This window comes from Ruegeria sp. D4 (genome assembly GCF_056534475.1).
Genome location: NZ_JBQFPJ010000023.1, coordinates 1 through 57,671, shown reverse-complemented (window position 1 = coordinate 57,671; position 57,671 = coordinate 1). Strand labels below are relative to the sequence as shown.

52 protein-coding genes and 1 pseudogene (1 of these 53 running past the window's edge) are annotated in these 57,671 nt (G+C 55.0%); 15 read left to right on the top strand and 38 right to left on the bottom strand.

The genetic code is table 11. From position 1 onward, the window contains the following. From ACR0MI_RS21510 to ACR0MI_RS21495, 4 genes are all read right to left on the bottom strand, one after another. Positions 1-1,020, bottom strand: partial view of an FAD-dependent oxidoreductase gene (locus ACR0MI_RS21510; protein WP_170612226.1) — the start only. It extends 1,389 nt beyond the left edge of the window; the window shows 1,020 of its 2,409 coding nt (coding positions 1-1,020); the start codon lies at positions 1,018-1,020; its stop codon lies beyond the left edge, outside the window. After that, entirely contained in the window at positions 1,021-1,725 is a 705-nt protein-coding gene (locus ACR0MI_RS21505) for an aspartate racemase/maleate isomerase family protein (RefSeq protein WP_170612228.1), read from the bottom strand. Then, positions 1,718-2,143, bottom strand: a complete 426-nt coding sequence (locus tag ACR0MI_RS21500; protein WP_170815977.1) for an SRPBCC family protein — start codon at positions 2,141-2,143, stop codon at positions 1,718-1,720. The genes ACR0MI_RS21505 and ACR0MI_RS21500 overlap by 8 nt, the downstream gene beginning before the upstream one ends. A 357-nt stretch (positions 2,144-2,500) precedes the next feature. Next, on the bottom strand, positions 2,501-4,969 hold the full coding sequence (locus ACR0MI_RS21495; protein ID WP_170612232.1) for a CoA transferase: 2,469 nt from the start codon (positions 4,967-4,969) through the stop codon (positions 2,501-2,503). Positions 4,970-5,086: 117 nt separating this feature from the next. Between ACR0MI_RS21495 and ACR0MI_RS21490 the strand changes: the two genes are divergently transcribed. After that, the gene (locus tag ACR0MI_RS21490) at positions 5,087-6,025 is read left to right on the top strand and encodes a GlxA family transcriptional regulator (RefSeq protein ID WP_170817305.1); all 939 of its coding nucleotides are present in this window, start codon (positions 5,087-5,089) and stop codon (positions 6,023-6,025) included. Between the two features lie 19 nt (positions 6,026-6,044). On the opposite strand, the gene ACR0MI_RS21485 is transcribed toward ACR0MI_RS21490, so the two are convergent. The 3 genes from ACR0MI_RS21485 to ACR0MI_RS21475 all read right to left on the bottom strand — a co-directional run bounded on the left by ACR0MI_RS21485 (position 6,045) and on the right by ACR0MI_RS21475 (position 8,165). Continuing rightward, complete coding sequence (locus ACR0MI_RS21485) at positions 6,045-7,346, bottom strand: aminotransferase class III-fold pyridoxal phosphate-dependent enzyme (RefSeq protein ID WP_170612236.1); 1,302 nt, start codon at positions 7,344-7,346, stop codon at positions 6,045-6,047. A 16-nt stretch (positions 7,347-7,362) separates the two neighbouring features. Then, positions 7,363-7,539 carry a hypothetical protein gene (locus ACR0MI_RS21480; protein ID WP_170817304.1) on the bottom strand — a complete coding sequence of 59 codons (177 nt, stop codon included), beginning with the start codon at positions 7,537-7,539 and terminating at the stop codon, positions 7,363-7,365. A gap of 170 nt (positions 7,540-7,709) precedes the next feature. Beyond that, complete coding sequence (locus ACR0MI_RS21475; protein ID WP_170612240.1) at positions 7,710-8,165, bottom strand: Lrp/AsnC family transcriptional regulator; 456 nt, start codon at positions 8,163-8,165, stop codon at positions 7,710-7,712. Positions 8,166-8,281: 116 nt separating this feature from the next. Between ACR0MI_RS21475 and ACR0MI_RS21470 the strand changes: the two genes are divergently transcribed. Together ACR0MI_RS21470 and ACR0MI_RS21465 are read left to right on the top strand one after the other, a co-directional pair. Then, positions 8,282-9,481 (top strand): methionine gamma-lyase, encoded by a 1,200-nt coding sequence (locus ACR0MI_RS21470; RefSeq protein ID WP_170612242.1) that lies wholly within the window; start codon positions 8,282-8,284, stop codon positions 9,479-9,481. Between the two features lie 14 nt (positions 9,482-9,495). Continuing rightward, positions 9,496-11,889: a 1-deoxy-D-xylulose-5-phosphate synthase N-terminal domain-containing protein gene (locus tag ACR0MI_RS21465; RefSeq protein ID WP_170817303.1), complete on the top strand. Its 2,394-nt coding sequence runs from the start codon at positions 9,496-9,498 to the stop codon at positions 11,887-11,889. A gap of 240 nt (positions 11,890-12,129) precedes the next feature. Here the strand turns inward: ACR0MI_RS21465 and ACR0MI_RS21460 are convergent, their stop codons facing one another. Continuing rightward, positions 12,130-13,035 (bottom strand): LysR family transcriptional regulator, encoded by a 906-nt coding sequence (locus tag ACR0MI_RS21460; protein WP_170612246.1) that lies wholly within the window; start codon positions 13,033-13,035, stop codon positions 12,130-12,132. A gap of 101 nt (positions 13,036-13,136) precedes the next feature. Here ACR0MI_RS21460 and ACR0MI_RS21455 point away from each other — a divergent pair, with 101 nt between their 5' ends. Continuing rightward, entirely contained in the window at positions 13,137-14,327 is a 1,191-nt protein-coding gene (locus ACR0MI_RS21455; RefSeq protein WP_480855548.1) for an NADH:flavin oxidoreductase/NADH oxidase family protein, read from the top strand. A gap of 202 nt (positions 14,328-14,529) precedes the next feature. Here ACR0MI_RS21455 and ACR0MI_RS21450 read toward each other — a convergent pair whose 3' ends face one another. The 5 genes from ACR0MI_RS21450 to ACR0MI_RS21430 form a co-directional block, all read right to left on the bottom strand. Beyond that, on the bottom strand, positions 14,530-15,555 hold the full coding sequence (locus tag ACR0MI_RS21450) for a response regulator (protein ID WP_170612250.1): 1,026 nt from the start codon (positions 15,553-15,555) through the stop codon (positions 14,530-14,532). Next, positions 15,548-15,889: an Hpt domain-containing protein gene (locus tag ACR0MI_RS21445; RefSeq protein ID WP_170612252.1), complete on the bottom strand. Its 342-nt coding sequence runs from the start codon at positions 15,887-15,889 to the stop codon at positions 15,548-15,550. Before ACR0MI_RS21445 ends, ACR0MI_RS21450 begins: the two co-directional genes overlap by 8 nt. 3 nt (positions 15,890-15,892) lie before the next feature. Then, positions 15,893-22,363, bottom strand: a complete 6,471-nt coding sequence (locus ACR0MI_RS21440; RefSeq protein ID WP_170817302.1) for a GAF domain-containing protein — start codon at positions 22,361-22,363, stop codon at positions 15,893-15,895. 380 nt (positions 22,364-22,743) lie between these two features. After that, positions 22,744-23,145 carry a VOC family protein gene (locus ACR0MI_RS21435; protein WP_170612256.1) on the bottom strand — a complete coding sequence of 134 codons (402 nt, stop codon included), beginning with the start codon at positions 23,143-23,145 and terminating at the stop codon, positions 22,744-22,746. After that, on the bottom strand, positions 23,142-23,471 hold the full coding sequence (locus tag ACR0MI_RS21430) for an ArsR/SmtB family transcription factor (RefSeq protein ID WP_480442099.1): 330 nt from the start codon (positions 23,469-23,471) through the stop codon (positions 23,142-23,144). Before ACR0MI_RS21430 ends, ACR0MI_RS21435 begins: the two co-directional genes overlap by 4 nt. A 288-nt stretch (positions 23,472-23,759) precedes the next feature. Between ACR0MI_RS21430 and ACR0MI_RS21425 the strand changes: the two genes are divergently transcribed. Next, entirely contained in the window at positions 23,760-24,017 is a 258-nt protein-coding gene (locus ACR0MI_RS21425) for a YjhX family toxin (RefSeq protein ID WP_170612258.1), read from the top strand. A 448-nt stretch (positions 24,018-24,465) separates the two neighbouring features. After that, the gene (locus ACR0MI_RS21420; protein WP_480442101.1) at positions 24,466-25,026 is read left to right on the top strand and encodes a CHAP domain-containing protein; all 561 of its coding nucleotides are present in this window, start codon (positions 24,466-24,468) and stop codon (positions 25,024-25,026) included. Between the two features lie 498 nt (positions 25,027-25,524). Here the strand turns inward: ACR0MI_RS21420 and otnC are convergent, their stop codons facing one another. The 7 genes from otnC to ACR0MI_RS21385 are packed head-to-tail and all read right to left on the bottom strand — an operon-like array spanning position 25,525 to position 31,848. Then, positions 25,525-26,166 (bottom strand): 3-oxo-tetronate 4-phosphate decarboxylase, encoded by a 642-nt coding sequence (gene otnC / locus ACR0MI_RS21415; protein WP_170817300.1) that lies wholly within the window; start codon positions 26,164-26,166, stop codon positions 25,525-25,527. Further along, positions 26,163-27,440 (bottom strand): 3-oxo-tetronate kinase, encoded by a 1,278-nt coding sequence (gene otnK / locus ACR0MI_RS21410; RefSeq protein WP_170612264.1) that lies wholly within the window; start codon positions 27,438-27,440, stop codon positions 26,163-26,165. The genes otnC and otnK overlap by 4 nt, the downstream gene beginning before the upstream one ends. Next, entirely contained in the window at positions 27,437-28,234 is a 798-nt protein-coding gene (locus ACR0MI_RS21405; RefSeq protein WP_480855542.1) for an N-acyl homoserine lactonase family protein, read from the bottom strand. Before ACR0MI_RS21405 ends, otnK begins: the two co-directional genes overlap by 4 nt. Next, positions 28,231-28,518, bottom strand: a complete 288-nt coding sequence (locus ACR0MI_RS21400) for a putative quinol monooxygenase (protein WP_170612268.1) — start codon at positions 28,516-28,518, stop codon at positions 28,231-28,233. The genes ACR0MI_RS21405 and ACR0MI_RS21400 overlap by 4 nt, the downstream gene beginning before the upstream one ends. After that, positions 28,518-30,029, bottom strand: a complete 1,512-nt coding sequence (locus ACR0MI_RS21395) for a tripartite tricarboxylate transporter permease (protein WP_170612270.1) — start codon at positions 30,027-30,029, stop codon at positions 28,518-28,520. The genes ACR0MI_RS21400 and ACR0MI_RS21395 overlap by 1 nt, the downstream gene beginning before the upstream one ends. Before the next feature lie 4 nt (positions 30,030-30,033). After that, complete coding sequence (locus tag ACR0MI_RS21390) at positions 30,034-30,783, bottom strand: hypothetical protein (RefSeq protein ID WP_480442105.1); 750 nt, start codon at positions 30,781-30,783, stop codon at positions 30,034-30,036. A gap of 57 nt (positions 30,784-30,840) precedes the next feature. Next, a complete protein-coding gene (locus ACR0MI_RS21385; protein WP_170612274.1) occupies positions 30,841-31,848 on the bottom strand; it encodes a tripartite tricarboxylate transporter substrate binding protein in 1,008 nt (335 codons plus the stop codon). Between the two features lie 135 nt (positions 31,849-31,983). Between ACR0MI_RS21385 and ACR0MI_RS21380 the strand changes: the two genes are divergently transcribed. The 4 genes from ACR0MI_RS21380 to ACR0MI_RS21365 all read left to right on the top strand — a co-directional run bounded on the left by ACR0MI_RS21380 (position 31,984) and on the right by ACR0MI_RS21365 (position 35,626). Further along, entirely contained in the window at positions 31,984-33,072 is a 1,089-nt protein-coding gene (locus ACR0MI_RS21380; protein ID WP_170612276.1) for an isocitrate/isopropylmalate family dehydrogenase, read from the top strand. Next, on the top strand, positions 33,069-34,100 hold the full coding sequence (locus ACR0MI_RS21375; protein ID WP_170612278.1) for a Gfo/Idh/MocA family protein: 1,032 nt from the start codon (positions 33,069-33,071) through the stop codon (positions 34,098-34,100). The genes ACR0MI_RS21380 and ACR0MI_RS21375 overlap by 4 nt, the downstream gene beginning before the upstream one ends. Beyond that, positions 34,097-34,774, top strand: coding sequence for a GntR family transcriptional regulator (locus ACR0MI_RS21370; RefSeq protein WP_170612280.1), 678 nt, complete (start codon positions 34,097-34,099; stop codon positions 34,772-34,774). Before ACR0MI_RS21375 ends, ACR0MI_RS21370 begins: the two co-directional genes overlap by 4 nt. Positions 34,775-35,176: 402 nt before the next feature. Further along, entirely contained in the window at positions 35,177-35,626 is a 450-nt protein-coding gene (locus ACR0MI_RS21365; RefSeq protein WP_480442107.1) for a MarR family winged helix-turn-helix transcriptional regulator, read from the top strand. A 37-nt stretch (positions 35,627-35,663) separates the two neighbouring features. Here ACR0MI_RS21365 and ACR0MI_RS21360 read toward each other — a convergent pair whose 3' ends face one another. The 9 genes from ACR0MI_RS21360 to ACR0MI_RS21320 all read right to left on the bottom strand — a co-directional run bounded on the left by ACR0MI_RS21360 (position 35,664) and on the right by ACR0MI_RS21320 (position 41,788). Continuing rightward, positions 35,664-36,431: a hypothetical protein gene (locus ACR0MI_RS21360; protein ID WP_480442109.1), complete on the bottom strand. Its 768-nt coding sequence runs from the start codon at positions 36,429-36,431 to the stop codon at positions 35,664-35,666. A 92-nt stretch (positions 36,432-36,523) separates the two neighbouring features. Further along, entirely contained in the window at positions 36,524-37,705 is a 1,182-nt protein-coding gene (locus ACR0MI_RS21355; protein ID WP_480855537.1) for an adenylate/guanylate cyclase domain-containing protein, read from the bottom strand. 171 nt (positions 37,706-37,876) lie between these two features. Then, entirely contained in the window at positions 37,877-38,431 is a 555-nt protein-coding gene (locus ACR0MI_RS21350; RefSeq protein WP_170612284.1) for a CIA30 family protein, read from the bottom strand. 11 nt (positions 38,432-38,442) lie between these two features. After that, complete coding sequence (locus ACR0MI_RS21345; protein ID WP_170612286.1) at positions 38,443-38,895, bottom strand: TspO/MBR family protein; 453 nt, start codon at positions 38,893-38,895, stop codon at positions 38,443-38,445. A 13-nt stretch (positions 38,896-38,908) separates the two neighbouring features. Continuing rightward, positions 38,909-39,412: an aggregation factor core gene (locus tag ACR0MI_RS21340; protein ID WP_170612288.1), complete on the bottom strand. Its 504-nt coding sequence runs from the start codon at positions 39,410-39,412 to the stop codon at positions 38,909-38,911. 136 nt (positions 39,413-39,548) lie between these two features. After that, positions 39,549-39,932, bottom strand: coding sequence for a nuclear transport factor 2 family protein (locus tag ACR0MI_RS21335; RefSeq protein ID WP_170612290.1), 384 nt, complete (start codon positions 39,930-39,932; stop codon positions 39,549-39,551). A 144-nt stretch (positions 39,933-40,076) separates the two neighbouring features. Next, positions 40,077-40,457, bottom strand: coding sequence for a VOC family protein (locus ACR0MI_RS21330; RefSeq protein ID WP_170612292.1), 381 nt, complete (start codon positions 40,455-40,457; stop codon positions 40,077-40,079). After that, positions 40,458-41,471, bottom strand: a complete 1,014-nt coding sequence (locus ACR0MI_RS21325; RefSeq protein WP_170612294.1) for a zinc-binding alcohol dehydrogenase family protein — start codon at positions 41,469-41,471, stop codon at positions 40,458-40,460. It abuts the gene before it with no gap. 26 nt (positions 41,472-41,497) lie between these two features. After that, complete coding sequence (locus ACR0MI_RS21320; protein ID WP_170612296.1) at positions 41,498-41,788, bottom strand: putative quinol monooxygenase; 291 nt, start codon at positions 41,786-41,788, stop codon at positions 41,498-41,500. 104 nt (positions 41,789-41,892) lie between these two features. Here ACR0MI_RS21320 and ACR0MI_RS21315 point away from each other — a divergent pair, with 104 nt between their 5' ends. Further along, a complete protein-coding gene (locus tag ACR0MI_RS21315) occupies positions 41,893-42,780 on the top strand; it encodes a LysR family transcriptional regulator (protein WP_170612298.1) in 888 nt (295 codons plus the stop codon). A gap of 32 nt (positions 42,781-42,812) precedes the next feature. Here ACR0MI_RS21315 and ACR0MI_RS21310 read toward each other — a convergent pair whose 3' ends face one another. The 5 genes from ACR0MI_RS21310 to ACR0MI_RS21290 all read right to left on the bottom strand — a co-directional run bounded on the left by ACR0MI_RS21310 (position 42,813) and on the right by ACR0MI_RS21290 (position 49,341). Further along, complete coding sequence (locus tag ACR0MI_RS21310) at positions 42,813-43,718, bottom strand: haloalkane dehalogenase (RefSeq protein ID WP_170612300.1); 906 nt, start codon at positions 43,716-43,718, stop codon at positions 42,813-42,815. Positions 43,719-43,971: 253 nt separating this feature from the next. Further along, entirely contained in the window at positions 43,972-45,861 is a 1,890-nt protein-coding gene (locus tag ACR0MI_RS21305; RefSeq protein ID WP_170612302.1) for an SLC13 family permease, read from the bottom strand. A gap of 375 nt (positions 45,862-46,236) precedes the next feature. Further along, positions 46,237-47,556 carry an ABC1 kinase family protein gene (locus tag ACR0MI_RS21300; RefSeq protein WP_170612304.1) on the bottom strand — a complete coding sequence of 440 codons (1,320 nt, stop codon included), beginning with the start codon at positions 47,554-47,556 and terminating at the stop codon, positions 46,237-46,239. Between the two features lie 6 nt (positions 47,557-47,562). Beyond that, positions 47,563-48,036 (bottom strand): DUF427 domain-containing protein, encoded by a 474-nt coding sequence (locus tag ACR0MI_RS21295; RefSeq protein WP_108862075.1) that lies wholly within the window; start codon positions 48,034-48,036, stop codon positions 47,563-47,565. A 186-nt stretch (positions 48,037-48,222) separates the two neighbouring features. Beyond that, positions 48,223-49,341 (bottom strand): pyridoxal phosphate-dependent aminotransferase, encoded by a 1,119-nt coding sequence (locus tag ACR0MI_RS21290; RefSeq protein ID WP_170612305.1) that lies wholly within the window; start codon positions 49,339-49,341, stop codon positions 48,223-48,225. Between the two features lie 41 nt (positions 49,342-49,382). Here ACR0MI_RS21290 and ACR0MI_RS21285 point away from each other — a divergent pair, with 41 nt between their 5' ends. Next, complete coding sequence (locus ACR0MI_RS21285; RefSeq protein WP_170612306.1) at positions 49,383-50,138, top strand: N-acyl homoserine lactonase family protein; 756 nt, start codon at positions 49,383-49,385, stop codon at positions 50,136-50,138. Between the two features lie 48 nt (positions 50,139-50,186). On the opposite strand, the gene ACR0MI_RS21280 is transcribed toward ACR0MI_RS21285, so the two are convergent. The 4 genes from ACR0MI_RS21280 to ACR0MI_RS21265 all read right to left on the bottom strand — a co-directional run bounded on the left by ACR0MI_RS21280 (position 50,187) and on the right by ACR0MI_RS21265 (position 54,687). Then, positions 50,187-50,915 carry an SDR family oxidoreductase gene (locus tag ACR0MI_RS21280; RefSeq protein ID WP_170612308.1) on the bottom strand — a complete coding sequence of 243 codons (729 nt, stop codon included), beginning with the start codon at positions 50,913-50,915 and terminating at the stop codon, positions 50,187-50,189. Between the two features lie 462 nt (positions 50,916-51,377). Then, the gene (locus ACR0MI_RS21275) at positions 51,378-51,557 is read right to left on the bottom strand and encodes a YdeI/OmpD-associated family protein (RefSeq protein ID WP_480442127.1); all 180 of its coding nucleotides are present in this window, start codon (positions 51,555-51,557) and stop codon (positions 51,378-51,380) included. A gap of 385 nt (positions 51,558-51,942) precedes the next feature. Next, a complete protein-coding gene (locus tag ACR0MI_RS21270; RefSeq protein WP_170619248.1) occupies positions 51,943-53,436 on the bottom strand; it encodes a cryptochrome/photolyase family protein in 1,494 nt (497 codons plus the stop codon). A gap of 3 nt (positions 53,437-53,439) precedes the next feature. Further along, positions 53,440-54,687, bottom strand: coding sequence for a deoxyribodipyrimidine photo-lyase (locus ACR0MI_RS21265; RefSeq protein ID WP_480855530.1), 1,248 nt, complete (start codon positions 54,685-54,687; stop codon positions 53,440-53,442). A 1,118-nt stretch (positions 54,688-55,805) separates the two neighbouring features. Between ACR0MI_RS21265 and ACR0MI_RS21260 the strand changes: the two genes are divergently transcribed. The 3 genes and pseudogenes from ACR0MI_RS21260 to ACR0MI_RS21250 all read left to right on the top strand — a co-directional run. Beyond that, a complete protein-coding gene (locus tag ACR0MI_RS21260) occupies positions 55,806-56,651 on the top strand; it encodes an enoyl-CoA hydratase/isomerase family protein (RefSeq protein WP_170612327.1) in 846 nt (281 codons plus the stop codon). Positions 56,652-56,692: 41 nt separating this feature from the next. Continuing rightward, positions 56,693-56,956 carry a hypothetical protein gene (locus tag ACR0MI_RS21255; RefSeq protein ID WP_480442125.1) on the top strand — a complete coding sequence of 88 codons (264 nt, stop codon included), beginning with the start codon at positions 56,693-56,695 and terminating at the stop codon, positions 56,954-56,956. Next, positions 56,901-57,671: pseudogene (locus ACR0MI_RS21250) on the top strand (IS3 family transposase); the annotation flags it as partial. The gene ACR0MI_RS21255 and the pseudogene ACR0MI_RS21250, both read left to right, overlap by 56 nt.

Below are 57,671 nucleotides of genomic sequence, written 5' to 3'. Positions count from 1 at the left end.
TCGTACGCCACTTGCCGGGCCGACAAGCGGCAGAGCATCCGGCGCATAAGGAATGGGGCCATTCACGAAACGTTGTGCTCCGGCTTGTTCCAGCAGCGGGACATGGCTGCATGCAGCCTCGAACACCGCCATCATCCCGTCGACATCGTCGGCAAAAAGCTGATGGTCAAAATCCCCGGGAACACCATCCATCCAGACAGGTCGACCTTCATGCGCGTAAGACCCCAGCAGGAACGCGTTCCGTTCCCTGCGCAGGTAGAACCTTAGATCCGGGTCCCGGATCAGCGGGAAAAGATCACTGTCCGCGTCCAGCTCAGGCAAGGCGCTCGTAACCATGTATTGATGTTCCAGGGTCACGACAGGCAGGTTCATTCCGGCAAGCGCGGCGATCTGCGCGCCGCTAGACCCCGCCGCATTGATTACGGTTTCCGCAATCAGGCTGCCAGCCGATGTTTCGACCTCCCAGTCTCCGCTGCTGCGCTGTCTGAGGCCGGTGACTTTGGTATAGCGGCGCACCTCGGCTCCCATGTCCCGCGCGTGTTTGGCCAAGGCCTGCGTCAACTGGCTGGGATCAATATCACCTTCATAGGGGTCCAGAATTCCGCCCAGAACGTCATTCCCCGCTTTCCAGTAAGGGTGCATTTTCTCAATTTCGGACGGTTCCAGCATCGAAAGCTCGAACCCCGCGGATCGCGACACGCCACACAAATGCTGAAACAGCTGCATCCGCTCTGGCGTGTGTGCGGGCCAGATTGCCTTGGTGTGGCGGTAGGTAATCGGTGCATCCGGGTGGGTTGCAAGTTCCTTGTAAAGACGCCAGGCGTAGTTGCCCGCGCGCATCCCCAGCCACGAGTTGGCGTAAGTGGGAATGTTGCCTGCCGCATGCCAGGTCGAGCCAGCCGTCAGCTCATTTTTCTCGAGCAGCAGCGCATCGGCAATGCCCGCCTTGGCAAGATGGTAAAGGATAGCCGCCCCTACGGCACCGCCACCGATGACGGCGACCTGCACGTGATCCTGCATTCAGTTTTTCTCCAGCAATGTGCCGTAGCCCGGGATCGCATCCTTGATGCCGATGGCGCGAAGCGCTTGCCAATACACGGCCGCATTGCATGCAACGATCGGTTTTTCATAGCGCGCCTCCAGTTCCGCGATCAGTGAGATCACAGGCAATGCGGTGCCAACCTGAAGGATGACATCGCAGTCCGATGCAGCCACCTGAGAGAAGACGGCGCGAATATCGTCAAGCGGTGTTTCGCAAATCTCGGGGAGTGTCGGCGCCGCCGTTCCTTTGATCGCGGCAACCTCAAATCCGGCGGCCTCGGTATTGGCTTTTACAACAGCATCCACTTCTGCGCTGAACGGGGTGACAACTCCGACCCGCACCGCCCCAAGTGCGCGAAGCGCCGCGTAGTTGGCCTGCGAAGCGCCCAGCAAACGCACGCCCACCTGGTCAGAGACTTCCGAGCACCGGGCCGCCAGCTTGTCCGGCCCACCCGCCCCTGCATCCGTTGTCAGCCCCACGGCAATTACCCCGGGGTTACAATCCATCAGCTTGGCCGCTTCTTCAGGCAGATCATCCGACACAGCCTCCCCACCAAGGCGAAAGCGCTGCATCTGGTTGGTCACACCGTTCGGTCGCAAAAGCTCCAGCTCCGGCTGCACGACGGTATTCATCGCCGGTGTCATCACGCCGACAATGGCGCGGGGCGCGAGCGTGTCAGTCATGCTGGTTCTCCCTGAGATATCGGTTCAAACCTTCCATGCCACCAATGTAGATTGCGTCACCCACGATACTGTCCATCTCGTTTGCGACATCAGGCGCACAGTTAAATCGGCTTTCCCAAATGCCCAGGGTCTGATCTGTATGTGATATCGGGATAAATCGATGCGTCGAAACGTATCCTTCGACGGGAAGCGGACTTTCGAGAATGTCGTAGGTATAGAAGTGGTCGATGTCGGAATGCGCAAGCAGGGTCTCGCGAAACACCGTCCCGTCGCGAATCTGCAGGCTGCGAATTGACCCGGTCGCGGTCGGCGCTCCATTTTCCAATGTGGCCTTATCCACTCCGGGGTTCCAGGCTGCTAACCCGTCAAAGTTTCGGACGGCCCGCCAGACCCGGTCGATATTTGCATCTATGATCATACTGCGAAAAACGTGCATCTTTTCCCTTTCAGTGACCCAAGCGAGTGGTAAATCGCGTGAATATCCTTTGTGTCGTTCAACGGGGATGTGAGAGCGCGATCCCATATTGATTGTGCACCAACTTCGCGCCAATCGTCCACGCTCGGGCGGTCTGCGAGTCAACGATAACAGTCGTGGAACTGGACACTCATGGGCCTTACGGTTTCGCGCGAGGATCGTGTGACACTTTCCATGGTCGACAGATTGCTAGTCCGAAAGCGCTGCGTCGAGCGCGCATCGGACCGATGTCCAACCGATGGGTCTAACAGCCCACTCCGCTTGCCCAAGATCAGCCCGAGCACTCCGGACCCACTGCCCTTATTCGGGAAGGTATTTGTCGGACCACTGCATTGCCGCTGCCCCGGTCTTGATCATGTGATCAATTGCATCTTCGGCCAACCCGATCCGCGCCAGGATTTCGCGCGTGTGGGCCCCATATTTTGGCATGTGCGAAGGCACTGTGATACGGCCCTTTTTCGGGCGCACGGCATTTGGCGCCACCAGATCAGTCCAGCGGCCCATCGGATGCCGGTCATGGCGGATCGCGCGGAATGTCGCCTGTGACAGATCAACCGCTCCACCGCTTTCCGGTTGCAGGGCGGCATCGCGGGTTTCGTGCAGCGACCCTAATGGAACAACGGCGCTGGACGAAGCGGCGAATGCTGCTTTCCAAAAGGCCACGGGACGTTCGCGGAAGCGCGATGCCAGGTCGGCCTGCACTTCAAACTCCGATAGATTGGCAAGTTCGGCAAGTTCGGGGATATTCGCCAAAGCCTTCTCTCGCTCGGTTGGGGCGGCGAAGAATATCCAGCCGTCCGCCGCTTTATAGCAATGATAGAACGGCCCCCAGCCCAGCGCCTGACGCCCCGAAGGTTCGTCAAACAACGCCCGCCCGTCATAGTCATACATGAACTGGGCCTGAATCAGGTTGCCCGCAGCCGCCAGCGAGGCACGCGCAATGCCGCCCTCTCCTGTCTGGTCCAGCCGCATCAGCGCCCCGCCAAGCGCCACGCAGGCACAGTACCCGGTCAAAACGTCGATCGTGCCGAAATGCGCGTGCTCTTCCGGCGTTTCCATGCCGCCGCCGAAACGCACCATGACACCGGTGGCCGCCTGGGCCAGATCGTCATAGCCAAGGTGGTTGGACTTCGGCCCGATCTTCGGCCCGCCAAATGCGTCCAGCTGAACCAGGATCAGCTTCGGATTGATGCTTTTTAACCGGTCCGGCGACAACCCCAGCGCATCGCGCTGCGCATCGGTGCCGTTCATGGTGATGACGTCGGATTCAGCGATCAGGCGCGCCAGTGCCTCTTGCCCTTCGTCGCTGCGCAGGTTCAAAAGGATGCTCTTCTTGCCGCGATGCGCGTGCATGCCAAAGACAACGGCATTCCAGGGGTCTACCGACGGATCGACCGGTTGTACCAAAGTGACTTCGCCTCCGAACCGCGCAAGGGTCGAGCCGATGGTGGGGCCCGCGATGACATTGGTCAGGTCCAGAACCTTCAGCCCGTCCAGCCAACCCTGTCCGGCAGTGACGACGACCGCCGAGGCCCGGGGCGCTTCGGACAGAAGCGCGGCAAGATCGGCAGGCGTGGCCGCGTGCTTGACCGGAGCCTCGGCATCCTCTGCCAACCACGCGACATTGCCCATCTGGCGCATCCTGCCGTGCACGGGATGTTCGACTTCCAGCACAAGGCCCGAAGCCAGCGCGTGCGGATCATTCAGCCATTCCTGTGAGGATCGCTGGGCCGTTGCCGGTGCTTTCGATGCCCCGAACAGCGCCTCCCACTCGTGGGCCGGACGGGTCAGAAAGGCCTCTTTCATCGCGGTGGATACGCGGGCGCGGTCCGAAACGCCGACCGGATAGTTGCGTGTAGACCATTCCGCGGGCCAGTCTTTCTGATCCAGATAGGCGTCGAAATCTGGCAGGCTTTCAACCATATCGCCAAGCCCAAGCGTTTGAAGCGCGCGTTCAGGATGGCCCTTGATGCTGCATGCCACAACATAAAAACCCCGGCCATCTGCGCAGGGGTAGGTCCGGTAGAACGGGTCGAGGAATTCCGACAATTCCGAAAACTCCAGATTCAGCGGCAAACCTTCTGCCGCGCGCCGTTCCAGTTCAACCTCGCGCGGGGATTTGTAGCGATCCGGATAGTCCTCGATTTGCTGACAATTGTAGACCAGCCCCTCCAGAAGGGCCGAGGCCAGCGGAACCTCGATATGATCCCCGCCATTTCTGCCCCGCGCGCGAAGTGCAAACAGCACCGACATGGCACCAAACGTCGCCCCGTAGGCCGAAGCCAGCCCCAGCGGAGTGAAGGATGGGTTGATCCCCATCAGCCGGCGGTTCAGGCCCATATCCGTGAACTGCCCTGTGCGCGCAGCGATCACTGCCTCCCACGCTGCAATATCGGCCAGTTCCGGATCGGTTGAGGCAAAGCCGGGCATCGATAGTGAAACAATGGCGGGATTTGCCTGCCGCAGGGCGTCCGGTCCCAGACCAAGACGTTTCATCACACCCGGCCGGAAATTGTCGATGACAACATCGGCGCGCTGAACAAGTTGCAGGGCTGTCTGAAGACCGCCTGGCGATTTAAGGTCCAATTCCAGGTTGGATTTTCCACGTGACAGCATATCCGATGCGGGTGATTTCAGGCGCGGTCCGCCCGGAGGATCAATGCGGATCACATCCGCCCCCATATCGGCCAACATCATCCCGACCAGCGGCCCGGCCAGATATTGGCCGAAATCAAGAACCCGAATGTTCGAAAGCGGTCGGTCGCGCATGGTGGTCAGGCCCTTTTGCCGTTGTGGTTGGTTCGACTGCAAATTGGGGAAAGCGTAGTCTTGAATTTTCAGCGGACGTTGTCCTAATTTGCCAAAAAACATCCCAAATCGGACGAAATGCTGGCACTCAAAATCAACGTCCTGCTGTTTGACAAATTTTCCAACATGCTGCTGGCCTGCCTTTTGGAGCCGCTGCGCGTTGTACGGGATCAGACCGGCGCCGACATCCACTGGTCTATTGTGACGCCTGACGACGATGCAGTTCGCAGCTCCAGTGGTCTGCGTCTTTCGCCGGACGTCACCCTGGTTGACGCGGGCGCCTGCGATCTGTTGATGGTGGTCGGCGGAGACGAGTTCAGGCAGAACGCCTCGAAACCGGCCAGCAGAAAATGCGTCGCGCTGACCAGACAGGCGGAGACGGTCATCGGGGCGGATACTGGGGCGTGGTTTCTTGCTTCCTGGGGATTGCTGGACGGGCGTCGGGCAACCCTGCACTGGCAAACACTGACTGAGTTTTCGGAGGCGTTTCCAAATGTCGAGACCCTGCCGGACAGATTTGTCCGCGACGGTCCGATCTGGACCTGCGGCGGCGCGTCGACGGCCATGGATTTGATGATCGCCCTGATTTCGGAACGATACGGTGACGCGCTGGCGCATGATGCGGCCAGCATGTTCCTGCATGACGGTGCGCGGTTCGGTGGGCTTGGACTCAGCGCCATGCAACCCAAAGGGTCGGAAAAACTGCGGCGCTGCATTTCCATAATGGCAGAAAATGTCGAGGCTCCGATGCAAATCGTGGACCTCGCGCGGCGGGCCAACCTTTCGGTTCGGTCCATCTCGCGCATCTTTGTCAAAGAACTTGGGATGCCGCCCCAACGCTATTACCAGTTGATGCGCCTGTCGCGCGCCCGCGACCTGGTTGCGCACACGAACCTTGTTCTGGAAGAGGTTGCGATGCGCTGTGGCTATTCCTCCGCACAGTCTTTGTCCAAGGCGTTTTCGCGGCAGTTCGGCGTCAGCATCGGATCGACGCGCAAGCACAAGCAAATGTGGTGAAATGCCCGGTACTGTGACGCTACTGCGTCTCGTTGAGAACCGGTTTCATCTCTTCCAGTGCCCGGTCGAACGCATTCAGTGTATCCGAAACATCATCGTCACTATGCGCAGCCGATGTTACGGCGCTCATTGCGGACATCAGGTCAACGCCGTTGCGGTTCAGAGCATCCTGTAGCCCCGCGACCAGCTTGGGTGCGGGTCCGCGAATGGTCGCGGCGGGTATCCCGTCCATCGTCCCTTCGTGCGGCCCGAACCAGAGGTGGAACGTCGAGCTTTCGCCATAGCACAGCCCTTCGATGCCGTGATTGGAGAACAGCTCGTTCACGCCACTCCGAATATCCGCCGCGATCCTGTCCGCATGGGCCTGGGCCGAACCATCCGCCAAAAGGTCCATCATCACCGATCCGGTTGCGGCCACGATGGGCGCTCCGTTGAAGGTTCCCTGGTGCAGCACAGCCGGGGTATGTCCCCGGGTCGTGACGGACGGGTCGAGCATCGCCATGACGTCGGCCGTGCCGCCGACGGCACCTCCCGGCATACCGCCGGTGACGATCTTGGCCATGGTCGTCAGGTCGGGCGTGGTACCGGCCAGGGCCTGACGCCCACCGGGGGACCAGCGGAAACCAGTGATGATCTCATCCAGGATCAGCAGGCTGCCATTTCGATGCGCGGCGGATTGGGCGGCTCCCAGAACCGCCTGCGCCATCGGCACTGCGCCGTAATTGGCGCCCGAGGCTTCGACAATCACCGCAGCATAGTCCTTGGTGGCGAGCATCCTGTTCAACATGTCCGCATCAGGCGGGCAGATGTCGGTCAGCGCTGCGACGGCTGCGGGAACACCCAGTGATGGCGGCACATCCGATCCCGGTTTGGACCCCTTCAGAACGTGATCATGCCAGCCATGGTAATGCCCGTCCACGCGAAGGATCTTGTCACGGCCAGTGAAGGCGCGGGCGATGCGCAGGGCCAGCATCGTTGCCTCGGTTCCGGACGCGGTGAAGCGGACCCGCTCTACCGACGGAACCAGATCGCAGATCTTGCGTGACCAGTCGACCTCGATCGGGTTGCAGTCAGCCGCAAAGATCGCTTCCGCCGCTTGCGCCTGCAGGGCTTTGACAATTTCGGGGTGGCAATGGCCCATCATCTGGCTGGCCGCACCCATCTTGAAATCGATATATCGATTGCCATCAGCGTCCCACTTATGCGCGCCCAGCGCACGGGTGATATAGATCGGGTTCGGCAAGCGCCAGCGATAGCGGTGTGAGATGCCCCCGGGCATCGATTGTCGGGCTTGCTGAAACAGGTCGCTGGATTTGGTCATCTGTCCTTCTTGCCCTTCACCAAATTTGCCCGCCGCGGGCCGAGTGGCCCCGGCTGTCAGCACGTTTCTTTCCAGCAGCGTCGGCCCGCGCGGCCTCAGCCAGATGCCGCGATGTCGAACAATCGACTGCGCCCGCACCAAAGATCGCATCGCGCATGTGACCAGCCACGCCACCCTCCTGCTTTTCAGCCACTCTGGCGACAAGGAAACAATCGGGCAAGACGACTTTTCGGTAACGGGTTCTCCGGCCTTCCGGTGCTGCAGAACGGACCAGGCAGGCTTGGCTTACAAAGCCCTTGGCCACAGAGCTCGATGTGAGGCGCGTGCATCTACGTGGGCGCGAAACGGACAGAGCGTTGCCGATCAGGTGGATGGGAAAACGGCTGTTTTCTTTACCGTTCCGTAGACAAAGCTGGTATCGATGGAGGCGATACCGCCAATCGGGTGAATGCGATTGCGGATAAAGTCTTCGTAAGCCTCGAGATCCGAAACAAGAACGCGCAACTGATAGTCCATGGCACCGGTCAACACATGGCATTCGAGAACTTCCTCGATCATCCGAATCCGCCCTTCAAAATTCTGTACATCCGTTTCGTTGTGCCGCTCCAGCCGGATACGCACAAAGACGGTAATAGCCATCCCGTATGCGGTGGCGTCCACATCGGCGCTGTATCCCTTGATGATCCCACTGGCCTCAAGGTTCTTGACCCGGCGCAGGCAGGGCGACGGAGAGAGGCTGACCGCATCCGCAAGATCCTGATTGGTCATGCGCCCATCCCGTTGGAGGGCACGGATGATCTGTCTGTCCTTGGCGTCCATTTTCCTTCCCACGATTGGCAGATCCTGCCAATTTCGACCTCAATGTTAGTATAATTCGCAACCCATCACCCAATGTAAAGGTGCAAACTGGCTCCAACTGGAATCAGGAGTTTGTCATGACCCGCTCAACCGGCTTTGCTACCCGCGCCATCCACCATGCTTACAACCCGTTGGAAAATGACGGCGCGCTGACCCCGCCGCTGCATTTGACCTCCACCTTTTCCTTCGAAACGGCCGAGGCCGGCGGCGAGATGTTCGCAGGTGAACGCGAAGGCCATATCTACAGCCGTATTTCGAACCCCACGTGCGATCTTCTGGAACGCCGGATTGCGGTGCTCGAAGGGGCTGAGGCCGGGCTGGCCCTTTCCAGCGGCATGGGTGCCATTACCGCAGTGCTTTGGACCCTGCTGTCGCCAGGCGACGAAGTTATCGTCGACAAGACACTCTATGGCTGCACCTTTGCGTTCATGCGCCACGGGTTGGCGAAATGGGGTGTCACGATCACGCATGTCGATATGACGGACCCTGAAAACCTGCGTGCCGCTGTGTCGGACAAAACGCGTGTGGTCTATTTCGAAACGCCGGCAAACCCGAATATGCGGCTTGTGGACATTGCCGCCCATGCAAAGATCGCGCACACGGTCGGCGCAAAGGTCGTGGTCGACAACACTTATGCCAGCCCATATCTGACCCGACCGATTGAACACGGTGCCGACATCGTTCTGCATTCCGCCACAAAATACCTTGGCGGGCACGGAGACGTGGTTGCTGGCCTGGTTGTGGGCTCGGCGGAACAGATTGCCGAGATCCGCCTGGTCGGGATGAAGGACATGACCGGCGCGGTGATGGCGCCCTTCAACGCGATGCTGATCCTGCGAGGGCTGAAGACCCTGAATTTGCGGATCGACCGCCACTGCGCATCGGCTGAAGTTGTCGCTGAATATCTCGAGGCCCACCCCGCTGTCGGTGACGTATCTTTCCCTGGTCTCAAGAGTTTTGCCCAACATGATGTTGCGCAGCGCCAGATGTCGCAGCCCGGAGCCATGATTGCGTTTGAAATCAAATCCGGCCTGTCCGGCGGGATCGAATTCATGAACCGACTGACCATGATCCAACGCGCAGTCTCGCTGGGCGATGCGGAAACCCTGATCCAGCACCCGGCCTCGATGACCCATTCGACATACACCCCGGAAGAGCGGGCCGAGCATGGAATCAGCGATGGCCTGATCCGCCTGTCAGTCGGGCTTGAAGACGTCGAAGACATCCTTGCAGACCTGGAGCAGGCTTTGCCCTACCCTGCCCGCAGCGCCGCCTGAACCCGGAGACCGCCATGCACATTGATCCCACCCAGTTGAAAATCGTTGAACAACGCCTGCTGTGGTTGTCGCATTGGATGATCCACCATGCCAATCATGTCCGGCCCAAGGTGGATGGGATCAAGATCGGTGGTCATCAGGCTTCGTCCGCCTCGATGGTATCGATCATGACGGCGCTCTATTTCTCGGCCCTGCGGCCGGAGGACAGGGTCGCCGTCAAACCCCACGCGTCGCCGGTCTTTCACGCGATGCAGTACCTCATGGGCAACCAGACCCGCGAGAAAATGGAAAACTTCCGCGGATTTGGCGGTGTTCAGAGCTACCCCAGCCGAACCAAGGATATCGATGACGTAGACTTCTCGACCGGGTCAGTGGGCCTGGGTGTCGCAATCACCTCGTTTGCCTCGATCATTCAGGATTACATCAAGGCCAAAAGCTGGGGTGCAGACGCCCCATTGGGTCGCATGGTTGCACTGGTCGGCGATGCCGAATTGGACGAAGGCAATATCTACGAGGCGTTGCAGGAAGGGTGGAAGAACGACCTGCGCAACACTTGGTGGATCATCGACTACAACCGCCAGTCACTGGATGGGATCGTACGCGAAGGGCTGTTCGCGCGGATCGAGAAGATCTTTGATGCTTTTGGCTGGGATGTCGTACGCGTGAAATACGGCGTCCTGCAACGCGCTGCATTCGAAGAGCCCGGAGGGGACCGGTTGCGGAACTGGATCGACGCCTGCCCCAATCAGGACTATTCGGCCCTAACGTTCATGGGAGGTGCGGTGTGGCGCCAGCGCCTGATGGACGATCTGGGCGATCAGGGAGACGTCACGGCGCTTATCGAACGGCGCACGGACGCGGAACTGGCGGCCTTGATGGAAAACCTCGGTGGCAACTGCGTCGAGACCATGTCCCGGACATTTGCCGCGATCGACCATGATCGCCCGACTTGCTTTCTAGCCTATACGGTAAAGGGCTGGGGCACGCCCATTGCCGGTCACAAGGACAACCACGGCGGGTTGATGAACAACAGTCAGTTTGCCGCGTGGCAGGCCCATATGGGCGTGCTTGAGGGTGAGGAATGGAATCCGCTCGCTGCAGTTGAGGACCCTGAAGCCCTGAAAGACTTCCTGTCCAAAGCGCCATTCTTTGCCAAAGGTCCTCGGCGCTATCTTGATGACAAGCTGGATGTGCCGCCAATAGGGATCGACACCAGCCGTGAGATTTCAACCCAGATGGCTTTCGGCAAGATTCTGGACGCCTTGTCCAAGGGCGACAGCCAACTGGCCGAACGCATTGTGACAACGTCGCCTGACGTAACCGGCACCACCAATCTTGGGCCATGGGTGAACCGTCGCAAGCTTTTCGCGCGTTCCGAACAGACCGACGCCTTTGTCGAACATCGTATCCCCTCGACGGCCAAATGGGAGTTCACGCCGGAAGGGCAGCATATCGAACTCGGGATTGCTGAAATGAATCTGATGCTGTTGCTGGGCGCGGCGGGTCTTTCGCATTCCCTGTTTGGAAAGCGGCTGATCCCGATTGGAACGGTTTATGACCCCTTTGTCTGCCGCGGACTCGATGCATTGAACTATGCCTGCTACCAGGACGCGCGCTTCATACTGGTGGGCACGCCGTCGGGGGTTACACTGGCTCCGGAAGGTGGGGCGCACCAGTCCGTCGGCACCCCCCTGATCGGGATGAGCCAGGATGGGCTGGCCGCATTTGAACCTGCCTTTGCCGACGAGTTGGCGGTGATCATGGAATGGGCCTTCGACTACATCCAGCGCGACGGCGAGGGACAACCGGACGAGCGCACCTGGCTGCGTGATGAAACCGGAGGGTCGATCTACCTGCGCCTGACGACCAACCCGATCGAACAGCCCGGCAAACGCGTGGACGACGAATTCCGTCAGGGTGCGATCGATGGGGCCTATTGGCTACGCAAACCTGGGCCCAATTGCGAGGTCGTAATCGCCTATCAAGGGGCAATTGCACCAGAGGCGATCAAAGCCGCAGGAGCAATTTGTGAAGGCCGTCGGGACATCGGTGTTCTGGCCGTCACGTCCGCCGATCGGTTGAATGCCGGATGGACCGCCGCCCAACGGGCACGGTCACGCGGAAACAAGGCGGCGCTGTCCCACATCGAAGCCCTGATGTCTGACCTTCCGCGTCACTGCAAACTGATCACGGTGATCGACGGGCATCCTGCGACCCTGTCCTGGCTGGGGTCCGTGCATGGACATCCGACGATTCCAATGGGTGTCGAGCACTTCGGTCAGACCGGCACGATCGGCGACCTCTATCGTCACCACTGCATTGACGCCGATGCCATCATCGAAAAGGTGAGCGGATTGACAGATGGGAAACCAATGCAACAACCGAGCATCGGCCTTGTTAGGGACTGACACCCTCTGATCGCAGCGTTTTGTAGGGTGAGGCCCCTTGATCAAAGACGTCTCACCTCGGCGTGAAATTGCGACCCAAGTAATGCCGGTTTGATTTCGACCAGCTTGCGCCGATCCTTGCAATTCGGACCGGAACTATGGGTCTTCTTCTTGATCCCGGATTCCATCTCCAATCCGACGGCAACCGGGCTGTGGCTGTTCGGAAATCAATTTGAAAAGGCCAGCCAAATTTTCAGCCTGCTATCCGTGACCGAATACCTTGTCCGCGAAACCATCCACGAGGAAGTCAATCAGGGCCCGAACGCGCCGTGGCAGGAAGGGCATTTCCGGTCGCAGTACGAAGACCCCACCGCCGGCGCTAGGCTCCGCGCGATCCGACAGAACCGGACACAGGCGACCTGTGCGCAAGTCGTCGGATATCAGAAACTCCGGCAACCACGCTATGCCGCGTCCCGCACAGCACGCCGAACGGAGCGCTTCCAGACTATTGCAGGAAAACCCCGACCCGAGCCGCGACATGCCGCCACCCGTTCGTTTGAAGCCCCAATCCGACAGATATTTTTCCGGCCCGAGGCGCAGGCATCTGTGCGCAGTCAGGTCCTCGGGTTCCAGTGGAACTCCGCTCCGCTCAAGATAACCGGGCGCGGCACATGGGATCCGCTGATTGTCCATCAGTTTCCGTGACACGAGGGACGAGTCCGGCAAGATGCCGCTGCGGATTGCGAGATCGAAGCCATCGCCCACCAGATCAATGATCTTGTCCGTCAGCAACAGCTCGATTTCGACTTCGGGATTAAGCTCCATGAATTCGACCACCAGAGGGACAACATGTAACTGGCCAAGAGCCGCCGAGCTTGTCACACGGATCACACCGCGCAGGTTGCCGGCATCATCGGCAATGTCCTCTTCCAGGGCTGTCAGGCGGGCAAGAAGATCCCTCGCTTCCTCTACATATCGTTGTCCGGCCTCCGTCAATGCCATGCGCCGGGTCGAGCGGACAAGAAGCGGCACCCGCAACCTCTGCTCCAACAGGTGCACCCGTTTGCCCACCGCAGACGGGGTGTACCCCAACACGCGGGCCGCGGCCGAAAAACTGCCGTGGTCAACCACGGCCAGAAGGATTTCCAGTTCCGTTTTTTGCGACATTTATTCCAAAAACTATTAAAAGTTGATCCAAGATACCGGATTGTCGGCGCAAACTTTCCAAATTATCTATGGTGGAGGCCAATAAACCAAGGAGAAATACCTTGCCCATCGCTTCGAACACCTCCCTTTTTAGCCCGTTCACCCTGCCGAACGGGCGTGTTTTGAAGAACCGGATCGTCAAATCGGCCATGTCGGATTCGCTGGCGGATGGCCGGGGCAACCCGACCGCCGCCCAGATGCGTCTCTATGAACGCTGGGCCGAGGGTGGTTTGGCGGCGTCGATCATCGGTGAAGTGCAGGGGGATCCGCGTTACCCCGAAAAACCGGGTAATCTCGTGCTCGACGAGGCGGCCGATATGGCGGCTTTCCGGGATCTGGCCCGCCGTGGCTCGGTCAACGGGGCGCAGCTTTGGCTGCAACTTGGCCACGCCGGGGCGCTCGCGCATCGACCGATCGGTTATCCCAAAGGCCCAAGCGCTATCGATTTCCCTGATTTCAGCAGTGAAGCCATGTCGCTTGCCGAGATCAGGACCATTCCAGAAAAATTTGCCCGCACAGCCCGTCGGTCTGCCGATCTGGGGTTTGGCGGTGTCCAGATCCATGCAGCGCACGGATTTTTGTTGAGCCAGTTCCTCTCCCCCCTCTTCAACCGTCGAACGGATGCCTATGGTGGCCCGATCCACGCGCGGATGCGGTTGCTGATCGAAACCGTTGAGTCTGTGCGCTCTGCGGTGCCGTCTGATTTCACAGTCGCGGTCAAACTGAGCGCCACTGACCAGCTTGACGGCGGACTGACGGAACAAGACGCGCTCAGGGTGGTTGCCGGGTTGGACGGCAAAGGCGTCGATCTGCTGGACATCAGCGGCGGGACCTATTTTCCCGGCGCGCCATCTAGTTCCGAACGGTCAACCAAAGGTCCCTACTTCCTCGACTTCGCGCGCGCCGCACGGCGGTTGATCAAGACCCCACTCATGGTGACCGGAGGGTTCAAGCATCGCGCGGAAGCAGACGCGGCAGTCAAATCAGGGGATGTGGATGCGGTCGGCATAGCACGCGGTTTCATCCTGGACCCTGATTTGCCCAGCACTTGGCAGGCTGCGAAGAGTGACCCAGTCTTCCCTCGCTTCGCCACTTTGCCACCGGGCGGGATGACCGCATGGTTCACAATGCGAATGACGGACTATGGAGAAGATCGGGAGGGGCCGGTGGATCGGGATATTTTTCAGGCTATCGCGGAATATGAAAACCGCGACCATCAGCGTGTAGGGATTTGGAACGAGAAGTTTGTTTGAAAACGCCCCTGCCTCCGAACACGCCAAACATAATCGACGAGGGCGTAGATACTGTCGTGGCTTCAACGCCGATCTATTCCGAAAAGCGCCAACATCGCAAACCACCGTCTATCCAACAGATGTTTTGGGAACGTCCACAATGTTGGCTTCACACCTCTGAAACCAATCAAAAAAAGCATTGGCCCCAGGTTTGCACGGATGGTCATAGCGCGTGAATGTCGAACGTATCAGAGAAACCTTTTATCTTCGTTGCGCCGAATGTCTTTTCCACATGGGCACCTTCCAACAGCGCCAGTGTTTCCTGATCTATCAAAATTCGGCTACCGGTTCGCTGGGTTTCCGCTTCAAGACGGGCCGCAAGGTTTACGGTCGATCCGATGCAAGTATACGTCGCCCGGTTGTCCGTGCCGGCATATCCGGCAACAACCTCGCCGGTTGCGATTCCGATGCCGATCTTCAAGGCATCTTTCCCTTCCGCGCGCCGTTCGAGATTTAAAATTTCGATCATGTTGTGCATCTCATGTCCCGCCGCCACCGCACTTTGCGCAGAGTTGGGCAGGGGTTGCGGAACCCCAAAAAGCGCCATCAAACCGTCGCCCAGCATCAGGCTGACAATGCCGCCATTGCTGGTCACAGCCTCGAACATCAAAGTGTAGAAGATATTGAGCAGATCAATGGTTTCTTCCGGCGCGAGGTTTTCCGACAACGTCGTGAAGCCCCGGATATCGCAAAACAAAACCGACGCGTTGGCACGTTTGCCGCCGATGGCGAAGCCGGACGCTTGCAGGTCCTGGGCTACTTCGGTGGTTGCAAAGCGTTCAAGCAGACGCTTCTGTTCGTCCCGCAGTCTTTTCTTTTCGAGGCCACTGGAAACGCGTGCACTGAGAAGCGTCTTGTTGACCGGTTTCGGCAAGTAGTCTTCGGCCCCCAATTCAATGCAGCGCACCACATTGTCGAGCCCTTCGACAGATGAGGTCACAATCACCGGCAAATCGCGCAGGTCGGTGTCCGACTTGATCGCCTCAAGAACCTGGAATCCGTCCATTTCCGGCATTTCAATATCGAGAAGAAGCAGGTCGAAAGGCTGACTGGACAGCATCTCCATCGCAACCCGACCGTTTTCCGCCACCGAAGCCTGGTGACCCAAAAGCTCGACATTCCGGGACAACAGCAGGCGATTGACCTTGTTGTCGTCGACAATGAGCAGATGTCCGGGGGCGTCAGTCATCAATCAAGCTCCGAAGCGCCGCTGCTGCGGAGTTAAGGGCCGCCTCCAACGCGTTCGCATCCGTAAGATCACCGGCCACGGGCGGCTTTCCAAGCTCGACTTTCCTGGCCAGTTCGGCAAGCGCCGTTGCACCAAATGTGCTTGCATTGGATTTGATGGAATGTGCGGCCCGACGGTATCTGTCGGCATCGGCCGCGCCCGCGGCTGCCTTCAATTCGCTTATCATTCCGGGGGCTTCGTCGAGAAAGGTGTTCACAAGCTCGGCAGCAAAGTCTTCGCCTGTCGCGTCTTTGAGTTCCATGAAGATTTCATGATCAATTGGGCTATCTGTCATGGATCACCTTCTTGTTCGGGGGGAGTTCAAAAGGGCTTCAATTAAAACGGGGACTCGGATCGGTTTGGTGATGTAATCATCCATACCGGCGTCCAGGCACATCTCGCGATCGCCCTGCATCGCGTTCGCAGTCATGGCAATTATGCGAGGACGGCTGCCATCGGGGAACGCCTTGTTGATCCGGCGGGACGCCTCCAACCCGTCCATTTCGGGCATCTGCACATCCATGAACACGACGTCGTATGTTTGTCGGTTTACGCTTTCAACGGCCTCAGCGCCGTTGCTGGCCAAATCCGCGCGATACCCCATCTGCTCCAACAAGCGGAGGGCGAGTTTCTGGTTCACCAAATTGTCTTCCGCCAGCAATATGCGCAGTGGGTAGCGCTTTGCCATATCGGGGTCTGTTTGGGGTTTGTCCGGTGGTTTGGCCACTTTCAATTGCACCTTTTGGGTCGCAAACAATGTGACCAACGTATCAAATAGCTGCGATTGACGTAACGGTTTGGCAAGGTTGGCGGCAAACAACCCGTCCTCAAGATCCACGTCGCGCTGGCCGAGTGAACTGAATAGGATCATCGGCAGTGCCGGCCGCTTTGTGCGGATCTTTCCTGCAAGTTCCTCTCCATCCATTTCCGGCATATGCATGTCGAGGATGGCAAGATCGAACCGGTCGGCCTTTCCCAGCAGGCCCAGCGCTTCGGACGGGGTTTCACACGTCGTGGTTTGGGTGCCCCACTTCTCGGTTTGGAGAGCCAGGATTTTGCGATTGGTGGCGTTGTCGTCCACCATCAGAATACGCTTGCCCTCAAGCTCGGGCTGAACGCCAACCAGATTGCGAGACGATGACTTCACTGGTTTCGCCGCTTTGGCCCGGATCTTGAACAAAAAGGTAGAACCACGCCCTTCGCCTTCGCTTTCCGCCCACATTGTCCCACCCATAAGCTCTGCAAGACGCTTGGAGATCGCAAGACCCAGACCAGTGCCACCATATTTGCGGGTCGTTGAACTGTCTGCCTGGCTGAAAGATTGAAACAGACGGCGCATGCCCTTGTCAGACAGGCCAATTCCGGTGTCGCGAACTTTGAACGTGAGTTCCAACGCGCCCTGCTCCTTGGCTGATCGTTCAACGGACAGAACCACTTCGCCGCTTTCGGTGAACTTCACGGCGTTAGACAGAAGGTTCAGCAGAATTTGCCGCAATCGGGTCAAGTCGGCGCTGATCGCCGGGGGCAGGGCATCGTCGAACTCATAGGCCAAATCGAGCTGTTTTTCGGCAGCTTTGCCGCTGATCAAATCCAGCGCGCTTTCTATGCATTCACGCAAGTCGAACGGATGGTTCTCGATATCCATTTGCCCGGCCTCGATTTTTGAGAAATCGAGAATCTCGTTGATGATACCCAATAGCGCATCGCCACTGTCGCGGATCGTATTGGCATAATCGCTCTGCTCCGCATCCAACTCGGTGTCCATCAAAAGCCCGCTCATTCCGATCACGGCGTTCATCGGGGTTCTGATTTCGTGGGACATGGTGGCCAGAAAAGCGCTTTTGGCTTCGTTGGCCTCTTCCGCGGCCTTGCGCGCTTCTTCGGCCTCTCGGAATAGGCGCACATTCTCAATTGCTATGACGGCCTGGTCGGCAAAAGATTCCGCCATGGCAATATCGTCATCCGAAAATGGCTTTTTCGTTTTCCTGATGAACACAAGGCCACCCAGGCAGGTGCCGACACGCATCAACGGAACACCCAGGTAAGCCTCGGTTCCGTTTTCCTTGTGCAGTTTTTTCGCCAATCTCGGCAGTTCATGTGATGAAAAGTCGGAAACATGCCGTGTTCTTCCCGACATTAATACCGATGACTGGAAATTGTCTTGTGGATCAAGCGGGTGACGGGACTGTCCGAAGTCGCGTATCAACCCGTGCGATGAAGCCACGGCCACTTGCCACCAGGATAACTCATCGGCCAAGGTTGCTATCGCCATATCACACGAAACAAGCCGGGTCGCGGACTCTACGATCATCTCAAAAACAGGCGTTGTATCCGTAGGCGATTGGCTGATCACCCGCAGTACATCAGCACTCGCCGTTTGACGCGCGAGCGCAGTTTGCGTGTCATTGAACAATTGAGAATTCTGGATCGCGATAATCGCCTGCGACGCGAATGTCTCCATTTGCTTGATTTGCTTTTCGTCAAAAGCAGCAGCCGTTCGGCTGCCCATGCTGATGACACCAATTGTGGCGCCGTCACGTATCAGAGGCACGGAAAGAACGGATCGATACCCTTCGAGGTTCGACTTCAGAACCGGATCATAAAGAGGGTCTGCCTGCGTATCCTCGACATAGTCGGCCTGTCCACGAAGAAGTGCACGCGCGGTCGCCGATGAGTTCCCCGGTTCAAATGGGTGCGCCTTCAGAAACTCGGTAAATCCGTCTGACAGGTTGTGCCCCGCAAAGAAATGATACTTCCCGTCCTCTGGTTTCTTCAAGGCGACGAAGGCATCCTGAAGACGGCAGATACGGGACGAAACGGCCAGCAACGCTTCCAGCACGGGTTCCAATGCGTCAGGAGATCGGGAAATCACCTCGAGAACTTCAGTCGTGGCAGTCTGGTATTGCAAGGCCTCTTCGACTTCTGCGGTGCGCGCCTGCACTTCCTCGAAAAGCTGCGTGTTGTTGATGGCGATCAGTGCCTGAGACGCAAAGGTTTCCAAAAGGCTGATCTGTTTGTCGTTAAACGCCGAAGCCTGCCGGTGCGCCATGACGATGACCCCAAGCGTCAGACCGTTTTTGACAAGCGGAACGCCCAAAGTGGTCAGGTAATCGCCCATCTCGGCCGCCTGTTTCCACGTGTAAGTCGGATCGTTGCGCGTATCCTCGATGTAGACTGTTTTTCCATGCAACGCCGTTCGCCCGATGCACGAGCCTTCTTCCGGAGCTATGGGGTTGTCTGACAGGAACTTCAGAAACGCATCGCTCACGTTGTGGGACATGACCACCCGGTACAGCCCGTCGTCTGGGTCCCGCATCGCGAAGAATGCATATTCCGGTGAACATATGCGCGAAGAAACCTCGAGGATGGCATCCAGCACCGGCGGCAGATCGTTGGGCGAGCGGGAGATGACATCCAGCACTTCTGACGTGGCTGTCTGGTACTTCAGTGTCTCTTCCACTTCGGCCGTACGTGCCTGAACTTCTTCGAACAACTGGGTATTGTTGATCGCAATCACGGCCTGGGCCGCAAAAGTCTCTAATAGAGAGATCTGCTTTGAATTGAATGGCGCGACCTTGTCGTGGCAGAGCACGATCACGCCGACCACCACTTTGCCCTTGATCAGCGGGACACCTAGCAGCGAACGGTACTTTCCGATGCGAGCTGCCTCTTTCCATGCGTATTCGTCAGCTTCCGTGTCCTTGTAATAGACTGTTTCCCCTCGGGCTGCTGTTTGGCCAATTCCGCTCCCGTGGCCGGCCGGAACAGGGTTGGCCTTCATGAACTTCATGAAAACACTGTCAAAATCGAGCATGATGTCCGTGTGGTAAAGGTTATCTTCCGGATTGAGGATCGAAATCGCAGTGTATTTTGGTTCGCAGATCCGGCTTGCGACCTTCAGGATTTCCTCAAGTACCGGCTCCAACTCGTTCGGAGAGCGCGATATGACCGACAATACGTCTGACGTGGCGGTCTGGTATTCCAGCGCTTGCTCTACTTCCGCAGTGCGTTTCTCAACCTCGCGGAATAGGTTCGCGTTTGTGATGGCGATAATGGCCTGGTCTGCGAAAGTTTGAAGCAATTGAATCTGTTTCTTGGAAAACCCGGAAACTTCCGGCGACCCGAGCGATAATACGCCCACGACCTTGCCGTTCTTGACCAACGGCACCCCAAGCAGTGATTTGTATTCACCGACGCCGCTTTCTTCCATCCATGTGTAGAACGGGTCCGCTTCGACATCTTCGATATAGATTGTGCGTTTGGACAAAATGGCCCGCCCGCTTACACCGCTCTCACTGGGCGAAATAGGGTGCGATTTGACGTAGTCCGCAAAAACCGTGTCCTGAGTGAGTGTCGAGTGAACATGGAAGAGCCCGTCGTCCGGATTCAACATCGCAACATAGGCATCCTGCAACTCGCAGATACGCGACGCCTCTTTGAGGATGGCATCGAGAACGGGCGACAACTCGTTTGGTGACGCCGAAATAACCCGCAGCACTTCAGAAGTGGACGTCTGGTATTCCAGCGCTTGCGTAACTTCCGCCGTGCGGTCCTGGACCTCCCGAAACTGGCGAACATTCTCCATTGCTATCACGGCCTGGGCCGCAAATGTCTGGACCAGTGCGATGTCGTCATCTGAGAACGGTGCAACTTCTCGGCGATAGAGCACGATCACCCCAAGTCCGGTGCCGCCTTTCATCAACGGAACCGCAAGAACCGAGCGGGCGCCTTCGATCTCGACCATCTGAACCCGTTTCGGGTCGCGGTCCCGGTAATAAAGCGGATCATCGGCGATGTTGTCCCGACGAATGACCTGCCCATCGACCATGGGCCTGATTGCGATCAGTTCCGTACGTGTCAAAGGCTCGGTGAATTCCCTGAGCGCTTCATCAAAATCGGTTCTCGCGCCAATATTGGCCGGGATCGTCGCAAGCCCGCGTTCGTGATCAGCGACACACAAGAAGGCCAGCGGTGCCTTGCACAAACGGCTGGCATTTTCGAGAATGCTGTGGAAGACCGGCTTGTCGTCGTCGCGGCTGCGACTGATGACTTCAAGGATTTCTCGCGACGCTTTCTCCCGCTCAAGCCGTTCCTGAACTTCGCGAAACTGGCGCGTGTTCTCGATTGCAATCACCGCGTGTCTGGCGAATTCATCGATTAGCTGCACATCAGGGTCGGCGAATGGACGCACCTCGCGGCGGCTGACCGCGATGGCCCCGATGGCCTGCCCCCCCTGCATCAACGGAACTGCGACGCGGGACCGAATGCCTTCCACCTCAACCATCGCAACCGCCGTTGGATTGCCCGAGCGATAGTAATCTGTATCAGCTATATCGTCGACGCGAACTACCTGACCTGTTCTTATCGCGATAGCGGCTGTAAACGAACCTTCGAGAGGCCACTCCGTTCCTATTTCAGCCCCTTCTTTTTGGTGACCCCAAGCCGCCACGAGCCTTCCGCAGGTTCCAGCAGAGTTTACCAGAATGAGTGCGGCCTGATCCGCACCACAAACCTGAGTGGCCTGCTGAAGAACCACCTCAAAGACCCGCGCATCGTCGTCCCGGCTTTTGCTGATCACTGTCAGAACTTCCCGCGTCGCCGTTTGGCGTTCCAACTGAGTATGCAGCTCTGTCATTTGGCGTGTATTGTCGATGGCGATGACAGCCTGAGCTGCAAAGCTCTCGACCAAAGCAATCTCGTCATCGGTGAAAGGGCGTACTTCGCGCCGATAAATCCCGATTACCCCGACCGGGTCGCCGTCCACTGAAATCAGAGGGACTGTCAGAAACGAACGGACACCTTCTTCATCAACCAACTGACGGCGCCAAGGGTCCTCGTTAATGTAATGGTCTGTCAGGCGTAAATCGACGTTGTGAATAACGCGCGCTTCCCGCACAGACTCGGCAATCTGAAGATTTGAGTCCAACGGCCAACGATCAACACCGACCTCGTACGTGGCCAATTGATCGCCGTAATGGGCGGCGTATTCTAGATGGGTTCCCGCTTCATTCAAGAGGCTCAGCGTCGCGACATCGGTTTCACACAGCCGGGCGGTGTTTTCGAGGATCGTCTTAAAGACCGGAGCTTCATCCTCCCGAGAACGGCTAATTACCTCAAGCACCTCGCGCGTGGCGCCCTCGCGCGCCAGGCGGGTCTGCAATTCGCGGAATTGGCGAACATTCTCGATTGCGATCACGGCTTGCGCGGCGAATGTTTCCACCAGCCGAACCTGATCATCGGTGTATGGGCGCACTTCGTTGCGCGCCAACATCAAACACCCGATTGCCGAGCCATCCAGTTTCAATGGAACAAACAGATTGCTGCGGCATCCATGTGTGTCGACAATCAGCTTGAAACGCTCATCACCGGACTTGTGAAAATCGGTATCTCCCATATCGACAACGCGTTTGGTCTCGCCGCTGAGAATGGTATCGGTCACAAGGGAATTGCCCGGCTCCATGGTGTACTTACCGTCGAGCCAGAGCTGTTGAATGTCCGGGTGCAGATTAACGCTGGCCACCAGTTGCTGAAGGGCATCCCCTTCTCGCCCCAGAACCAGACCGGCGAAGAAAGCGTCGCAGAGATCTTTTGCCAGCGTTACAATCAGATCGCAGACCGGCTGCACGTCATCCTTGGTCTCGGAGATTGCCTGCATAACCCGCGCAGTCGCTTCGAACCGCGCCTGCTGATCAGCGACGCTGAGCCCCTCACTTTGCGCGGATGACGACGCAGGACCTGCCGTCTCTCCTGATGGTCTTTTTTCACCCACGTGAGGTTAAGCTCCCCAGTCAACTCATGAAAAGTACCAGGTTCGAGTTTAGAGAGCATGAGATAGAAGTCACTGAGTTTTCTTCGCGGGTCCCGGAATCAGCGTTGCCCCGCAAACAGCCCAAGGGCACATGATCCGATCATTTCAGATGAGCCGTGCCAAAACACACATGACGAAGCGAGCTGCCGTCGGCACCTTTTTCAGGTGTTCTGTTAGCACTTCATTGAAAAATCTGGATTCAACAAAGAAAGCGTTTGGGACTTGTCGATGCGTGTGCTCGACATGCGCGCGTTGAATTGTGTTGGCAACAGCGATCCCATCATCTTCGGGAGAAAGGTATTCCGTCGTTCGCGCCTATCGCAAACTGATCCGCACGAGCCTCAGGCGGAGGCGACGTCCTTCATTTGGATGAGCTGAATGAGATTTCCGCACGTGTCATCAAAAACAGCCATGTGAACTGCCCCCGCATCCATCGGTTCGGTGACGAAATCCACGCCCAGATTTTTCAGCCTCTTGTACTCAGCATCAAGGTCCCGGACCTGAAATGAATGTGCGGCGATGCCGTCTGCAACAAGGGCTGCTTTGTAAGGCCCCACCGCCGGGTGGTCGCTTGGTTCAAGCAGCAACTCAGTCCCTTCGGGATCTTCCTTTGATACGACCGTCACCCAACGGTTTTCGCCCAATGAGATATTGTGCTTGACCTTGAACCCCAGGGTTTCAGTGTAAAACTTCTCAGCTTTGTCTTGGTCATCAACAAATATGCTGGTTACATAGATTTTCATGTCTTGGATCCGTTTGGTTTGTAATTTGTTAGCCATGATGCAGCCGCGATGTGCTCATCGCTCACGCGCAAGGAGTGCGTTTTTGTCCGACCCTTCCATTCAACTTCGATCAAGCCTGCCTTCTCCAACACCGCCAGATGCTGGGAAACCGTCTGCCGGGACAACGCAACACCATCCTCCGCAACCGATGCGGCGCAAACTTCGAACAGCGACTGGGCAGGTTGCCTGCTCAGACGGTCGATGATGCGGCGGCGGGTGCTGTCGGAAAGTGCCTTGAAGATTAGGTCGAGCTGATCATCTTTCATGGCTTCAATATGCAGCAACATTACTGCAAGTTTCTTGCGCCGGAAGAGACGTTCACGAGTCCTGCGAAGATGCCAGAAATGGGCGCACCAGGACTATTTTTCATACGACTTGACACATGACGGGCGGATGACTAAGTCGACAACCGCCTGAGGCATACCGCTTCGTGCAACGGAGATTTTATGAAAGAGACCCGGGCCTAACGCCCGTTCCTGGCGACCCAAATTCAGGAACACAAACATTGATAGGCACACTCACGCGCGATGCTGAGTGAACCTGTTTCTGTGCTTTCGTAAGATCGAGACATCCCAATGAATATCTCAAAGCACGAGCAACGTGTTTTGCACGAACTCGCCCTTGGCGGGGCGATCCACTTCGAACGCCTAGAAAACGGCAAAATCCACGACGTCACTTGTTACACGCGCGACGGTCATGTCCTGACCGACTGCAGCCTTGGCGTCTTCAAGCGCCTTTTGAAGCGCCGTTTCATTCGTTCGAAAAACGGCAGTCCTTACCGCGCATCCGCGTTGGGGATCAAATCTGTGCGTGCGCAAATGAACCAAAGATAGGAAAGAAAAATGAACCATATGAAAATCGAGGTCATCGGGCTTTTTACCCAAGTTCAAGTTAGTTCCGACAAACAAGCAGACACCGCACCCCTGAGCTTTTGACCCTGTCGCAATTCTGGATGCAGCTTGAGTTGAGGCCCGGAATCGCAAAGCCGCTCGATGGTAAGGCGATTGCGGTCGCACTGATCATGCAGCCGGAGATGACAAAGTAATCTTTGGTTAGGCTCCGTAGTCTGCACATACCCTTCGCCATCCAATTGGCGGAGGGTTCTTTCGGCTACACAGTGCTCAATCTTCTTTTGGGAAATACGTCTTCCACCTCGGCTCTTGGCCTAAACTCGGTGCAGGGAACTGGCAAAATCTTGCCGGGGAATTGGCAACCCTCTTTTCATTTCAGATTGGATTACCGTAAAAGCCTCGAAAGTCTTCGAACAGGCAAAGAAGCGACTTGCACACCAGCGCCCGCAAAACGAATACAAACCTGCCGATTTTGCTCGGCACTGCCCGAACCGCGATTGCGTTGGGGCTTTTCATTCTTGTTTCTGCCTGTGCCCAAAACCCATCCGAAAGGGAACTCAATCCGGAACGTCAGTCAATGGCGTTGCGCGAGGTTTCACAAAAGCAGGCCCGGGGGCAAAGGGTGTGGTGCGTACCCTATGCACGAAGCCTCAGCGGCATCGAAATTCGCGGCAACGCCAAGGACTGGTGGGGCAAGGCGCACAATATTTTTCAGCGGGGCAATGAACCGGTTGTCGGTGCGGTGATGTCGTTTCGGGCTACCCGAGGGATGCCGTTGGGCCATGTGGCTGTCGTGTCCGACATTGTCACCGAGCGGGAAGTTATCGTGAACCACGCGAACTGGCACCGCAATAAGGTATCATTGAAAATGGGCGTCAGGGACGTATCCAAAAACAATGACTGGACGCTGGTCCGGGTCGAAAGTCAGCCGGGCCGGTATGGCAGTTTCTACCCGGTGAACGGATTCATATATCCGATCGCTACCAAGTAGCCCAAACTAATTTCTCTTCTCGTTCGCCGTAGACCCGTAGAATACCCCGCGCGCAATTCTCATCCCGGTCGTTAAGCACGGTCACTGACCGTCCTCGCACAGAAGACGAACAGTGGCGTCGCTCGACATCTCAAAAAATTCAAAGCTTGATTTGTAACACCCGTTTCGGTCCGGCAATAGCAATTGGTAAGTTTTCACCCGAACGGCGTTACCAGAAGGCAACCAGACAAAACTTCGCCGACATTTATTGAGCTTCGATCTCCGACAATGGGAGGTTACCGTGGCCAAAGCTTTGCGCCAAAGATGCAAATCTTTGGGCGAAATGCAAAGCTTTGGGAGCACCTACAACCTGTTGTGGGTTTGCGCATATCGCCGCGCCTATGCTATTGATTTAATTCATGAAATTCAAGTGAGCTCGCCCACAACTTTGCGCGACGTTTGCGCAAAAATTTGCGCGATTTGCCCAAAAGCTTGCTCACTCACCATTTTGGTGTCGGCTTAAATCCTTCCGAAAGTCTCTTTTAGTTCTACGACTTGAGCTACATCCAACATTCGGGTTGGCATACCTCGCAGTGCCAAGAGTAACTTGGCTGTTTCTTCCAGCTCTTCTGCTGCACAGACCGCTGAGAACAGATCCTTTCCTGAAACGACGGGGCCGTGATTAGCCAACAGAACCGCACTATACTTGCCGCCCAATTCGCGGATCAAATCACCGGATTTCGGATCACCCGGCTTGACGTATGGAACCAGTTTGACCGTGCCGACGCGCATGACCACGTATGGTGTAAGCGGTGGAATACAGTCATTGGGATCGGTGTCTTCCAGGCAGGACAGAGCAGTGGCCCAGGTCGAATGCAGATGAACCACGGCGCCCGCTTCTGGCCGCGTCTCATAGAAGGCTTGGTGCAGAAAAACTTCCTTGGTCGGCTTGTCGCCGGAGACGTGGTGCCCATCCAAATCAATCTTGGCGATGCGCTCGGGATCGATATTCCCCAAGGTGGAGTTGGTTGGTGTCATGAGGATCCCGTCATCAAGACGTGCCGAGACATTGCCCGCAGTGCCGACGGAAAATCCACGCTCAAACAGCGAGGCGCATAGCTCTGACATCTGCTGCCGCAAAGCCGGTTCATCCGAACTCATTTGCCTGCCTCCATCATTCTGAGCGCCTTCGCGAAAAAGTCCGGAGCGCCAAAGTTTCCAGATTTTAGAGCCAGCGCAATGGTTTCAGTTTTTCCGACGCTCAGGACAGGTACGCCCGGGTCGATCTCTGGACCAATTGACATGGCAGGAGACCCCAGTGCCTCAGATACGACCTTGGCGACAGCTCCCGACGTCTCCCCTCCGGCAACGACAAGGCGCTTATAGCCCGTTTGGACAAGTTCCCGGGTAGTTTCAGCAAAGAGATTGTCCAGCTTTTCCGCCACAGTTTCCTGTCCGAATTGACTTTGGATCGCGCGCACCTCTTCCGGGCTTCCTGATGAGTAAGCGAGGGGGGCCTCACCTGAATGCTTTTCAAAGAAATCCAGAAGCGTTTGCTTAGTCACATCCCCGGACATGACACCCGGAACATTGATGGCGAACGTCGGATTGGATTCCGCATGAACATCGATCTGTCCGCGGGTCGCACCTGAACATGATCCTGCAAGGATGGCGGCGGGTCCAGCGATACCTGTGAACACACTACCACCTCTTTTGGACGACGCTCTTCTGACGAAGTTTCTGGGTAGACCCAATGCTATCCCGGATCCCCCGGTAATGAGCTGGGCATCCTTCAGAGCCTCACCCCAGGCCAGCAAATCCTCGTCCGAGATCGCATCACCGATTACAAAGCGTTCGTTTGCGTTCTGCAAAGCATCAGCAATCGCCTCTAGCCCTTGCTTCACGGTGTCAACTGGCACTAACCCAACCGCTTCTTCGGTCTGATGCTGCAACCAACGCCTGATGTTGGCATCCGTCATCGGAGTAAGAGGGTGATTTTCCATCCCAGACTCGTTCAACGGCTTGCCAAGCACAAAAAGATGGCCCTGATAAACCGTACGCCCCGTGGTGGGAAAGGCCGGACAGAAAACCACCTTTTGCGCACTCAGTTCATTAGCCAACGCTTCCGCAACGGGGCCGATGTTTCCTTCTTTAGTGGAATCGAATGTGGAGCAATACTTAAAGATGAACTGCTCGCATCCTTGATCTTTAAGCCACCGCAGAGCGCGCAAGCTGTCCGCTACCGCTTCCTCAGTCGGTGCGGTGCGGCTCTTGAGTGAGATCACACCCGCTTCGATCTCCTCGTCGGCTGGGGTCGTTGGAATACCCGGGAACTGAGCCGTTCGTAATCCACCTTCCGGCTCAACGCCCTTGGCCAAGGTGTTCGCAATATCACTCGCACCAGTGAAGTCGTCTGCAATGACACCGATTTTCATAATTCAATGTCCCTCGTCGGTCCTGGATCCAACCTATGGATATGTGGTGCCGCACCGACGGGAAAAATCTCACGCACAAGTGGATCATGGCCGGGCACGATAAGTCGAGGATGCGAGGCCAACCTCTCCAGGGTCTTGAAACCATCCATCATTTCCTGCAAATCGACGACGATGGGAAAGGCTTTGCGTGCCATGAAATACTCGTAGTAATGCGAGGCATCAGAGGCGAGCACCATCCACCCGGCTGCCGTTCTTACGCGAACACATTGCAACCCGCGCGAATGCCCACCGATGCAGTGTACCGTAACCCCATCTGCAATCTCGGCTTCTCCGTCGTAGAATATGACCTGGCCTGAATAGAGACGCTTTACGACCTCGCAGACATGGTCAGCCGTGAAAGGCGCACGCAGGTGATCATGGCACATGCAGGGACCTGTAGCGAAGGCCATTTCCGCCGACTGCATGTGCAACTTCGCGTTAGGGAACATATGCACCCCCCCTGCGTGGTCATAATGAAGGTGGGTCACGATGACCTCAGTCACCGCTTCCGGCGCGATGCCTAGAGGCCGCAAAGCCTCGCGAGGGTCCATCGCGATGGGACGACCACGGGCGGCAGCCTCATCGGAGTCGTAGCCAGTATCGACCAGAATGACTTTTTTGCCGCGTTTGAGCACCCAAACGAAGTAATCCATCGCATGAGGCGCGTTGTGATTGTCATCGATGATGAAACTATCAGCTCGCGTCCGGGCATTTCGATCCGCATATTTCACGGCTTGAATTTCCCAATCGTTCATCGGATGACCTCGGAATACTGGTGAACTACCTTGGTGGCGATCATATAAGCCACTGCCGCATCAAAGGATTGAAAATGCGCGCTTTCTAGGTGGGCAGAGAACGCCACGCTGTCATCATAAACCTCATAGAGAAAAACTGTCTCGGGATCGTCGCCGAGGCAAACGTCAAACTGATGGCATCCGGGTTCTTCACGCAAAGAAATTGAAGCGTTTTCGACCATCAGCGGCAAGAAAGCTGCTCTCGTACCGGGTTTGAGAGTGAAGGTGACAGTAACCGCAAACATCAGACAGAAATTCCTTTTAGGCGTGAGTAAGCGCGCTTTGCGACGGGCAGTTGGCTGAGGATCAGACCAATGTTGAGCACCAGCAGAATGGCCGCACCGGGTCGTGAAAAGAAGACCGAAAGATCCCCGTCCGACAAGAACAGCGACCGGCGGAAGGTTTCATCGAACAGACTGCCCAGAATAACCCCGATAACCAAAGGCGCGATTGGGTATTTCATCAGGTTCATGAAATAGGCAACTGCGCCGACGCCAAGCATCAGATAAAGATCATTGATGCCCCCACCAACGCTGAAAGACCCAATTGTTGTCAGAACCATAACGACGGGCAAAAAGATGGTCTGCGGGATGGCAAGTATTTTGATAAATACCCGAGCGGTGAAAAGCCCCATCAGGAACATCGTCAGCGAGGCCAACACCAGGATTGCAACCACGCGCAGAATGATTTCGGGGTCTATCGTCGGGCCCGGGATCACGTTGTTGATCTTGAAGGCCCCCATCAAAGCGGCGGCGGGTGGTGAACCGGGAATGCCCAACACCAACAGCGGGATCAGCGCGCCGCCAATACAGGCGTTGTTTGCAGTCTCAGAGCACAACAGACCTTCCAAGGAGCCTTTTCCGTACTTGTCGCCCTCGGTAGATAAGGTCTTGCCAACACCGTAGCTGACCCAACCGGCTACATCTTCGCCTACTCCGGGAAGTGCTCCGACCCCTGTCCCAATCACGCCTGACCGGCCAATGGTGGGCAGGTAGCGTCGAATTGAGCGAAGGTTCGGAAGGATACGACCTTTCAGGGCCAGAACTTTCCCGGCCTCAACGTGCGTCAAACCGTCAATGATTTGGGGGATCGCAAAGGCCCCCATCAAAACCGGCACGACCTGAAACCCGCTCAACAGGTAAGACCAGCCGAAAGTATAGCGCGGTTCAGACAACAAAGGGTCGAGTCCCACCATGGACATCGCAAGCCCGATCAGACCGGCGATCCATCCCTTAATCACCAGGTCTTCGCTCATCAAAGTGCCAGAAAGCAGAATGCCGAAGAGGGCCAGCAATGCTTTCTCCGGGCTTGCGATGTTCTTTGAAACCAAAAGCAGCGCCCAGACGAAAATCAAAAGTGTGATGGTCCCGATAACTGTGCCAATGAAACTGGCCGTCGTGGTCAGCCCAAGTGCTTCGCCCCCTCGGCCCGCTTTGGCCAGAGGGTAACCATCCATGGCTGTTGCCGCGCTGGCTGCCGTGCCCGGAATGTTCAGCAAAATAGACGGGTAAGAGCCGCCGTAAATCGCGCCGACATAGGCCCCGAGCAAAGCGATGAGCGAATAGTCGAGCGGGATTTTGTTGCCGAAGAAGCCCGTCAGGATCGTCACGGCCAGGGTTGCCGTAAGGCCGGGCAATGCGCCGAACGTGATGCCCAGGAATACGGATGCAATCAAATACAGATAGGTCAGCGGGTCCACTGCCAGGCCCACGAATGCAGTCCCAAATCCAGCCAGTTGCGAAAGAATAAAGTCCATCCGGTCAGTCTTTCCATGGCGGACGAAGCGTCACGTAGTAGTGGTATTCGATTTGCTTGAAGATCAGCCCGCCGCGCGCGGGCACGTTCTGCCGGAAAATAAAGGCCATCGCACATACGAGGATGAGCGGGGCAAGTATTGCCACCAATGGAACGAACCGCAAAACCCGTTCGGAAGTCGCTTTGGTCAACACCACTAGTGTTAACGCGACCCACAAGGCCAGAGTGAACCAATCATCACCGTGTGCATTCCAATCCGCCTGAGCAGGAAACACGGCGAACGCAAACAAACCGGTGACGACAACTGCGACACAGGCCACCAAAGCACGCCGCGCATGACCTCCGTAGTAGCCGTAAGTCAAAGCTGTAATCAGCAACCCAGAACACAGAATGAAGTCCACTCTGGGGACTAGTCCGACGACATATGCAAGAAGGATCAGGCCGATTGTTGATGCTCGATAGGCTTCCGACTTATCCCATCCGATCCTCAAAGCACTGAGCGCGTTTTGGGCTCCACCTGAACGGATCGAAATAGCCAGCAAGACGAGGGACAAAACAAGTAATCCACCGAAGATGAACAGCGGTACAATTGCAGCCGAGTTGTACCAATCAGATCCACTTACACCTGCGCGGTTTTCACCCCAAAGCGGGATGTCCGACGTCTTCCAAAGGAAAAAGGTGGAAATTGCTATCAGACCAATCGATGCCCAGAAATCGCGCGCCCGCATGATCAGTGTATCGTCAGGTTTGTCCATTGCCTGCCTCTTGTCGGAAAGGGCGCGATCAGGCGCGCCCTTTCAAAAGTGATCGGATTATGGCTTCTCGATACCCAGCGACGCCGGATCGACGGTCGCTGCGCCCAGATCTTGCAAGGTATAGGCAAAGGTAGCTTCGAGGTTCGCAAACAGCTCTTGAGCTTCTTCGCCGTGTTGACCACCGACATCATAATTGTTTGCAGAGGCCCATTCAGCCACGGTGTCGGAGGCAATCGCTTGCTCGAAGGCATCACCAAGCGCGGCCTTTACGTCGTCCCCGGCTGAACTGTGAACTGCAAACCCGATGGCCTGTTTGAGCGGCAAATACTGATCGAGACCGTCATAAATACCAAAGGCAGAAGGCACTGTTGCCCCTGCAATCTGCGCATCTTCGGGCGTCAACATCGCAAGCGGTTTAAGTTGACCGCCTTCGATCAACGGGGCCTGTTCAGCTAGAGAAGTCACAACCAACGCAACTTCACCCGCTATCGCTGCTTCCTGCCCTGGCGCTGAGCCTTTGTATGGAACAAACTTGAATTCTGCACCGGACCCTTTTTCGATGGCCAGAAGGTTCAAGTGGTGGATCGAACCTGCGCCGGAAGCCGCCGCTGGAATAGTGCCAGGAGCGGCTTTCGCAGCGTCGACCAGTTCTTCCAGAGTATTGTAAGGACTGTCCGCCGGAACCGAGATCAGATCAGGTGATCCGCCAACAATGAACGGATACCAGAAGTCAAATTTCTTATCCCAACCACCCTGCACAGCAGCGGTGACGTTCGATTCAGACAAACCGACGAGTGTATAGCCATCGTCTGGTTGGTTCATCACGTAGACCATCCCGTTGGAGCCTGCGACACCACCTGTTTGGTTGATCACATTGATCGAGACCGGAAGGTGTTTTTCCATCTCGGCCATGATCATTCGGTTGATCGTGTCCGTTCCGCCACCGGCCCCCCAGACCACGGCTGTGGTAATATCTCGATAGGGGTAATCCTGCGCAGCAGCTGCGCCTGCAATACCGGTCGCCATCACAGCCGCGGCCGCCAACTGCCCTAGCTTTAGTTTCATTTCCAAGTCCTCCCAAACATCTTTGCGTTTATTATTGCATTTATTTGCGTATACATTAAAGAATGCGTTGTCAACGGACTGTAGTGAGATCTGCAATCGCGCTATGAATACGAAACGGGAAGGAAGCGGGCTAAGATGAAAAAGAATTATGATGTGGCAGTGTTCCACGGCGACGGAATCGGCCCTGAAATTATGGCCCCTACTCTTGAAATTCTGCGCCGGCTCTCAAGCAACAATCCCAGCTACGAATTGGTGTTTACGGACGCGCCGGCAGGCGCATCCCACTACGCAAAAACTGGAGAATCGTTTCCTACCGGGTCACTCGAAACTGCACGCAACGCCGACGCGATTCTGCTCTCTGCAATGGGTTTGCCGGATGTTCGCTACCCTGACGGAACCGAGATTTCACCGCAGATCGATCTGCGAAAGCAACTGGGACTTTTTGCAGGTGTGCGACCGGTGAAGGTATGCAGCGGACAAATGACCCCCTTGGCGCTGCCCCCCGGAAAAGAGATCGACTTTGTCTTGATACGCGAAAGCACAGAAGGACTGTTCTTCACCCAAGGCGCTGGCGAAGTTACTGAACACGAAGCACGTGAAACTTTGCTGATCACTCGTGAGGTGTCCGAAAAACTGTTCCGTTTCGCGTTTGAACTCGCCCAGAACCGCAAAAGAACCGGGCGCGGCCGGGGTCGAGTTACATGTGTCGACAAAGCCAATGTATTCCGCGCCTTTGCATTCTTCAGATCGATGTTTGATGCAGAAGCCGCCCACCATCCCGATTTGCAGGCAGACCATGCTTATGTTGATGCCACCGCACTGTGGATGGTCCAAAAACCTTGGGAGTTCGATGTCTTGGTGACCGAGAACATGTTCGGAGACATCCTCTCCGACCTTGGTGCAGGTCTTATGGGCGGTCTTGGACTGGCTCCATCAGCGGATATCGGGTTGAATCACGCTGTATTCCAACCCTGCCATGGTTCCGCTCCAGACATCGCAGGACAGGGTATTGCCAACCCTTTTGCGATGATCCTGTCCGCAGCAATGATGCTTGAATGGTTGGGTTTGACCCATGATCACCCAGGCCTGTCCAATGACGGCGAACGATTGCGTGAAGCCGTGGAAAAGGTGACTGCGAACGGAAAGAACCTAACGCGTGACCTAGGTGGCTCCGCCGGAACGCAGGATGCAGCCGCGTCGGTATTGGAAGCATTGTGGGCATGAACACTCGACAAACCATCAGAGTCGCGTGTGTGGGTGCGGGGTATTTCAGCAGGTTCCACTACGAAAGCTGGTCCCGAATGCCCGGAGCGGTTCCGGTTGCATCCTGCAACCGTGATATAGGCAAAGCGAAAGAAACAGGACTGGCCGCTTACGATGATCTGTCAAAAATGCTGGAGGCGGAAAAACCAGATCTCGTGGACATCATTCTTCCACCTGTGGCGCAAGCCGACGCCATTCGAACTGCGCTGCATTCGGGCATAATGTGGCTGATCTGCCAAAAACCTTTCTGCATGTCATTGGATGAAGCTAAGAAGATCGTCTCAGAGGCTGAAGTGGTTGGTGCAACTATTGTTGTACACGAGAACTTTCGCTTTCAGCCTTGGTATCGTGCAATCAAGGTGGCTATGACCGAGGGTCGAATTGGCACACCTCTACAAGCGACTTTCCGGCTTCGGCCCGGCGACGGCCAGGGACCGCGCGCCTACCTTGACCGGCAGCCGTACTTTCAGGACATGCCACGTTTTCTGGTACATGAAACTGCTGTTCACTGGGTAGACACATTCCGATTTTTGTTCGATGCGCCCAGCGCAGTTTATGCAGACTTGCGCCAAGTTAACCCCGTTATCTCGGGCGAGGATGCAGGTTACATCCTGTTTGACCACCCCAACGGTTTGAAAGCTCTGTTCGATGGCAACAGATGCCTTGACCACCGCGCCAAAAACCCGCGTCAGACCATGGGCGAAGCTCTCATCGAAGGAACAGAAGGATCACTGGTTCTTTACGGCGACGGTTCAGTAGAATTCCGCGGTTTTGGAAAACAGGAGCGACAGCAGATTTTGCCTCCAAGCGATCATGATGGATTTGGAGGAGACTGCGTCCACGCCTTGCAAACTCACGTCATTTCGGGCCTTCTACGGGGCACGCCGCTGGAAAACACGGCCCGAGATTATTTGGATGTGATCCGCATTGAAGATAATATCTATCTCTCAGCTGCGGAGGGACGAAAGATCAACCTGGAGACGCCGTGAAGGATCAGGACGCAAAAACTCTTTCCAATACACAACGCGCTGTTAGGGATTTGCGGCGGATGATCCTGTCTGGCGAACTTGCGGCCGGAACTGACCATCTGGAGTCAGAACTCGCCGAGACCCTTGGCATGTCCCGCACCCCGATACGGGAAGCTGCGCTGATGTTGGAAAGCAAGGGATTGCTGGAAATGCGACCCCGCAAGGGCGTGCGGATACTGCCCGTTTCATCAGATGATATGCGTGAAATTTACGACATATTGACGGAACTCGAGAGCCTCGCAGCACAGCGCGCTGCCGAAGCGGGTTATTCAGAAGATGAACTGACAGTACTTGCCGGATCAATTGCAAAGATGGACCAAGCCATCGAGGCCGAAGACCTTGAAGCCTGGGCCGAGGCCGACGAGTTGTTTCATCAGGAGCTTGTTAGGTTGGGCGGCAACAAACGGGTCGAAGCGATTGTCGCCATGATGAGCGACCAGGTACGCCGCGCGCGCGCAACGACGTTGTTCATCAGGCCCCTGCCCGTCAAATCCAATGAAGATCACCGGGTTGTTTTTCAAGCGATTAGTGAAGGTCGTCCAGATACCGCCCGTGAACGTCATCGAGAACACAGGCTGCAAGCACAGGCTATGCTTTGCGGGATACTTGAAAAGCATCGGCTTAACAGCCTCTGATCTTCTCACATCCGGTCATAAATCAACTAAAATAGATGCTTGTTTTAGGCACCGAAGGCGCTCCGAATACCTGCCTAACACGGCAGTCCATCGTTAAGTCCGGCAGTTCTGACTTACTTTTTTCAGGTCACTCAACCAATCACTGCATCGACGGGGTTGCAATAGTACGATTTCGGATTAATTTAGTTCGATATCGTACTATTGGAGAGTCAAGATGCCAAATCGAAGACGTTTTCTCAAGATTCTAGGCGGAGGCACAATACTGGCGGCAACCGGCGCGGTTGCGTTTCTCGCTACACGCACGCCGCATGACGCGCTGGCTCCGTGGACGCCAAAACCGTATGGGGTATGGGCCTGAACCAATTGCCACGCCCCGCTGGACTCTAGAGACACGAATTCTGAATGAAGCCTGAAGATGAGACCAACGAAGTCTACCGGTTCTTCACCGAGGTCGGGATCATCAATCAGTTGATCTCGACCAAGCTAGAAGCGTTCTTACCTGGCAGAATGACCGCAACCCAATTTGGCATATTGGGCCACCTGGTCCGGCGCCCCGACGGAGAAACTCCGCTACAGCTATCGAACGCGTTTCAAGTGCCCAAGACGTCGATGACGCACATGCTCTCCAGCCTTGAAAATCATGCCCTAATTACCCTTGAAGCCAACCCCAATGACAAGCGTTCGAAAATTGCCCGGTCCACGCCGCAAGGCGCGGAGTTTTTGAGTGCTTGTATGGAACAGATGTCAAAAGCGCTTGGTCCAGTATTGTCCGAACTCGGGTTCGATCCATTTCACAATTCGCTGCCGAATCTGACGCTCATACGCAAAGTTTTGGACAGCGAACGGGACTAAGAAATACCAACGCCAACCAGAATACGAAGCCAAATTGTTAGAACATCATGCAATCTCCGCCCGGGGGAAGCGGCGGTGATCCTTCAGGCAAGGTGGGCGTGTAGTCAAATGTCACAATCTTTGCGCCACCGTCGAATGCCACGAACAATTGGTTTGATCCTGGCCTTATGGCGATGCCTTCCGGGTCGGTTCCAAACTCCAACAAGCTTTGCTGGGCGAGTAGTTGGCCGTCTGCCGTGAACTCATACAAGCTGTTTGACCCTTCCCAATCATCAACAATCAACATGTGACCGGTACGCGGATCAATCGCGATTCCTTGCGCCTCACTCAACGGAGGAGAAAGCTTCATGGTATCCAACCTTGCCGTCAAAGCACCCTCTGAAGTGAACCAAGATAATCGTTCAGGGTCATCTTCCACGGTCACAATCTGCCCTTTGGCATTGATCGCGATCCCTTCAGTATCCGCAAACCCACCTTCAAGTTCAAAGGGTGTTCCTAAAGCGGTTCCTTCCTTGGTGACACGTTGGAGTCTTCCAAGACCGTCGCCAACCAACAAGTGATCCCCTTCGATAGCAATTGCTTTGATCCGGAAGAGATCACTGGATATTCGGCGCAATTGATCCCCTTGCAACGTAACGAGAATTGCCTCGGGTCCCTCGTTCGCAATCCACAGCCCGCAAAACGTTGGATCGTAGTCAAGACTTGCGGGTTGATTGAGCTCGTAGTGCCCTGTTTCGCGAAGATGCAATGCTGTGGCCGGGGTAGACACAGCAAAGATCAACAAGGCTATGGTTCTTGCAATCAATCTAGATGCTCCTAGAAACTGCAATGCAAAGGTGTATCGGTGTCGCGAAGATTCAATGCAAAGAACGCGTGATCTCCTAACGACAATGCGCATCAATTTGCCTGATCAGAGAGACTGAGAACACGAAAAATCTGCACGGGGTTACCGATCCCCTTCAGCTCTCTTTCTTCCAGTTCTTCTGTCTCCACATAATCTTCTATGTCTAATAGCGCCCGTTGGTTCAAAAGGATCTGCCCGTCGCTGGCAAAATCGCAAAGCCTCGATGCAGTGATCACCACGCCGCCGATAGCGGTATAGTCGGCCCGACCATGAAACCCGATAAGCCCAAGGGTTGCGTAACCGCTGCTGATCCCGATACCCAAACCCATCGCATGCCCAAGCCTCAGCCAGGGTGCTCGAATTCTGTCAAAGGCTTCGCTTATTGCTTTAGCCAACCGCACGGTTTGCAGGACGGGTTGCTCGCAGGGAACCGGATCATTGAAGAAGACCATCAAACCATCTCCAGCTCGGTATCCAATCGTCCCCTTGTGTTGGGCAACTAACTGACCTACGTCATCGTGGAATTGCTGGAGAAGGGTAATGACATCTTCCGGCTCAATCGCCTCGGAAATGGCGGTGAAATTCCGGATGTCGCAGAATAGGCAAGAGATGTATTGACGATGGGTCTTAAGAAGCTCGTCAGAGTTTTCTTCTACGACAAGCTCCGCCACCTGAGGAGCAAGGAATTGTTTAAGTCGCCCTAGCCTGTCAATCTCGCCTTCCTGGCGCTTCACCTTCTCTGTCAGCCTTTCGTTCAAAGCCTCTATTTCACGCGTCTGGTTACGAACCGTGTGGTTTAACGCGTCGAGAATGAAGTTTTGGTTTAGCAAAGCCGCAATCACCAAAAGCACATAGGCGAGCGCTTCTACGCGTTCGTCATAGCCAAAATACAGTGTGATAATCAGTATAGCGGCAGCAATTCCACCAAGGACGAGTGGAAGCTCTTTGGCATGCCGTTTCCGGTCTCTCCACAAGAAACTGACCGCCAACAAAGCAAACACCCACATGAGCACGGCTTGCGCATGTGGATTTATTGAAAGCGCTTCATAGCCAACCAAATAAGTCAACAGAATTCCAGAATAGCATGTGGCCAAAGAGGCAAGTGCAGCCAAAACTGCTCCGATCCCTATTGGCATCGAAATTCTGAATTCCTCCGTTGCCACGCCGATACCATCGGCTACAGCACGCGACGAATGTTCCGCGGCGGAGTCACTTCTGTTCTCGGGATCAGACATGGTCCTCGTTTGCGCTTGGCCGCTGCCAGAGTACGTTTGAAATGATGTTGCGTCAAAACCGCCAGCCCCTAATTGGACGGTCGAGGTTTTTTGCGAAATCATCACCCTCAGACAAGACAACCTCAAGTTTCACATTGGCTGGCAACAGAGGTAAAATTAGGAACCTGACCTTCAGTAGAAACCAATCTCGCTTACATCTACGCGGGCCTCGTGATCGCGCCCGAAGGCTACAACTCCAACTGAAGTGATTGCGTCTGCAACGGGAATAGCGCGTAACATGGCACCTGATGCCTTGAAGCCTGACAGAGGTAAAGAGACTTCGGTCCATTCGTCAGAAGTTGCGAACTCGGCCTGATAGTATTGCCACGGAAGCACCGTGCCACGTGTTCTGAGGTGAACAAAGTACAGCTCGCCGTTCCCCCGTACCAACAGCCTGACGCCTGATACACTTGCATCTGGCCTGTCAGTCAACTTGCGTCGGAACTGGATGAAGCCGCCGTTGTTTTCTGTACTGACGGTTCCGGTCAACCGTGCGAATGCAACATCACCTTCCGAACTAAACTGCACCTGACCTGAAGAAACTCCTCCCATGACGGTGTCGGCAACGAAGTCCCAACGCTTCTCCGGAGACTTAGAGAAGTCTTCGGCAAGATTTCCATCAGCCTGTGCCATTGTAAATCCGATGATAACAAGACCTGAAACGAGCCCAGCGAAGTTTCCACGCATATCGTTCTTTCTCAGTTCAGTATTGCAATAGAAAGGTTCAAGACAGTGGCAAATGCGACCCATGCAAAGTACGGCAGGAAGGCTAGTGCAGAAATCCGATCCGAATTCCTGACCTTAACGATGAACACAACGATGACAGCCAACAACGCGACAATGACCAAAAAGGCAAACCACGGCAGTTGCAGTACGAAAAAGGTCGGGGACCACAAAAAGTTCAGACCCATCTGTGCCCACCACAGCTTCATGGCGGTCGAGCTTCGGTCTGTTTCAAACTGGCGCCAACCCGCCATAGCGATCAAGACATAAAGCACCGTCCAAACCGGCCCAAAAATCCAATTTGGTGGATTGAAAGCCGGTTTAGAAAGCTGTGCATACCAATCGCCGGGTGCAGTCAGTGTCCCGATCAGGATGCCGCCTCCCACCATCAGCGCAAGGAATGCTATGCGGATCAACCAATTCGACATTGTTGGATAGCTTTTAGCAGTCCTTGGTCGTCACGTTCACAAGTGCTTCGGAAGAGAAGGTCGCAGTATTAGTCTCATCCGCATCGGTATATGACACCGTGGCGCCTGCGATCTCCGACCCTGTTACGGTGATTTCGCGTTGCCCGATAGTGTCATCGACATCGATGGTAAAGGCGAGATTGTCCCCGACTCCGAGGGAGGCGATCTCAAGCTCAATTGTATCTTGCCCATCCACGACCGCTGGAATTTGACGCAGAGCATCCGCACCCTCAACGAATTCGAGAGGTTGGAATACCTCCACGCCCGCACCCTTTTGGGTAACGTCGAAAATCAGACGCCCGGCAGATTGCGACAAGTCAATTTTGACGGTCGAGGCTTCTACTTCGCAAGCTCCGACATTTTTCAAAACAAAACGGTCTTTGGGTGCGCCTTCTATAAAGCGAATTTGTACACCAGCCTGAAGCGAAGTAGCTGCAAATAATCCAAGGGTCGCCGCAAGAATACTCTTCGGGAGCATATTTATCTCCTTCCTTATTGGTTCTTGATAGATACGCTTCGGCGGATTTCTTGGATCAGACTTATGCCCCTTGACTATGGTGGTTTGGCCGACAGGGCCTTTCGAAGTTCCATGCACCGCTGTCAGAATGGATAAGTCAAAACATGCCGTTTTCGTTCTCGCTGTTTGCCGGAACCTCCTGAAGAACGTCCCAGTGCTCGACAACCTTCCCATCGACATCCAGGCGAAAAATATCGATCCCTGCGTACTCGAGACCATCGGGCCAGATTTGGTGGCAATGCAGAATAACGTGGTCGTCTTCAGCAAAGGCACGTTTGATATCCACACGCTTTCCCGGGTATTCAGCAGCCATGCGCTCGAAGTACTCGACAAAGGCTTGCTTGCCGTCGCCAACATGCGGGTTGTGCTGCGTATAGGTATCACCAACAAAGGTTGCTATGGCCTCGGCAGGTCGACACTCGTTGAACATCATTTCGTAGAAAGCAATGACGTTTTTTTTGTTTGTTCCGAGGTCCGGCATGCTGATCTCCAAATCGACGTTTGTACCGCCCAAAAACGTTGGTCCGCATAATTCTTGGAAACAACCTGGCAAAGATCTCGACCACTAACTGGCAAGAAGCTACGCGCTTGATTTTGCGTTCCGACTATTTCGAGGGTTTGTCCCTTACTCGATTTCTTCGAAGTCTATATGAATATGATTTCCATCAGGATCGGCCACATGGATTTGGACCATTCGAGCGCCCGGGACGTCAGTTTTGCGGTACTTGATCTGACTCGAGCTCAGTTTTTCTTCGAATGCGCTCAAGCCCGTGGCTGAGAGCGCAAAATGCTCGAGCTTGAGCTTCACTTCGGAGCCGACGTTAGGTGTTCCTTCGTGACCCACAAGGTGGACCACGGCGTCATCACCCGCATACAACCAAGCTCCGGGAAACGGAAAATCAGGGCGGGCCCCGAGTTTTAAACCCAGGACCTCTTCATACCAAGTAACCATCTCAGGCAACCTTGTGGTCACGATATTCACATGATCCAGTCGCTCAATTCTCATCTAAAAACCCTCAAGCACGAGCTTTCCTTTGGCCTTGCCGCTTTCGAGGATAGCATGCGCTTTTATTAAGTTTGTAGCATTGATCCTACCAAGTGTTTCGGTCGCTGTAGATCTGATCCCTCCATCATCTATCAACGCGGCGACCTGATTCAGGATTTCGCTTTGACGGTTCATATCGCCAGTCCCAAAAAGCGACCGAGTGTACATGAACTCCCAATGCAATGAGATCGATTTGGGTTTGAACGGCGCGATGTCGAAGGTTTCAGGATCATCAATCAACCCAAAGCGACCTTGAGGTGTCATCACCTCTCCAGCTTGAGACGCATAAAGCTGGGAATGGTTTGTTGAATAGACGAAATCCACATTTTCGATACCCAGAGCCTCGAGTTGTGTGCCAAAATGTTCTGCGTGGTTGATGACGTGGTGTGCGCCCAGCCCTCGAACCCAGTCTTGTGTCTCGGGTCGGGACGCCGTCGCTATCACTGTCAAGTCAGTGAGAGCCCGCGCCAATTGAATGGTGATTGACCCGACACCGCCTGCGCCACCAATAACCAGCAACGTATTGGTTCCGCCGGAAACGGCATCTTGGACTCGCAAGCGGTCGAACAGCATCTCAAAGGCAGTAAGCGTCGTTAGCGGCATCGCCGCAGCCGCTTTCGCCGGTATGGATTTTGGCGCGGCTCCGACAATACGTTCATCCACCAGATGAAACTCGGCATTGGTTCCCGGTCGGTCTATTGCCCCGGCATACCAAACTGCATCTCCCGGACGGAAAGTCTCAACCGTTTCGCCAACTGCTTCGACGATGCCTACTGCGTCCCACCCCAAAATATCAGGTGCTGGACCTACAGGAGCACGTTTTTGCCGAATTTTCGTATCGACCGGGTTCACTGAAACGGCCTGCACTTTCACCAACAAGTCATGCCCCTTCGGCGTCGGTTTGTCGGCCTCGAAGTCGATTAAGGCGTCCGCCCGATCAATCGACCCTGTCTCACGGTATCCCACGGCTTTCATAAAGTGCTCCTTTGTTCGGTTTTGTATCAACCGATGACTGTCATTTCATTCAACGTGAATTCTGCAACGGCACCCTCTGTTGCTTCCAGGTAAGCCGCAAGGTGCTGAGCACCCATGTGGGTTTGCCAAAGCTCCCGGCTTTGCCAGTTTTCGTAGAATACGAAATGGGCCGGGTTGCCGTTGTCCTGATGCAGGTCGTAGTTAATGCAACCCTCTTCGGCACGGGTTATGTCGATGAGCTTGATCAACTCACCCTTTACAAGGTCGATCTTGTCGGGGTTGGCTTTGATGTTGGCGACAATTGTCAGCTTGGCCATTGGAATAGGTCCCTTGTGTTCTTGAGCGATGCGCTAGATTTACGCCGCAGGCTTTTCGGGATAAACAGGGCGAGATCGAACATATAATCCGGAAATTCCGTTTAATGCTTTTAGACAATCTTCGCTTGTTTCTGACTATAGCCGAGAAAGGCAGTCTTGTGGCCGCAGCGCGCGCAACAGGGATGTCGAGCACGACAGTGTCCGAGCGACTCGCGGCTCTGGAGGCACACTACGGAGTGGTTTTGTTCAACCGCACCACTCGTTCTATTAGCCTGACCGAAGAAGGCCGTACACTAGCCGATGGAGCAAGAAACGTACTCAGTGAGGTTGCGGACCTGGATACGCTTGTTCGGCACGGCGCCGAAACTTTGTCTGGTCCAATTCGCATAAGCGCGCCTATCGATTTGGGGCGGAGCTTTGTTTCCGAGGTTATTGCCGAATTCACCGAAGAGAACCCTGCCGTCTCAATCGAACTGTCCCTCTCGGACGGCTACGTCGACCTTGTAGGCCGGGGTTTTGACCTCGCCGTTCGCTTCGGCAACATCACAGACAGCTCGCTCAGATTACGAAATTTAGGAAGCTACCAACGTTTCGTATGTGCCTCCCCAAGTTACCTAGCCTTATTCGGAACGCCTGAAAAACCAGAAGATCTATTGAACCACAACTGCTTGGTTATGAGGTTTGGCGACATAATCGACAACGTTTGGGAGTTTGGATCAGGACCAAATGCCCAGCGCGTATCGGTAAAAGGAAATCGAATAGTCAATGATGGTTCACTCATCCGCGAATGGGCGATTGCAGGTCATGGGGTCGTCTTGAAGTCGGAGCTGGATGTCGGCGAAGATGTTCGATCTGGCAAACTTGTTTCTGTCTTGCGCGACTTCCTCCCACCGCCGAAACCTTTGCAAATGATGTTTCCGCCGAGCCGAGCCCAACCACGTCGCATAACGGCCTTAGCTGAGCATTTGCGTCGCAAATTTGGCGTGAGTTGAGGCCGCAGGGGAAGTCACTAATCTGACAGCCGTTATGTTTGCTCAATGAATTTCAAAGTCGCGTTTGCTAGCTCTGCCCCAGCATCTTCTTGAATGAAATGCCCCGCTTTAGGCAAAACAGTATGATTTTGACCAACTGCCCCAGGGATCGACTTTTGGAACAGTTTGTCTACCCCCGCCATGACCCTGTCGTCTTCTCCAAAAACAGTCAGAAACGGGGTGTTTAGGGTCTTGAGGGTTTCCCATGCGGCTCGGTTGGCTTCAGAAGCTGGATTGTCAGGCGAGTCGGGCACCAACACTGGAAACTCGCGAGCGCCTGCCAGATAGCGCGAATCCGGAAACGGTGCGTTATAGGCTGCAACCTCTTCATCTGAAATCTTCGATGTTGTGCCGCCAAATACGATACGGCCCGAATTAAATTCAGGCACAGATTGTGAATATTCCCGCCATGAAAGAAATGCCTCACCCAAGGGCACGTCACCGGTAGGTAGGGCCGTGTTCGCCACAACCACACGAGAGAAACGCTCGGGCATACTCGCAACCAGCCGCAAGCCAATGAGTCCGCCCCAGTCCTGACACACCAATGTGATGCCAGTCAGGTCAACTTTCCGCAACCACTCGGACATCCAGTCTACATGGCGTTGGTAGGTGTAGTCGGATCGCTCGGTGGGCTTGTCCGACCGTCCAAACCCAATCAAATCAGGAGACAGTACTCGATGGCCCGCATCTTTGAATAACGGAATCATGTGCCGATACAGGAAGCACCAGGTTGGCTCTCCGTGCATCAACAATACGGGCGGTGCCTGTTCCGGTCCCTCGTCCAAATAGTGCATTCGGAGACGACCGCCTTCGGTATTATCCACATCAAGATAATTCGGGCCGAATGCGAAATCTGGCAACCCGTCAAACCGATGGTCAGGTGTTCGAAGGAACTTCATTGTGAACTCTCCAATATGCCGACGGTATTGGCCAAGCAACAGTGATCGATAAAACAAAGACGGTCCAGTACCAGCGTATGTCGACGTCAGGTTTGCATTTGTTCGCCGCCCTTCTTCTCTTTCTCGCAGCGAAAGTCCATTTGTATAGATCTCGGATTTTCTGCTCCAACAAAAGGATTGGCCTCCAAGACCTCATCTTGCCAGTTCTTCTGAGCTGAAGCAGAGTTCATTGTACGGGTCGCCGAGAAGCGGCTCAGAAGAAAAGCGCAAGTCCGGTCATTGAAACAACCAAGAAAAGGAGAGTCATGATTCCGCCCGAGCGAACGAAATCGACCACCCGATAGCCTGCTGGGCCCATGATCAACGCATTCACCTGGTGTGTGGGGATCAAAAATGAGTTGGACGTTGAAATTGCCACGGTGAGAGCAAATACGGCCGGGTTACCACCCGCCGATACGGCAATAGAAACCGCCAGCGGCACCAGCAGAACAGTTGCACCTACGTTGGACATGACCAGCGTGAACGCCGTTGCCAAAACGGCGATCCCTGCTTGCAAAGACCAGATCGGCCACCCCTTCAGGAGGGCTAACACATGCGCGGCAATCCAATCCGCAGTGCCAGTGTTCTGAACTGCTTGGCCCAACGGGATCAGCGAAGCCAGTAGAAAGACTGTGCTCCAACTTATCGACTCGTAGGCTTCGTCAATCGAGAGCACCCGGCTCAACACCATCCCAATAGCGCCGATCAACAGGCATAATGACAAGCGCAGATCAGAAAACAGAATTAAGCTCAACGCTATTAGGAAGAAAGCAAGCGCCCATCCGACCTTGTGTGGGCGTAACTCTTCTTGGGGAAAGTCCGAAGTTACGACGACAAAATCCCTGTCTGACTTCAGTCGTGTCAGACGGTCCCATTGCACGTGCACGACACACGTATCACCCGCCTGCAAAGGGACTTGCCCGATATGCGTGGCTGAATGATCTTCCGTTTCTACATGGCTCAGTGTTTCTTCGCCGCGCTGAATGGCCAACAGAGACAAACCATGTGTCTGACGGAGACGCAAATCAATCGGAGTCTGGCCGATCACTGAAGAACCGGGCGGAATAACAACCTCTGCCACCCCTGATTGGGTCGCGGCGAAATCATCTGCAAAGACATCCAGTTGGGGCAGAATCTCTAAGCCATAAGGCTCAGCGAACTGATGCTCAACCACACGGCGCAGGCCAAGCACTGCAAGCCGCGCTGGCGCTTCGATCTTGGTATCAGCCATCGGCGCGATGACCTTGTGGCCGCGATAGGATGTGCCGAGAATGTATAAATTATGGGCGACCATGACATCCGCGAGCGTTTGTCCAATCAAGATCGAACCTTCTGGAACACGTATCTCGAACATATCAGCCCTAAGCCCATAGGTGTTTTCGACGTAGGTCTGCATGGACCGGGCTGAGCTTGCGTCTTCTCCACGCTCTCGCTGCGCTGGAAGAACCCAACGACCAAAGAGCACAAAGTAAAGCACCCCTGTCAGCACCAGCATCACACCGATAGGCGTGACTGAAAACAACCCAAATGTCTCCATTTGTTGGTTAGCCGGAAGAGATGAGTTTGCCGAAACAATCAGGTCGTTCAAAAGGATGAGAGGCGACGACCCGACCAATGTGATCGTACCACCCAGAATCGCGCAAAACCCCATGGGCATAAGCAACCGACTCATCGGTATTTCTGTACGCGCTGAGATGCGGCTCACAACGGGCAGAAAAAGCGCAGCAGCTCCCACGTTCTGCATGAAAGAGCTGATCACACCAACCGTAGTTGAAATTATCGGGATTATCCGAGCCTCTGTCGTGCCTCCATTCTTGAGGATCAGGGCCGCAACCTTTGACATAAGCCCCGTCTTATCAAGCCCAGCCCCGATTACCATAACTGCGATGATGGACATCACTGCGTTCGAGGAAAAACCTTCAAAGAGCTTTGATATATTGGCAAGATTACCCAGCCCCGGGAGATAGCTCAGTGCACCAAGCAGCACCATTACAAGAATTGCTGCGACATCGATCCGTATAATCTCGGTAACAAAAAGTAAGACGGTAAAAGACAATAGACTCAGTACGGCTATCATTTCGTATGTCAGTGTCGGTAATTCCATATCGCACTCCCAACCTAACGTTACCTGACTACCAGCAAATACGAAGAACCAACTCTGCGCGTCAGATAAGGCCAAGATCCATCAGGCCGACTCACGCGGCTTGTTTTCTCGGACGTGATATCTGCTGAAACCTGGATTTCGCCAACCCAAAGAGACGCTGGTGACAAACTCCCAAGCCTCTCTTAACCATCGTAATGCAAAATGAATTTTCACTATTTCTCGAGTACAAACACTTACATATTCCGTATCGTCATTATTCATATGGACTCGGCGCGGACCTTCGCTGCACTTACTGCCAGCAACAGCTTTGCGGGCTATGCTGCCCTAGGCGCGAGTATATGCTGGTCATTCCTGTCTGTCGTCGGAAGCTTTGGGTTAGTTGACGTACTTTGCAAGAAGTGTCTTCACAGGCAACGAGGCATTCAATCGAGTGGCCAATAAGAACATCCCTCCAATCTTTCGCTGAAGGTAAAGAACATCCATTGGAAGCTGGTGTGGGAAATACCCGGCCTCAGCCAAAGCCATGCCTTCTTTGTTCAAGTGGTTGGAGAGCGCTCGGTCGGAGAAATCAAATTCATCCGCAGATAGGATTGCGTCAAAAACGCTGCGGATCATTCCGAGGATGCGGTCGTCGTATGGGCCGTCGTCTGCAATAAGCTTCATTTGGATCGCAGCCCTACGAAGATCTGCATCATCCTCTAGTAACCCTGCGCGTAACAGATGCGCGTAACTATCGATTGCATATGGTTGCAGCGCACGTGACGCGCCAAAATCCAAGAGACTAATCTTCCCATTATCTGGGTTGTATCGGTAATTGGCAAAGTTTGGATCGCTTTGAATGATGCCGAAGTCAAAAATCTCGCGTAGCGTGAGATCGACCAGTGCCTCGGATACTTGATTGCGTTCCAATTTGGTCGCATCACTCACTGCTTCGATCGGGCGACCTTCCAGAAAGGACATCGTCAGAACTTCTGAATTGCTCCAATCCGGATAGAACTCTGGGACTTCGAAAGCTTCATCTGCCTGTAACAGTTCAGCAAAATAGCGCAGGTGTTGCCCCTCGCGTTCATAATCCGCTTCTTCATGTAATTGTCTGCGCGCCTCTTGGATATACGGACCCAGATCAAACCTTTTGGGGAGCAGACCCGACATCCGAACCAAAGCAGCCACGTTGGCAACATCGCTGTCGATACTGCGCGCGATACCGGGATATTGCACTTTGATCGCCACGTCGCGCCCGTCTTTCAATGTCGCACGATGTACTTGCCCAATGCTCGCTGCCGCTATGGGCCTAACGTTAAAATCTTTGAAGGATTTTCGCCAATCTGCACCCCAAGCTCGGTTCAGGACGTCGCGCAATTGTTTCGGTGGCATGAAATGCGCCTGATCTCGTAAACGCGCCATGATGTCAGCCAGTTCAGGCGGCAAGACCTCACCTGCATCCATCGAAATCAACTGACCCACCTTCATCGCGGCGCCTCGCATGCGAGCGAGTTGATCCGCGACTCGTGTCACGTTGCCGGGTGTCATCAACAATCCACGCATATCGGGTCGCGCGCCGCGACCGATCTCTCTTAGGGCGCGTGCTGCCATGTTCCCCGCAATGCCTGCCGTCATGCTGCTTAAACCGGCAACACGGACCAAACGGCTTGTAGGAACTGCCAAAGGGGTTGGTGAGGATTTAGGGTCGGTCATCAGTACTCACCAAAATTCCGTGCCCGGAGCGCCTTTTATGCGACCCTTCAAGTTTTCGGTGACCCAACCTCCATAGAAGTCCCCGGGTTGCGGGATCACCCGGTACTCACCAACAAAACAAGCGTCCATAAGTCCGGCGTAAAAGGCGAGATAGCCCTTAATCCGTTCAAATTTGATGGTTGGTGCAGCATAACTCCACGCAGCTTTCTTAGCCGCAGCTGCCCCGCTCTGAACGTCCCAGTAGCTCGCAACACCCTTCCACTCGCAGAATGATCTACCCGAGGCCTTTGTCAGAACGGCATCAATGTCTTGCGGCGGAATATAATACGTGGGGGCGTGGTGGGTTTCGAGAACCTGAAACGCCTGATCGGTTTCCACGATTGTTTGACCGCCGAGCTCGATCCGCACTCGATGAGGCACTGCCCGCAGCGCAGGTGGTCGCGGATAGTCTTGGACGTTTTCAGTTGTCCAACCTGTCATTTCGAACCTTGGTTATGAATCGGTTACTCCACGTGAACTAGCGCGCAACCAGCGCTATTCTAGCGAGAAAGCTTTCAGCGTATGGCAGGTTAACTTGCACCAAAATTGGGCTTAGTGTCAGCTTGGGACGGGCAACGTTATTTGACCGACTTTGCAGCCCGAACCGTCGAAATGAGTGTCCTAAATCTACCAGTTTGCCAATAGTTCGCCCATGCGCTCTAGGCCAAGGTCGAGGTTGGCAGCAGCACCTCCCCCCACACCCAGTCGGATGTGGTTCTGCATCCCGTAAGACGAACCCGGTAGTAGAAATGTCCGATAGGGATCGGCGAGCAAGCGTTTGGCGAACACGTCGCCATCAATCCCATCGAGCCGTGCCAAACCAATTAATCCAGCCTGAGGTTTGACCCAATCGAGGTTGGGCTGATCGGCAACAAACCTATCCAGGCGTTCCAGCGTTTTCATCCCAGCTGCCCGTGCAATTTTCAAAGCCTGATTATATTGGTCAGACCTCAAGGCGATTTCGGCGATGACTTCGCCAAGAATATTCATAATTTCGCTCGAGTTTTCCCGCAGAATAATAGCGTCCCAAATGAGATCTGAATCACGGCATATCATCCAGCCGGTGCGTAGCCCCTGGAGCCCCAGTGCCTTGGAAACGCTGCCCGTCGTGATACCCCTTGGATACAAACCAGCAATCGAAGGGGCACGGGACCCGTCCCACTCCAATCCCGCGTAAACCTCGTCAACAACCAGCCATGCACCTACGCGATCTGCGATTTGGACAAGCCTTTCCAGCTCTGCTTGTGTCATCAACTGCCCGGTGGGGTTATTGGGGTTGGTCATAAAGATGAGCCGCGTGCGCGCTGTTACTGCGGCCTCAACTTTGTCGAGCGGCAATACCCAACCAGCCCTCTCTTCGCGGTCGACAACTTTTAGCGTCGCGCCAACTGCCTCTGCCAATACGCCCGCTTGTGGCCAGCCCGGGCGTTCCGTTACGACTTCGTCGCCCGGTTGGACCAATTGCATGAATGCAAGATAATTGGCTTCCGCGGCGCCGGCGGTGATCAGAACGTCGTCTGGCTTGCAAACATCATACAAGCCAGCGCGGTCCAAAACATGCCGTCGTAAAGCAGGCAGACCCCGAAAGCTCTTTTGGTTCCAATCCAACGGCAGCGCTGGATCCAGCGCATCCATGAACTCACCCAAACGCGGCGACTCGGACAAGGAAAACCCAACGAAAGCTTCTGGATCCGCTTCCGTGGTATCCAGTAGGTATTGAAAAAGTGTGTGTATCTTGACTTTCATGCTCTACTCAAAATCTTTGTAGTCAATCAGGGAGAGAGTCTGTGCAAGCAGAGGGATTTGTCAAAGGGCGACCGATTGACCTTGTGGTTTTGGACTACGGGCTGTTCAAGGTCCATTCCACTGGCCGCATCATAGGTATCTGCGGGTTTCTGATCCGAACAGATTTGGGAGAAGCAATACTCATCGACACTGGATTTCCTGAAAAATACGCCATTGATACCGACGCCGCGGTCAAAGAAGATCGATTGTTCGAGTTTGGCGAGGTTCTGAAGTGCGAACCAGATAATCTGCCACGCGCACAGCTGGCAAAACTCGGGCTTATTCCGTCAGACATTGCATTACAGATTTGTACGCACTCCCATATCGACCATATCGGTGCATTGGGCGACTTTCCAAACAGTCCCATTCTCATCTCCTCTGCCGAGCGAGCCTTACCTCGCCCCTTGTATTGGGGCGATATGCGGCCGATGGAATGGCCCGAGCAGGATTACCTGGTTATTGATGACGACGTAGAGATTGGGCCAGGTATCTTCGTTTTGATGGCACCCGGTCATGCGCCTGGCCAGATCGCGGTAATGGTCGATCTTCCGTCGGGGGCGATTTTATTGACCAGTGATGCGATTTCCCGACCAGCAGAAATCGACGAGAAGTTTGCCGGGTCTTGGGACGAAGATGCAGCAATTGCCAGCGCAGACAGGTTGATGCGTCTGGCATCCGAGCGAGATGCCTTTGTAATCTATGGGCATTGTCCAAAGCAGTGGGCTGTTCTGAAGAAAGCACCAGAAGTCTACAGCTGATCCCACCCCTTGGACCATTTTTCCGGAAAGTGATGTCGCACCAAAGAATTATCTGACGTCGCGCCCTTGGTTCAGAATAATCACATTCCCGCTGGAAACATCCCCTGCCGGTGAAATGAGAAAACCAACCCAAGAGGCGATTTGCTCAGGTAGCATCGCATGACCATGTGGCATGGCACTAACGGCTTTCTTCAAGACTTCCTCGGTCAAGACATTGAACAACGGTGTCTCAGTCATGGCAGGTGCCAGAGAATTTACACAGATTTTATCCTTTGCGTATCGACGGGCGAGGTCTTTTGTTAGAGTATCCATCGCAGCCTTTGACGCACGGTAGTGCGGAGGGTCAAAAACATCGAAATTGTAAGCTCCGTTCGATGAGATATTGACAATCTTTTTGCTTCCTTCGCGTTCCAACATCAATTGGACCGCCTGCTGGCAGCAATAGAAAGCAGAATTAAAATTGATTGCCATCTGCTTTTCGAGTTCCTCGGGCGGAATGTGCGGGAAGTCGGACATGAAGCAGGTGCCTGCATTGTTTACCAAAGCATCCAGACCGCCATGCGTTGTCTTAATGCCATCAAACGCCTGAGCGATAGCCGAATGATCAGTTAAGTCAACGCAGATTGGCGTGAAATTCGAACCTAATTCTGTCGCCAGTTCACCTAAACCCTCCTCATTGAGGTCCAGTCCAACAACGTGGAAACCGACTGCCGGCAATTGGCGGCAGATGGCTTGCCCCATCCCTCCCGCGGCGCCGGTCACAACAGCTGTTTTCATAGTAACTCCTCTGACCTCGGCCTCGTATGAGGCACAATAGAGTATAGTATGAACCTGGCATCCCTTTTACATGAAATTGGCACGGTTCAATTGGGCTTGAAATCACCGCTCGTCCGCTTTGGGCTCAGTTTGGTCATTCGCAGCTGTCTGCTAGGTAACTGCTCTGCGAAAATTTCCAACATTGGACTTTCGAAAATCGCTGATGCAGCGTGGCCTTTTAGGCGCGTCAAAGGCTGCGCGGCATTGCATCGGGTTTCCCGTTTGCAGCCTCTCAACGAGGCGGAATTGGCGCGAACTTAAGTCTGAGCACTTGGACCGTAGTGCCACAAACGCGAAAATTCATTGCTTAAGCGGACGGCGACCTCCGTGGCGGCTACTCCAAACCAAAATTTTGGCTGCGTTGCTCTAACGCGATACGAAAGTTCAAGTTCCAACTAGGGACTAAGAACAAACCTGACGGCGCTACATTTGCTGCATTCTTTCGCCGGTGTGCGTGGTTACGACCGTGTTATCGATCCGCCGTTGGCGCGTTGTCGGGTACTTGGCGACCTTAATCCAGCGCAGGACATTGCGTCGGTAAGACGGGGGCAATCGCTCCCATTTGTCCAGGTTCAATACAACGGATAAATCGTCTGGGACGATAAGAGCATCGACATCGTCAAAAGTTCCAAAGCCCTGAAGCTTTACCGGCTTGTATGGAAGCCTCTCCGGCGGGGTGCACTATGCCTTCTTGCCCAAGGCGCTCCGCCCTATCTTTGTAGCTTTTGGACCAAGCTTGCTGCTTTCGCGGGCTGATCAGTTGCGCCGTCCGGTCTTCATCGATTGTAAATCGTCTTCCATCAATCCAACCATGCGCGATCAGCGCATCCAGCACCTCGTCCCGACTGACATATTTCTGCGGATGTGCCGCCTTCCACGTGATCAGGCGGACGCTATCACGTTGGGCAAAATGCGTGCTCAGCCAGTCCCAAAGCTGATCACGGGATGTGACCTCAATATCTGTGATGCGCCACCATAGTGTTCATGCTTATGTCATCCGTCGCAAAAAAGCTTCAGCCATCTTCAAGTGGTTGCTTTTGACCTCTGGTGACATTCGCCCAGCCGTACGGCACATCATCGCCCATCGGGGATTGCCAGTCAGTCTATCGCTGTGTTTCAGAATAAAGCGCCAATAAAGCCCGTCCCAAATGTCGGACCAAGGCCCCTTTCCCCAATGGCTCATTTTGCGAACATAGTTTGAACCCGAAAAGTACGGTTTGGTGGTGATCAACCCGCCATCGGCATGCTGGCTCATCGCGTAGGCATTAGGAACCATAACCCAATCATAGCTGTCGACGAACATTTCCATGAACCAGCGATAGACATGATCCGGATCAATTTCGCACAGAAACATAAATCCACCCAAAACCATGAGGCGTTCAATATGATGACAATACCCTGTCTTGAGCACCCTTTTGATCGTGTCGTCCAGCGGATCAATACCAGTGGTTCCGTCGTAGAAAGCGCAGGGCATTGGGCGGTGATGGCCCCAATGATTTGTAGTGCGCATCGGCACACCCAGGCTCTCATAAGTCGCGCGCATAAACTCGCGCCAGCCAATGATCTGGCGGATAAAACCTTCTACCGAATTCAAGGGAATGCCCTTGCGATCCGCATGCGCCAGGGCAGCGTCCAAAACTTGTTTTGGCGCCAACAATCCTATGTTCAATGCTGGCGTGAGAACGGCGTGCCATAGCCAGTTTTCGCCCTCAACAATGGCATCTTCATAGTCGCCAAAACGTTCGAACCGCCGTTCCAGAAACTGCGCCAGCCAGTCGGACGCAGCTTTGTGTGATGTCGGATAATACAACGTATCCAGGCTGCCCAATGCTTCTGGAAAATCAGCAAGAACGCTTGCTTTTGCGGCTTCATCAACTGCGTCATGGGAAGGCCAATCGATCCAAGGCAGGCTGCCTAACAGCGCCTTGGGCACTTTCTTGCGGTTTTCCTCGTCAAAGCTCCACTGTCCCCCCGTCGGTTGACCGCTGTCCATCAAAACGTTCAAGCGTCGGCGTTGGCTTTTGTAGAACTCAGCCATGAGCCAACGTTTTCGACCGAGAGACCAATCCAGATTGTCGGCCCGCGTATTCAGAAAGCCAGGCGATGGCTTGATGTCGAGCGTGATGCCGGTATTGCTAGCCGCCGCCCGCAAACGTCTTTCCGCAATGAAGTCTACCGGATCAGCTATCATCATTTGGCTGACACCGCGATCACGTAGGTTTTGAAAAAGTCGCAGGCACGCGCCCGACTGCCGCTCAAAGGGCCAGATCGCGGCATCAATGCCCTTAGCGACCAAGCCATCGCGATAGCGCGCCATAGAGGCGCGGTGCAGCCAAAGCTTTTGTTTATGCATCGTGGCTGGGTAATGCGCATCGCCAAAGAACAGCGGGTCTTCGAAAAGCACAACAGTGTCTGGCCCGGCGGACAGACCCGGGTGTTGGGCAAACAATTGGTTGGGGAGTAGAAGGACTGCAGAGGACACGAGCTATTCTCTTTGTTGGGTGGCTAGGTTCAATTGGCCTAAGAGCGACGGGATCTTCTTTCGAAGGCTGAAGAATCCGGCCCTTGCATGAGGCCATGTCATAGCGTCGTACGGCAGCATTATCCTATTCAATGATAGGCCTGCGTCTCTCAATAAAGGCTCCGCACGATCCAGCCATGACCGAGTGGGGCCGACAGGCACATAGGCTGTTGCAATGGTCGTGACGCCGGCATTCCGTGCTGCCTCGATCAACGGACCACACCAATCCTCAGCTGATTTCGCGTGTTTTCCATGGGGTTCCAGGGCGCTGTTCATCGCGCCCTTGGCAAAATCCTTTGCGGCGTCCCCCATCGGGTTTGGAGACCGACCATGCGTCGCCAAAAGTCCAATCGCGGCAGCAGGCGATGTCCGCACTAAGCAGTCACTTGACAGATCATCCTCTGTCAACAGCAACAGATAAGGGCTGTCTGCGGGAATGAGCAGGATAGAAAGTGGAATGAGCGGGTGATCTACCGGCTCGGTCAACGGTTCTGCAAATTTGGCGAGGCCTTTTGGTTGAAACCGTCCTTGCGTGTATTTGGCAATATTATCGGGTCGCGCGAGGTAGGTTTTGCCTTTCGTGTGCAATCCGCCGACCCACCGCCAGCTCAGCGTGTTTGACGCGGGATCGCCATCCAGCAAATGCCGCAAAAAGAAGTCCGCGCCAAGATGCCAGGGTATGTGGAGCGTGAAAATCCAAATTGATGCAAACCACATGCGCGCATGGTTGTGGAGGTAACCGGTCGTCACCAGTTCCCGCGCCCAATGATCGAAACAGTCGATGCCGGTATTGCCGTTCACTGCATCGTTGAAACGGATCTCTAAGCCCTGATCGAATTTTAGTCGCTCTAAAGCGCTCAACAGATCCCGTTGATAATGTGCCCAGACGCTGGGCCTCTGATACGTCCAATTATTTCCAGTTTCCTCATGTGACCAGAGCTCGTCGATAAGACCACGATCTTTTAACTGGGAAAGGACCTCCACAATTTGCCCGATGCGCACAATGAGCGGCTGGCCCAGTTTCCCAAGGTCTTTTCGTAACCCAGCGATTGTCTCAGCAACAAAGTTCCACTGCCGTGTTGACGCGTCGGGTTGCTGCCAAAGCTCAGTTTCAACCACATAGAGTGGCAGAACTGGCTCGACCTCAGACGCTTGCGCTAGTGCCGGATGATCCGTTACCCGCAAATCTCGTTTGAACCAAACGACCTGCACGACACCTCCATTGTTCAAGTAGTGTACGAATGGCCACTAAAAATGGATCTTTGTTAAAGTCGTCTCCGCAATTCGCTGCTGACGTGGCTTTTGCACAAAAGCCATTGGCCTTCGGTACTTGAATGTTGGAAGTTTCTGCGAGCGAGACTGACACCTGCGAGGAGGGGTCATAGGAGTGCTGTGTGCGCCCGAACTCGACCTTTTTCTAAGAGGACCATTCAGCAAAAAAAAATTGCCTCCCGGCGACGCCACTCACTTTCGTCTCCAGGAGGCTAACCAGACAGATCTGGCTACTACGTGAGCAAAATTGACAATACAAACTTGCTACACACGCCGATACTTGAATCTAAAATACAACAATTCAACATTTTTTACGCGCGATAAAGTAATTTTTCTCGCGTGTTATATGTTTGCTTGTGTATCAGATCTTGCCGTCACGCCTCTGAAGACAGGGTCCCATTGTGCGAGTAGTTGGTCACTAGGTGGGACAACACTGTCGTAAATGAGTAGCCAAGCCATTCTGGTTAACTACGCATGTCCAATTTCGCATTCCAAATAGTCTGGGCAGTCCCATGACCAGACTATGGCCCGCGCTGTCTGTCATCCCAGATCAAGACGGCGCGGGCATTTGGATCACTGCTGCGTTCTTGCACTGCCTGTAGCAAGCGACTGCTTGGGGCTCGGTGCAGTCGTTGGCGATGGTCTGTTTGAACGGCGGTTTTGGGCCCTCCGTGCAAGGGAGAGTGATGCGGGGGAATGGGCTTTTGCCAAGGATCTGGACGTACTAGGCCACGCAAGGAGCGTACCGTCGGATCGAAGACCGGTGTTCTGATAGCATGACATGCTTCACGCCTGTCCTAAGCGGCGCTAGTCTCCGGTCATGGCAACGCTGAAAGGAGCCGCCCAATGTCCCTCTTCTCTAAACTCTTCGGTGGTGGCGAAAATCCGCATGCCGCAGCACGGGACAAAGATCACATTGCCGACGTCATGACCACGATCAGGGACTTGATTGGCCGGACTGGCTAACCCTCGCGGCGCAAAAGCGCCACACACTTCCACCTTTAACTCTCCGACACCCCTCACGCATGCCGCGTCGAGGCCCTAGAAAGGACTGCCTGATGAAATACGAGAACTTTCAAACCTTTGACGTAGACGTTGAAAACGGCATCGCCACTGTGACATTCAACTTTGGTTCCGTGAACGTGCAAGGCCAGGAAATGCTGGCCGATCTCAACAGCCTGGCAATGCGGCTGGAGCGTGACCGCGAAACCAAGGTCGTAATCTTCCAATCCGCCAATCCGGAAATCTGGGTCTGCCACTACGACACCGAGCTTCTCCAGGATATGTCGACCGAGGCGGTATCTCGTGACGATGCACAGCTTTTGGACCTGCAATCGGTTTGCGAACGGATCAGCAAGGTGCCGCAGGCCACCATCGCAAAACTGGAAGGGTTTGCACGCGGTGGCGGACACGAATTGGCGTTGGCGCTCGACATGCGCTTTGCCGCGCGAGGAAAGTACAAGTTCATGCAGATGGAGGTCGGCATGGGCATCTTACCCTGCGGCGGTGGCGCCTCTCGCATGGCACGCCAGACCGGTCTTGGCAAAGCACTTGAGATCATCCTGAGCGCGCAGGACTATGACGCGGATGATGCAGAACGTCTGGGCACCATCAACAAGGCGTTGGAGCCGGATGAAATTGGTCCCTATGTGACCGTACTGGCCGAACGGATTGCAAAATTCCCAGCTGAGTCGATCAATGCGTGCAAGAAGATGGTCTACGAATCAATCGACAAACCCATTGATGAGGCGCTTAAAGCCGAGGCTTATTGGCTCTATCAGGCCACCAGCAAAACCCCGGCGGTCAAACGTTTCACCATCGCGGATGAACAAGGTCTGGAACACGACATCGAAAACCAGCGCAAGTGGGGCGATCTGGTTATGCAGGTGCAGGACATCAACTGATCCCCCGAACCAAATCAACACGTAAGAAAAGGAATACCCCAATGAAGGCAATGGTTTTGAACACCTACGGACCCGATGCACCGTTCGAGCTTGTTGAAATACCCGATCCGGTTTCGACACCAGGGCATGTGGTCGTCAAAGTGGCCGCGACCAGCGTCAACACCGTCGACACAATGATCCACAGCATGGGCGCTGATCCTCCCCCTCTGAAGTGGTCCGCCGTTATGGTTATGAAAACGGAGGAACCACATGGCGAACAAGCGACCGAAGCCGGAAGAGATTGTCTCGAAGTTACGGCAGGTTGAGATATTGATGGGGCAAGGCATGTCCCGTCTGGATGCAATCCGGCAGATTGGTGTTGTTGAACAGACCTATTATCGCTGGAAGAAAAAGTACGGCAGAATGGGCGCGGATCAATTGAAGGAACTCAAGCGCCTTCAAAAAGAGAATGAGCGTCTTCGAAGGGCCGTCTCGGATCTTACCCTGGACAAACTGATCCTGACGGAGGCGGCCAAGGGAAACTACTGAGCCCCGCCCGACGCCGTGCCTGCATCAACCATGTGCGCCACAAACTGCGTGTCTCAGAGCGCCGGGCGTGTCGTGTCCTGAAACAGCACCGATCCACACAGCGAAAGCTGCCGAAAGGTCGAGCTGACGAGAAGCGCCTGGTGGCGGACATGATAGAAATGGCCCGCCAGTATGGCCGCTACGGTTATCGCCGGATCGCGGCTTTGCTGAGAGATGCGGGCTGGCAGGTGAATGACAAGCGCGTCGAAAGGCTTTGGCGTCGGGAGGGGCTGAAAGTGCCAATGAAACAACCGAAGAAGGGACGGCTCTGGTTAAATGATGGATCGTGTGTTCGGCTGCGGCCGGAGCATCGAAACCATGTCTGGAGCTATGACTTCGTGCATTGTCGAACGGATGACGGAAAGGCATTCCGCACGCTCAACGTCATCGATGAGTACAGCCGGGAGTGCTTGGCGATCCGTGTGGACCGCAAGCTGAACTCCAGCGATGTCA

Bases quoted from the DNA above. Each gene is read 5' to 3' on its own strand.
- ACR0MI_RS21435 (WP_170612256.1), bottom strand. From the start codon at position 23,145: ATGAAAATCTATGTAACCAGCATATTTGTTGATGACCAAGACAAAGCT.
- ACR0MI_RS21405 (WP_480855542.1), bottom strand. From the start codon at position 28,234: ATGAACGATTGGGAAATTCAAGCCGTGAAATATGCGGATCGAAATGCC.
- ACR0MI_RS21395 (WP_170612270.1), bottom strand. From the start codon at position 30,029: ATGGACTTTATTCTTTCGCAACTGGCTGGATTTGGGACTGCATTCGTG.
- ACR0MI_RS21320 (WP_170612296.1), bottom strand. From the start codon at position 41,788: ATGGCCAAGCTGACAATTGTCGCCAACATCAAAGCCAACCCCGACAAG.
- ACR0MI_RS21350 (WP_170612284.1), bottom strand. From the start codon at position 38,431: ATGCGTGGAAACTTCGCTGGGCTCGTTTCAGGTCTTGTTATCATCGGA.
- ACR0MI_RS21445 (WP_170612252.1), bottom strand. From the start codon at position 15,889: ATGACAGATAGCCCAATTGATCATGAAATCTTCATGGAACTCAAAGAC.
- ACR0MI_RS21295 (WP_108862075.1), bottom strand. From the start codon at position 48,036: ATGACAGGTTGGACAACTGAAAACGTCCAAGACTATCCGCGACCACCT.
- ACR0MI_RS21280 (WP_170612308.1), bottom strand. From the start codon at position 50,915: ATGAAAACAGCTGTTGTGACCGGCGCCGCGGGAGGGATGGGGCAAGCC.
- ACR0MI_RS21450 (WP_170612250.1), bottom strand. From the start codon at position 15,555: ATGACTGACGCCCCCGGACATCTGCTCATTGTCGACGACAACAAGGTC.
- ACR0MI_RS21255 (WP_480442125.1), top strand. From the start codon at position 56,693: ATGAAGGCAATGGTTTTGAACACCTACGGACCCGATGCACCGTTCGAG.
- ACR0MI_RS21390 (WP_480442105.1), bottom strand. From the start codon at position 30,783: ATGGACAAACCTGACGATACACTGATCATGCGGGCGCGCGATTTCTGG.
- ACR0MI_RS21465 (WP_170817303.1), top strand. From the start codon at position 9,496: ATGCACATTGATCCCACCCAGTTGAAAATCGTTGAACAACGCCTGCTG.
- ACR0MI_RS21385 (WP_170612274.1), bottom strand. From the start codon at position 31,848: ATGAAACTAAAGCTAGGGCAGTTGGCGGCCGCGGCTGTGATGGCGACC.
- ACR0MI_RS21460 (WP_170612246.1), bottom strand. From the start codon at position 13,035: ATGTCGCAAAAAACGGAACTGGAAATCCTTCTGGCCGTGGTTGACCAC.
- ACR0MI_RS21485 (WP_170612236.1), bottom strand. From the start codon at position 7,346: ATGACCAAATCCAGCGACCTGTTTCAGCAAGCCCGACAATCGATGCCC.
- ACR0MI_RS21505 (WP_170612228.1), bottom strand. From the start codon at position 1,725: ATGACTGACACGCTCGCGCCCCGCGCCATTGTCGGCGTGATGACACCG.
- ACR0MI_RS21335 (WP_170612290.1), bottom strand. From the start codon at position 39,932: ATGCCGGACCTCGGAACAAACAAAAAAAACGTCATTGCTTTCTACGAA.
- ACR0MI_RS21475 (WP_170612240.1), bottom strand. From the start codon at position 8,165: ATGGACGCCAAGGACAGACAGATCATCCGTGCCCTCCAACGGGATGGG.
- ACR0MI_RS21345 (WP_170612286.1), bottom strand. From the start codon at position 38,895: ATGTCGAATTGGTTGATCCGCATAGCATTCCTTGCGCTGATGGTGGGA.
- ACR0MI_RS21340 (WP_170612288.1), bottom strand. From the start codon at position 39,412: ATGCTCCCGAAGAGTATTCTTGCGGCGACCCTTGGATTATTTGCAGCT.
- ACR0MI_RS21355 (WP_480855537.1), bottom strand. From the start codon at position 37,705: ATGTCTGATCCCGAGAACAGAAGTGACTCCGCCGCGGAACATTCGTCG.
- ACR0MI_RS21380 (WP_170612276.1), top strand. From the start codon at position 31,984: ATGAAAAAGAATTATGATGTGGCAGTGTTCCACGGCGACGGAATCGGC.
- ACR0MI_RS21330 (WP_170612292.1), bottom strand. From the start codon at position 40,457: ATGAGAATTGAGCGACTGGATCATGTGAATATCGTGACCACAAGGTTG.
- ACR0MI_RS21430 (WP_480442099.1), bottom strand. From the start codon at position 23,471: ATGTTGCTGCATATTGAAGCCATGAAAGATGATCAGCTCGACCTAATC.
- ACR0MI_RS21260 (WP_170612327.1), top strand. From the start codon at position 55,806: ATGAAATACGAGAACTTTCAAACCTTTGACGTAGACGTTGAAAACGGC.
- ACR0MI_RS21325 (WP_170612294.1), bottom strand. From the start codon at position 41,471: ATGAAAGCCGTGGGATACCGTGAGACAGGGTCGATTGATCGGGCGGAC.
- ACR0MI_RS21495 (WP_170612232.1), bottom strand. From the start codon at position 4,969: ATGCGCGACCGACCGCTTTCGAACATTCGGGTTCTTGATTTCGGCCAA.
- ACR0MI_RS21490 (WP_170817305.1), top strand. From the start codon at position 5,087: ATGCTGGCACTCAAAATCAACGTCCTGCTGTTTGACAAATTTTCCAAC.
- ACR0MI_RS21500 (WP_170815977.1), bottom strand. From the start codon at position 2,143: ATGATCATAGATGCAAATATCGACCGGGTCTGGCGGGCCGTCCGAAAC.
- ACR0MI_RS21425 (WP_170612258.1), top strand. From the start codon at position 23,760: ATGAATATCTCAAAGCACGAGCAACGTGTTTTGCACGAACTCGCCCTT.
- otnC (WP_170817300.1), bottom strand. From the start codon at position 26,166: ATGAGTTCGGATGAACCGGCTTTGCGGCAGCAGATGTCAGAGCTATGC.
- ACR0MI_RS21315 (WP_170612298.1), top strand. From the start codon at position 41,893: ATGCTTTTAGACAATCTTCGCTTGTTTCTGACTATAGCCGAGAAAGGC.
- ACR0MI_RS21310 (WP_170612300.1), bottom strand. From the start codon at position 43,718: ATGAAGTTCCTTCGAACACCTGACCATCGGTTTGACGGGTTGCCAGAT.
- ACR0MI_RS21290 (WP_170612305.1), bottom strand. From the start codon at position 49,341: ATGAAAGTCAAGATACACACACTTTTTCAATACCTACTGGATACCACG.
- ACR0MI_RS21300 (WP_170612304.1), bottom strand. From the start codon at position 47,556: ATGACCGACCCTAAATCCTCACCAACCCCTTTGGCAGTTCCTACAAGC.
- otnK (WP_170612264.1), bottom strand. From the start codon at position 27,440: ATGAAAATCGGTGTCATTGCAGACGACTTCACTGGTGCGAGTGATATT.
- ACR0MI_RS21305 (WP_170612302.1), bottom strand. From the start codon at position 45,861: ATGGAATTACCGACACTGACATACGAAATGATAGCCGTACTGAGTCTA.
- ACR0MI_RS21375 (WP_170612278.1), top strand. From the start codon at position 33,069: ATGAACACTCGACAAACCATCAGAGTCGCGTGTGTGGGTGCGGGGTAT.
- ACR0MI_RS21365 (WP_480442107.1), top strand. From the start codon at position 35,177: ATGAAGCCTGAAGATGAGACCAACGAAGTCTACCGGTTCTTCACCGAG.
- ACR0MI_RS21470 (WP_170612242.1), top strand. From the start codon at position 8,282: ATGACCCGCTCAACCGGCTTTGCTACCCGCGCCATCCACCATGCTTAC.
- ACR0MI_RS21400 (WP_170612268.1), bottom strand. From the start codon at position 28,518: ATGTTTGCGGTTACTGTCACCTTCACTCTCAAACCCGGTACGAGAGCA.